The 57,671-nt window shown below is 40.0% G+C and carries 54 protein-coding genes and 1 pseudogene (2 of these 55 running past the window's edge); 33 read left to right on the top strand and 22 right to left on the bottom strand.

The window, feature by feature from the left end; genetic code table 11:
- A protein-coding gene (gene manD, locus ACE2AL_RS20270; RefSeq protein WP_206085650.1) for a D-mannonate dehydratase ManD crosses the window boundary here: on the bottom strand, window positions 1–1,048 show its 5' portion. Its footprint begins 167 nt before the window's first position; 1,048 of the gene's 1,215 nt are visible here — the first part of the coding sequence; the start codon lies at window positions 1,046–1,048; its stop codon lies off the left edge, out of view.
- 280 nt (window positions 1,049–1,328) lie between these two features.
- Between manD and ACE2AL_RS20265 the strand changes: the two genes are divergently transcribed.
- The 9 genes from ACE2AL_RS20265 (at window position 1,329) to ACE2AL_RS20225 (ending at window position 13,696) form a co-directional block, all read left to right on the top strand.
- Complete coding sequence (locus tag ACE2AL_RS20265; protein ID WP_206085652.1) at window positions 1,329–2,075, top strand: FCD domain-containing protein; 747 nt, start codon at window positions 1,329–1,331, stop codon at window positions 2,073–2,075.
- Between the two features lie 17 nt (window positions 2,076–2,092).
- Window positions 2,093–3,286 carry a mannonate dehydratase gene (uxuA, locus tag ACE2AL_RS20260; protein ID WP_206085654.1) on the top strand — a complete coding sequence of 398 codons (1,194 nt, stop codon included), beginning with the start codon at window positions 2,093–2,095 and terminating at the stop codon, window positions 3,284–3,286.
- Between the two features lie 1,138 nt (window positions 3,287–4,424).
- Entirely contained in the window at window positions 4,425–5,360 is a 936-nt protein-coding gene (gene fdhE, locus ACE2AL_RS20255; protein WP_206085656.1) for a formate dehydrogenase accessory protein FdhE, read from the top strand.
- A 22-nt stretch (window positions 5,361–5,382) separates the two neighbouring features.
- Window positions 5,383–6,774, top strand: a complete 1,392-nt coding sequence (gene selA, locus ACE2AL_RS20250) for an L-seryl-tRNA(Sec) selenium transferase (protein WP_206085658.1) — start codon at window positions 5,383–5,385, stop codon at window positions 6,772–6,774.
- Window positions 6,771–8,639 carry a selenocysteine-specific translation elongation factor gene (gene selB, locus ACE2AL_RS20245; protein ID WP_375083804.1) on the top strand — a complete coding sequence of 623 codons (1,869 nt, stop codon included), beginning with the start codon at window positions 6,771–6,773 and terminating at the stop codon, window positions 8,637–8,639. The genes selA and selB overlap by 4 nt, the downstream gene beginning before the upstream one ends.
- A 70-nt stretch (window positions 8,640–8,709) precedes the next feature.
- Entirely contained in the window at window positions 8,710–10,368 is a 1,659-nt protein-coding gene (locus ACE2AL_RS20240; RefSeq protein WP_206085662.1) for an LTA synthase family protein, read from the top strand.
- Window positions 10,369–10,590: 222 nt separating this feature from the next.
- Window positions 10,591–11,592: an NAD-dependent epimerase gene (locus ACE2AL_RS20235; RefSeq protein WP_206085664.1), complete on the top strand. Its 1,002-nt coding sequence runs from the start codon at window positions 10,591–10,593 to the stop codon at window positions 11,590–11,592.
- Window positions 11,593–11,636: 44 nt separating this feature from the next.
- Window positions 11,637–12,803 carry a nucleotide sugar dehydrogenase gene (locus ACE2AL_RS20230; protein ID WP_206085674.1) on the top strand — a complete coding sequence of 389 codons (1,167 nt, stop codon included), beginning with the start codon at window positions 11,637–11,639 and terminating at the stop codon, window positions 12,801–12,803.
- A gap of 188 nt (window positions 12,804–12,991) precedes the next feature.
- A complete protein-coding gene (locus tag ACE2AL_RS20225) occupies window positions 12,992–13,696 on the top strand; it encodes a lipopolysaccharide core heptose(II) kinase RfaY (protein WP_375083803.1) in 705 nt (234 codons plus the stop codon).
- 28 nt (window positions 13,697–13,724) lie between these two features.
- Here ACE2AL_RS20225 and thiM read toward each other — a convergent pair whose 3' ends face one another.
- Complete coding sequence (thiM, locus tag ACE2AL_RS20220; RefSeq protein WP_375083802.1) at window positions 13,725–14,504, bottom strand: hydroxyethylthiazole kinase; 780 nt, start codon at window positions 14,502–14,504, stop codon at window positions 13,725–13,727.
- Window positions 14,505–14,581: 77 nt separating this feature from the next.
- Entirely contained in the window at window positions 14,582–15,784 is a 1,203-nt protein-coding gene (locus tag ACE2AL_RS20215) for an ROK family protein (RefSeq protein WP_272574399.1), read from the bottom strand.
- 189 nt (window positions 15,785–15,973) lie between these two features.
- Between ACE2AL_RS20215 and ACE2AL_RS20210 the strand changes: the two genes are divergently transcribed.
- The 3 genes from ACE2AL_RS20210 to ACE2AL_RS20200 all read left to right on the top strand — a co-directional run bounded on the left by ACE2AL_RS20210 (window position 15,974) and on the right by ACE2AL_RS20200 (window position 19,028).
- Window positions 15,974–16,792, top strand: a complete 819-nt coding sequence (locus ACE2AL_RS20210) for a purine-nucleoside phosphorylase (protein WP_206085679.1) — start codon at window positions 15,974–15,976, stop codon at window positions 16,790–16,792.
- A gap of 65 nt (window positions 16,793–16,857) precedes the next feature.
- On the top strand, window positions 16,858–17,775 hold the full coding sequence (locus tag ACE2AL_RS20205) for a DMT family transporter (RefSeq protein ID WP_206085680.1): 918 nt from the start codon (window positions 16,858–16,860) through the stop codon (window positions 17,773–17,775).
- Window positions 17,772–19,028: a nucleoside permease gene (locus tag ACE2AL_RS20200; RefSeq protein WP_225820420.1), complete on the top strand. Its 1,257-nt coding sequence runs from the start codon at window positions 17,772–17,774 to the stop codon at window positions 19,026–19,028. The genes ACE2AL_RS20205 and ACE2AL_RS20200 overlap by 4 nt, the downstream gene beginning before the upstream one ends.
- A gap of 81 nt (window positions 19,029–19,109) precedes the next feature.
- Here the strand turns inward: ACE2AL_RS20200 and ACE2AL_RS20195 are convergent, their stop codons facing one another.
- From ACE2AL_RS20195 to ACE2AL_RS20170, 6 genes and pseudogenes are all read right to left on the bottom strand, one after another.
- On the bottom strand, window positions 19,110–19,733 hold the full coding sequence (locus ACE2AL_RS20195) for a GntR family transcriptional regulator (protein ID WP_047756388.1): 624 nt from the start codon (window positions 19,731–19,733) through the stop codon (window positions 19,110–19,112).
- A gap of 164 nt (window positions 19,734–19,897) precedes the next feature.
- Window positions 19,898–20,689 (bottom strand): carbon-nitrogen hydrolase family protein, encoded by a 792-nt coding sequence (locus tag ACE2AL_RS20190; RefSeq protein WP_206085684.1) that lies wholly within the window; start codon window positions 20,687–20,689, stop codon window positions 19,898–19,900.
- 9 nt (window positions 20,690–20,698) lie between these two features.
- Window positions 20,699–21,346 carry an RraA family protein gene (locus ACE2AL_RS20185; protein ID WP_206085685.1) on the bottom strand — a complete coding sequence of 216 codons (648 nt, stop codon included), beginning with the start codon at window positions 21,344–21,346 and terminating at the stop codon, window positions 20,699–20,701.
- A gap of 40 nt (window positions 21,347–21,386) precedes the next feature.
- Complete coding sequence (locus tag ACE2AL_RS20180; protein WP_206085687.1) at window positions 21,387–22,697, bottom strand: MFS transporter; 1,311 nt, start codon at window positions 22,695–22,697, stop codon at window positions 21,387–21,389.
- 319 nt (window positions 22,698–23,016) lie between these two features.
- Window positions 23,017–23,427 (bottom strand): annotated as a pseudogene (locus tag ACE2AL_RS20175) (hypothetical protein).
- A gap of 240 nt (window positions 23,428–23,667) precedes the next feature.
- Window positions 23,668–24,531, bottom strand: coding sequence for a YicC/YloC family endoribonuclease (locus ACE2AL_RS20170; protein ID WP_272539971.1), 864 nt, complete (start codon window positions 24,529–24,531; stop codon window positions 23,668–23,670).
- A 122-nt stretch (window positions 24,532–24,653) separates the two neighbouring features.
- Here ACE2AL_RS20170 and rph point away from each other — a divergent pair, with 122 nt between their 5' ends.
- Both rph and pyrE read left to right on the top strand, forming a co-directional pair.
- On the top strand, window positions 24,654–25,367 hold the full coding sequence (rph, locus tag ACE2AL_RS20165; RefSeq protein ID WP_206085691.1) for a ribonuclease PH: 714 nt from the start codon (window positions 24,654–24,656) through the stop codon (window positions 25,365–25,367).
- A 121-nt stretch (window positions 25,368–25,488) separates the two neighbouring features.
- On the top strand, window positions 25,489–26,130 hold the full coding sequence (gene pyrE, locus ACE2AL_RS20160) for an orotate phosphoribosyltransferase (protein WP_206085693.1): 642 nt from the start codon (window positions 25,489–25,491) through the stop codon (window positions 26,128–26,130).
- A gap of 50 nt (window positions 26,131–26,180) precedes the next feature.
- Here the strand turns inward: pyrE and slmA are convergent, their stop codons facing one another.
- From slmA to coaBC, 3 genes are all read right to left on the bottom strand, one after another.
- The gene (gene slmA / locus ACE2AL_RS20155) at window positions 26,181–26,780 is read right to left on the bottom strand and encodes a nucleoid occlusion factor SlmA (protein ID WP_206085700.1); all 600 of its coding nucleotides are present in this window, start codon (window positions 26,778–26,780) and stop codon (window positions 26,181–26,183) included.
- Between the two features lie 216 nt (window positions 26,781–26,996).
- The gene (dut, locus tag ACE2AL_RS20150; RefSeq protein ID WP_206085702.1) at window positions 26,997–27,452 is read right to left on the bottom strand and encodes a dUTP diphosphatase; all 456 of its coding nucleotides are present in this window, start codon (window positions 27,450–27,452) and stop codon (window positions 26,997–26,999) included.
- Window positions 27,439–28,650, bottom strand: coding sequence for a bifunctional phosphopantothenoylcysteine decarboxylase/phosphopantothenate--cysteine ligase CoaBC (gene coaBC, locus ACE2AL_RS20145; protein WP_272539970.1), 1,212 nt, complete (start codon window positions 28,648–28,650; stop codon window positions 27,439–27,441). The genes dut and coaBC overlap by 14 nt, the downstream gene beginning before the upstream one ends.
- A 183-nt stretch (window positions 28,651–28,833) precedes the next feature.
- Between coaBC and radC the strand changes: the two genes are divergently transcribed.
- The 9 genes from radC (at window position 28,834) to ACE2AL_RS20100 (ending at window position 36,442) form a co-directional block, all read left to right on the top strand.
- Entirely contained in the window at window positions 28,834–29,499 is a 666-nt protein-coding gene (radC, locus tag ACE2AL_RS20140; RefSeq protein WP_272539969.1) for a DNA repair protein RadC, read from the top strand.
- 251 nt (window positions 29,500–29,750) lie between these two features.
- On the top strand, window positions 29,751–29,987 hold the full coding sequence (gene rpmB / locus ACE2AL_RS20135; protein WP_004265123.1) for a 50S ribosomal protein L28: 237 nt from the start codon (window positions 29,751–29,753) through the stop codon (window positions 29,985–29,987).
- Between the two features lie 11 nt (window positions 29,988–29,998).
- On the top strand, window positions 29,999–30,166 hold the full coding sequence (gene rpmG, locus ACE2AL_RS20130; protein ID WP_004265124.1) for a 50S ribosomal protein L33: 168 nt from the start codon (window positions 29,999–30,001) through the stop codon (window positions 30,164–30,166).
- Window positions 30,167–30,371: 205 nt separating this feature from the next.
- The gene (rfaQ, locus tag ACE2AL_RS20125; protein WP_272539968.1) at window positions 30,372–31,436 is read left to right on the top strand and encodes a lipopolysaccharide core heptosyltransferase RfaQ; all 1,065 of its coding nucleotides are present in this window, start codon (window positions 30,372–30,374) and stop codon (window positions 31,434–31,436) included.
- A gap of 1 nt (window position 31,437) precedes the next feature.
- The gene (locus ACE2AL_RS20120) at window positions 31,438–32,562 is read left to right on the top strand and encodes a glycosyltransferase family 4 protein (protein WP_375083801.1); all 1,125 of its coding nucleotides are present in this window, start codon (window positions 31,438–31,440) and stop codon (window positions 32,560–32,562) included.
- A complete protein-coding gene (gene rfaP / locus ACE2AL_RS20115; RefSeq protein ID WP_206085719.1) occupies window positions 32,555–33,352 on the top strand; it encodes a lipopolysaccharide core heptose(I) kinase RfaP in 798 nt (265 codons plus the stop codon). Before ACE2AL_RS20120 ends, rfaP begins: the two co-directional genes overlap by 8 nt.
- Window positions 33,353–33,380: 28 nt before the next feature.
- Window positions 33,381–34,391, top strand: coding sequence for a lipopolysaccharide 3-alpha-galactosyltransferase (gene waaO, locus ACE2AL_RS20110; protein WP_349422711.1), 1,011 nt, complete (start codon window positions 33,381–33,383; stop codon window positions 34,389–34,391).
- A gap of 43 nt (window positions 34,392–34,434) precedes the next feature.
- Window positions 34,435–35,478, top strand: coding sequence for a glycosyltransferase family 9 protein (locus ACE2AL_RS20105; protein ID WP_349422709.1), 1,044 nt, complete (start codon window positions 34,435–34,437; stop codon window positions 35,476–35,478).
- Window positions 35,471–36,442 (top strand): glycosyltransferase family 52, encoded by a 972-nt coding sequence (locus ACE2AL_RS20100; protein WP_349422708.1) that lies wholly within the window; start codon window positions 35,471–35,473, stop codon window positions 36,440–36,442. Before ACE2AL_RS20105 ends, ACE2AL_RS20100 begins: the two co-directional genes overlap by 8 nt.
- Window positions 36,443–36,485: 43 nt before the next feature.
- Here the strand turns inward: ACE2AL_RS20100 and ACE2AL_RS20095 are convergent, their stop codons facing one another.
- Window positions 36,486–38,039, bottom strand: coding sequence for a phosphoethanolamine transferase (locus ACE2AL_RS20095; protein WP_349422707.1), 1,554 nt, complete (start codon window positions 38,037–38,039; stop codon window positions 36,486–36,488).
- A gap of 326 nt (window positions 38,040–38,365) precedes the next feature.
- Here ACE2AL_RS20095 and ACE2AL_RS20090 point away from each other — a divergent pair, with 326 nt between their 5' ends.
- Complete coding sequence (locus ACE2AL_RS20090; RefSeq protein ID WP_375083800.1) at window positions 38,366–39,406, top strand: glycosyltransferase; 1,041 nt, start codon at window positions 38,366–38,368, stop codon at window positions 39,404–39,406.
- A gap of 41 nt (window positions 39,407–39,447) precedes the next feature.
- On the opposite strand, the gene ACE2AL_RS20085 is transcribed toward ACE2AL_RS20090, so the two are convergent.
- The gene (locus tag ACE2AL_RS20085; protein ID WP_349422706.1) at window positions 39,448–40,686 is read right to left on the bottom strand and encodes an O-antigen ligase family protein; all 1,239 of its coding nucleotides are present in this window, start codon (window positions 40,684–40,686) and stop codon (window positions 39,448–39,450) included.
- Between the two features lie 200 nt (window positions 40,687–40,886).
- Between ACE2AL_RS20085 and mutM the strand changes: the two genes are divergently transcribed.
- A complete protein-coding gene (gene mutM, locus ACE2AL_RS20080; protein WP_206085753.1) occupies window positions 40,887–41,696 on the top strand; it encodes a bifunctional DNA-formamidopyrimidine glycosylase/DNA-(apurinic or apyrimidinic site) lyase in 810 nt (269 codons plus the stop codon).
- Window positions 41,697–41,706: 10 nt separating this feature from the next.
- On the opposite strand, the gene coaD is transcribed toward mutM, so the two are convergent.
- Complete coding sequence (gene coaD / locus ACE2AL_RS20075; RefSeq protein ID WP_206085761.1) at window positions 41,707–42,192, bottom strand: pantetheine-phosphate adenylyltransferase; 486 nt, start codon at window positions 42,190–42,192, stop codon at window positions 41,707–41,709.
- 203 nt (window positions 42,193–42,395) lie between these two features.
- Here coaD and waaA point away from each other — a divergent pair, with 203 nt between their 5' ends.
- Both waaA and ACE2AL_RS20065 read left to right on the top strand, forming a co-directional pair.
- Window positions 42,396–43,676 carry a lipid IV(A) 3-deoxy-D-manno-octulosonic acid transferase gene (gene waaA, locus ACE2AL_RS20070; protein WP_206085995.1) on the top strand — a complete coding sequence of 427 codons (1,281 nt, stop codon included), beginning with the start codon at window positions 42,396–42,398 and terminating at the stop codon, window positions 43,674–43,676.
- 187 nt (window positions 43,677–43,863) lie between these two features.
- Window positions 43,864–45,324 carry a glycosyltransferase family 39 protein gene (locus ACE2AL_RS20065; protein WP_206085763.1) on the top strand — a complete coding sequence of 487 codons (1,461 nt, stop codon included), beginning with the start codon at window positions 43,864–43,866 and terminating at the stop codon, window positions 45,322–45,324.
- A 37-nt stretch (window positions 45,325–45,361) separates the two neighbouring features.
- Here the strand turns inward: ACE2AL_RS20065 and rfaC are convergent, their stop codons facing one another.
- Genes rfaC through rfaD form a run of 3 tightly spaced genes read right to left on the bottom strand, consistent with a single transcriptional unit; the run spans window position 45,362 to window position 48,321 of the window.
- Entirely contained in the window at window positions 45,362–46,327 is a 966-nt protein-coding gene (gene rfaC / locus ACE2AL_RS20060; protein ID WP_272681564.1) for a lipopolysaccharide heptosyltransferase RfaC, read from the bottom strand.
- Window positions 46,327–47,373, bottom strand: a complete 1,047-nt coding sequence (rfaF, locus tag ACE2AL_RS20055; RefSeq protein WP_272681563.1) for an ADP-heptose--LPS heptosyltransferase RfaF — start codon at window positions 47,371–47,373, stop codon at window positions 46,327–46,329. Before rfaF ends, rfaC begins: the two co-directional genes overlap by 1 nt.
- Window positions 47,374–47,382: 9 nt before the next feature.
- The gene (rfaD, locus tag ACE2AL_RS20050; RefSeq protein WP_206085769.1) at window positions 47,383–48,321 is read right to left on the bottom strand and encodes an ADP-glyceromanno-heptose 6-epimerase; all 939 of its coding nucleotides are present in this window, start codon (window positions 48,319–48,321) and stop codon (window positions 47,383–47,385) included.
- A 229-nt stretch (window positions 48,322–48,550) separates the two neighbouring features.
- Between rfaD and ACE2AL_RS20045 the strand changes: the two genes are divergently transcribed.
- Together ACE2AL_RS20045 and tdh are read left to right on the top strand one after the other, a co-directional pair.
- A complete protein-coding gene (locus ACE2AL_RS20045) occupies window positions 48,551–49,747 on the top strand; it encodes a glycine C-acetyltransferase (protein ID WP_272681562.1) in 1,197 nt (398 codons plus the stop codon).
- Between the two features lie 10 nt (window positions 49,748–49,757).
- On the top strand, window positions 49,758–50,783 hold the full coding sequence (gene tdh / locus ACE2AL_RS20040; protein ID WP_272539960.1) for an L-threonine 3-dehydrogenase: 1,026 nt from the start codon (window positions 49,758–49,760) through the stop codon (window positions 50,781–50,783).
- A 66-nt stretch (window positions 50,784–50,849) separates the two neighbouring features.
- Here tdh and ACE2AL_RS20035 read toward each other — a convergent pair whose 3' ends face one another.
- Entirely contained in the window at window positions 50,850–51,899 is a 1,050-nt protein-coding gene (locus tag ACE2AL_RS20035) for a divergent polysaccharide deacetylase family protein (RefSeq protein WP_375083799.1), read from the bottom strand.
- Between the two features lie 37 nt (window positions 51,900–51,936).
- Window positions 51,937–53,229 carry a murein hydrolase activator EnvC gene (gene envC, locus ACE2AL_RS20030; RefSeq protein ID WP_272681560.1) on the bottom strand — a complete coding sequence of 431 codons (1,293 nt, stop codon included), beginning with the start codon at window positions 53,227–53,229 and terminating at the stop codon, window positions 51,937–51,939.
- 435 nt (window positions 53,230–53,664) lie between these two features.
- Here envC and ACE2AL_RS20025 point away from each other — a divergent pair, with 435 nt between their 5' ends.
- From ACE2AL_RS20025 to cysE, 4 genes are all read left to right on the top strand, one after another.
- Window positions 53,665–54,102: a rhodanese-like domain-containing protein gene (locus tag ACE2AL_RS20025; RefSeq protein WP_206085783.1), complete on the top strand. Its 438-nt coding sequence runs from the start codon at window positions 53,665–53,667 to the stop codon at window positions 54,100–54,102.
- 605 nt (window positions 54,103–54,707) lie between these two features.
- Window positions 54,708–55,184, top strand: coding sequence for a protein-export chaperone SecB (gene secB / locus ACE2AL_RS20020; RefSeq protein WP_206085785.1), 477 nt, complete (start codon window positions 54,708–54,710; stop codon window positions 55,182–55,184).
- Window positions 55,184–56,212, top strand: coding sequence for an NAD(P)H-dependent glycerol-3-phosphate dehydrogenase (gpsA, locus tag ACE2AL_RS20015; protein ID WP_206085793.1), 1,029 nt, complete (start codon window positions 55,184–55,186; stop codon window positions 56,210–56,212). The genes secB and gpsA overlap by 1 nt, the downstream gene beginning before the upstream one ends.
- Before the next feature lie 62 nt (window positions 56,213–56,274).
- Window positions 56,275–57,096, top strand: a complete 822-nt coding sequence (gene cysE / locus ACE2AL_RS20010) for a serine O-acetyltransferase (protein WP_375083798.1) — start codon at window positions 56,275–56,277, stop codon at window positions 57,094–57,096.
- Window positions 57,097–57,147: 51 nt separating this feature from the next.
- Here cysE and ACE2AL_RS20005 read toward each other — a convergent pair whose 3' ends face one another.
- Together ACE2AL_RS20005 and trmL are read right to left on the bottom strand one after the other, a co-directional pair.
- The gene (locus ACE2AL_RS20005; protein ID WP_272574389.1) at window positions 57,148–57,312 is read right to left on the bottom strand and encodes a hypothetical protein; all 165 of its coding nucleotides are present in this window, start codon (window positions 57,310–57,312) and stop codon (window positions 57,148–57,150) included.
- A gap of 110 nt (window positions 57,313–57,422) precedes the next feature.
- A protein-coding gene (gene trmL / locus ACE2AL_RS20000) for a tRNA (uridine(34)/cytosine(34)/5-carboxymethylaminomethyluridine(34)-2'-O)-methyltransferase TrmL (RefSeq protein WP_206085996.1) crosses the window boundary here: on the bottom strand, window positions 57,423–57,671 show its 3' end. The gene runs 255 nt beyond the window's last position; only the last 249 of its 504 coding nucleotides appear in the window; its start codon lies beyond the right edge, outside the window; the stop codon is at window positions 57,423–57,425.

The raw sequence follows: 57,671 nt of genomic DNA, 5'->3' as shown, positions 1-57,671 counted from the left end.
GCATTTCTTCGGAGTACCCCATAAATTCTTGTACACCAAAGTTGGGTACCCATAGGTCAAAGTGCAGGGCAGCGGCGTGACAAATAGGGGACAGATCGGATGGGCCATGTGAGCCCGTTCTAACTTGATAAAGTGAGGCGAAATCTGCAATTCGACGCATACCTGTAATACCGCCCGCATGTGTAATAGTGGTACGGATATAGTCGATAAGCTGTTCTTCGATTAGTTGTTTGCAGTCCCAAATACTATTGAAAACTTCACCAACGGCGATTGGGGTGACGGTGTGCTGGCGGATCAGTCTAAAACAGGATTGATTTTCCGCTGGTGTTGGATCTTCCATCCAAAATAAACGTGCATCTTCAATGCTTTTACCAAAGCGAGCCGCTTCAATCGGTGTTAAGCGGTGATGCACATCGTGCAGGAGGTGTTCATTGAAACCGTATTTATCGCGAACAGCTTCAAACAGTTTTGGCATGAAATCGAGGTATTTTTCGGTTGACCAAAGTTGTTCTTCGGGGTGGTGTCCTTTGGTGGCAGGTTCGTAAGCAAGGTTTTGTCCTTTGCTTTGACCATAGGTCGTTGCCATACCAGGGATCCCACACTGCACGCGGATGGCTTTAAAGCCTTTTTCCTTATATTTTGCGTAGTTATCTAATGCTTCAGGAATATCTTTACCTGTTGTATGGCAGTACACCATCACGCCTTCACGGGATGCTCCACCTAATAATTGGTATACAGGCAAGTTAGCAATTTTGCCTTTAATATCCCATAAAGCCATGTCGATGGCTGAAATGGCAGACATGGTCACTGGGCCTCTACGCCAATAAGCCCCTTTGTAGAAAAACTGGTAAATATCTTCAATTTTGTGTGGGTCACGACCAATAAGCTGAGGGCATAGGTGGTCTTTTAAGTATGAAACAACGGCGAGTTCACGACCATTGAGTGTCGCGTCACCCACGCCATACACGCCTTCATCCGTGGTAATTTTTAATGTGACAAAGTTACGACCGGGGCTACATACAAACACTTCTGCGTTTACGATTTTCATTTTTGCCCATATCCATATTTATGTTAACCAACTGATCAACCAAAATGAGAGAAAACACCTAACTGGTTTATTTATTGGTTGACCAAATTTTCTTTTTTTCACTCTATCAACCAAAAAATTAAAAGACAACGACTAAAAAGCCGACAATAAGTGAAGGTGATCACAAATTGGTTAACTAATTTGGCCAAAATAATGGATAAATTGGTTGACCATTATCAAGAGTGACGATAATCTACAATGGAAGAACTAAATTTAATTCGACAACGCGTTGTACATATATATGAAAACTCAATACCGCTCGTACCAGTACCTAGGTCAGCAGTTAAAAGAGCTCATTGCATCTGGTGAATATCCGATAGGAAGTCGTTTAATGCCAGAACGTGAGATCGCTAAAAAATATGATGTCAGTCGCTCATTGGTACGTGAAGCGCTCATCATGCTGGAAATTGAAAAGTTGGTTTCTATCAAGAAGGGTTCAGGTGTTTATGTCATTAATCATCCAGACTTGCTTATTGATGAAATCAAGAGTTTGGATCATGGGCCTTTTGAAATTCTACAAGCTCGCCAAGTGATTGAAAGCGCAATTGCGGCATGCGCTGCCTTGTCAGCAACAAAAGCAGATATCCAAGAAATCCGTGCGTTACTCGAAGATGAACGGATTAAAGTTGCTAATAATGAAAGTGATGATGAAAATGATCATAAGTTTCATGTGCTTATTGCTCGCGCAAGTAAGAACGACATGATGGCGAAGATCATTGATGATATTTGGGCTGTACGGTTACAAAGTCCAATGTGGGACAAATTGCATGAGCATATCGATAACACGACTTACCGTAAGAAGTGGTTGATTGATCATGAAAATATTTTAAATGCACTACAAAAGCGTGACCCTGAATTGGCGAAAAAAGAGATGTGGCAACACTTAGAGAATGTCAAAAATACTCTAATGCAGCTTTCCGATTTTGACGACCCCAATTTTGATGGTTATTTATTTGAAACAATTCCTTATCAGACTATTTTTGAATAAGTGAAGGAGATGTACTCATGGAGCATACGTGGCGTTGGTATGGGCCTAATGACCCAGTTTCTTTAAGTGATGCAAGGCAAGCTGAGGCGACAGGGATCGTCTCTGCTCTCCATCATATTCCAAACGGTGTTGTTTGGAGTGTTGAGGAAATCGTAAAGCGTAAGGCTATCATTGAGGACGCTGGTTTAGTTTGGTCTGTTGTTGAAAGCATCCCTGTTCACGAAGATATTAAAACCCAACAGGGTGATTTCGAAAAATATATTCAGAATTATCAGCAAAGTATTCGCAATTTAGCCTCATGTGGCATTAAAACAATTTGCTACAACTTCATGCCAATTCTTGATTGGACGCGTACCGACCTTGGCTATACGTTGCCTGATGGTTCTAAAGCATTACGCTTTGATAATATCGCGTTTGCAGCATTTGAAATTCATATTTTAAAACGTGAAAATGCAGCAGCAAGTTATTCAGAACAAGAAGTTAAAGAGGCGGCTGAATATTATGCGGCAATGTCATCCGACGATATTGATAATTTAATTAAAACCATTATTGCAGGGCTACCTGGAGCAGAAGAGGGCTATACATTAGACCAATTCCGTGAGCGCTTAGCATTGTATAATGATATTGATAAAAACCAATTGCGTGAAAACTTACGTTATTTCTTGCAGAAAATCGTACCTGTCTGTGAAGAAGAAAATGTTGTATTAGCAATTCACCCTGATGACCCACCACGCCCTATTTTAGGTTTACCACGTATTGTTTCAACAATTGAAGATATGCAGTTTATTAAAGAAAGCTGCGATAGTATTCATAATGGTTTTACGATGTGTACGGGCTCGTATGGTGTACGCGCAGATAACGACCTTGTGAAAATGATTAATACATTTGGGGATCGTATTCATTTTACACATTTGCGTTCAACGGTGAGAGAAGAAAACCCAAATACTTTCCATGAAGGAAACCATATTGCGGGTGATGTCGACATGTTCGAAGTCGTTAAAGCGATTTTAGCGATTGAACAAAAACGCAATGAGGCGGGTTTACCACCTATTCCAATGCGTCCTGACCATGGTCACCAAATTTTGGATGACCTAAAGAAAGTTACAAACCCAGGTTACTCAGCGATTGGTCGTTTAAAAGGACTGGCGGAAGTACGGGGATTAGAGCTAGCACTTAAGCGGATGTATTATCCTGAGTTATTAAAAGCATAATTTATCTTCATAATGCTTGCTTTGATGATTTGGCATTATTGAACTATCGAATAGTTAGATATACTTAAATATACGCGATCAAGATAAACTGGTCGCGTATATAAATACGGTTTTAAATTAAAATTTAGCACCCCATCTATGATATCTTGGTAAAATATTGCCAAATTTAATGCTGTGTTTTTATTATGACTGAATTTTCCCTAATAGTAACCCCGTTAATTTTTCAAGTTATCTAATATTAATATATTGTTATTTAATATTTTATTTATACTCTCATTGTGGGCGGGATTTTATTAAATAACGCAATGCTATCGTCTGAAATAAGTAGTTTGTTTTTCTACTAACATGTTCTTTCCAAGCTTTTATCGAGTAAAATTAAACCTTGCGATATCCCTAAGGATGTGACGTTGATAGACTCATCCGATTGATTTGGTGAGCTATTTTTAGTCAGAGCAATAAATTGGTTTAATTATTTTGAGAAAAATATAACTGTCCTTAGTTGGTTGGTAGATTATAAGTTAGGTTATCAGACCATTGATGATGTATTACGATAAAAAATGCAATTAATATTATTATAAAAGCATTAGATTGCTAATGTTGGCCTAACTATATTTTTGATTTCACTATAATTAGATAAGAAATAAAATTGAGTGATTTGGACGTAAAATTAACAATATGTGAGTTGTTTCTCTTTATTTTCTTTCTCTGTAATAATTTATTATTACTGATTAAGCCGAAATTTTATTTAACTACATTTATTGAATGATTAATAATTTTGATATTATTAAAATTTTATGAACTTCACAGGTTAGAGTGCTTCGATAATTTATAGCATTGAAATAGGCATAATCCATACTTCAAAAACGGATTTTTATCGATTACTCAATATCATAATTGCCGATTCCTTAAGGTAAATTTGTCGGTGTTTTTTCTTTAGTTGTCCGCAAAACCCTTATCAGATCAAATACCCGTATTGATACAAAGGGGTTAAGGTAGCGACCCAACCAAATTTGTTTTATCCTGAGCAGTTAATAGCAGCAATTTTTGCTGATGGCATAAAATAGGAACGATCAATTAGTGTGTAGGGTTACTCTATATGCTCAAAAAATCGTTCAGAAAATAGAAAAGTGAGAATGCAATGGGTATTCGTATCGTTCCTAAAGAAGAGTTAGGACAAGAAAGATTAAAAGAAAAAGGCATTGGTTTTATTCCGCCAGTACTGTTCCCTAACTTAAAAAGCTTATACCAACGTCGAGCTGAGAGACTGAAAGAGCTAGGTATTGGGGAACATCCTTTTGCTGATTATCTTAGCTTTGCAGCTGAAGTGGCAACTGCACAACATAATGCACAGCATGATAATCCACTAGATATTGATATGACAGTAGTTTTAGAGCGTTCAATTCATACTAATAATCCGCCGTTGGATGCTAAAACGCTGCCTCGTACAACACATTGGCATAAATTATTAAAATCAATAATTGCAGAATTAATGCCAGTTGTTCCTGAATCTGTACGTCCAGCGCTCGAAAATTTAGATAAGGCATCTGAAAATGAATTAGAGGCCATGGCAACAGCGTTATTAAATGAAGAGTTTGAAAAGGTACCTGCAGATAAGTCTATGTTTATCTGGGCCGCGCTTTCTGTTTATTGGGCGCAAATGGCGGCGAATATTCCAGGTAAAGCGCGTGCAGAACACGGTGATCATCGTCATTTTTGCCCTGTGTGTAATAGCATGCCTGTTTCTAGCATCGTTCAAATTGGGACTTCTCAAGGTCTACGCTATTTACACTGTAACTTGTGTGAAACTGAATGGCACATGGTGAGAGTGAAGTGCAGCAATTGCGAGCAAACAGGTAAGTTAAACTATTGGTCTCTTGATGATGAAAATGCGGCGGTGAAGGCGGAAAGTTGCGGCGATTGCGGCAGTTATCTTAAAATTCTTTACCAAGAAAAAGAAGCCAAAGTGGAAGCCGTTGCGGATGATTTAGCCTCAATTATTCTTGATGCGCGTATGGAAGAAGAAGGCTTTGCTCGTAGCAGTATTAACCCATTCCTGTTTCCTGGCGAAAAGTAAGTTGTAAAAGAGAATAGTGACTATGGTGGAAGCAAACTTAGCGTTATATCGACAATTACCCTCAATTGACAAACTATTGCAGCTTGATGAAGTGCAAATATTGGTTGAACAGTCGGGGTTGCATTGGGTCACCACGTGTTTACGTGAAATGCAGGAACAAGCGCGAAAGTGTATCTCTCAGCAGGGACAGCTACCAGATTGGCATATTGACTGGCTAAAAGAACTCGCTAAACGCCACGATGAATTAGGCCAAAGTGCATTAAAAAATGTCTTTAATCTAACGGGAACGGTTTTGCATACCAATCTTGGGCGAGCAGTGATGTCCAAAACAGCGATTGACGCAGTTAGCAAAGCGATGAGTTCATCTGTCACATTAGAATATTCTCTTGATGGCGCAATGCGTGGTCATCGGGATCGCGCAATTGCAGATTTACTTTGCGAGCTCACAGGCGCAGAGGATGCTTGTATTGTAAATAATAATGCCGCAGCAGTTTTATTGTTGCTTGCAACGGTGGCAAATGGTCAGCAAGTGATTGTTTCTCGCGGTGAGTTGGTTGAAATTGGCGGTGCTTTTCGTGTGCCAGATGTAATGTCTCAAGCGGGTTGCCAACTGGTTGAAGTGGGTACCACTAATCGTACTCACTTACGTGATTACGAAAATGCGATTAATGAGCACACCGCACTATTAATGAAGGTGCATACCAGTAACTATAGCATTGAAGGCTTCACCGCTGAGGTTGAAGGTCATGAACTGGCTGAGTTAGGCAAAAAATACCAGCTTCCCACAGCAATTGATTTAGGCAGTGGTTCCATGATTGATATGACGGCATATGGTTTGCCTGAGGAGCCTATGCCTCATACTTATCTCACTCAAGGTGTTGATTTGGTTTCTATTTCAGGAGATAAACTGCTAGGAGGCCCACAAGCAGGTATCATTCTTGGAAAGAAAAAATGGATCGATGCTATACAAAAACATCCGTTAAAACGTGCATTACGAGTCGACAAAATGACGTTAGCGGCACTGGAAGCGACATTAAAGCTCTATCTTACCCCTGAAAAACTGACTAATGATTTACCGACATTACGTTGGTTAACGCGTGACCCTGAGACAATTCGTCGTAGTGCAGATAATGTGTTAGTGGCTTTACAGGCATTCTATGGTGACAAGTTTATCGTTGAAATTGAACCTTGCTTGTCACAAATTGGTAGTGGCTCATTACCTATTGATAGATTGCCAAGCTTTGCGATTACCTTTGCGCCTCTCAATGGTAAAGGCGGTACATTGGAGCAGTTAGCGTCTCATTGGCGTCAACTATCTGAACCTGTGATTGGACGAATGAAAGATGGGAAACTGTGGCTAGATTTGCGCTGCCTCGATGATGAACATACATTATTACAGGTTTTACTTTCATGATTTTCGCAACTGCAGGCCATGTTGACCATGGAAAAACATCATTAATTCAACTAATTACAGGCATAAATACTGCGCATCTTCCTGAAGAGAAAAAGCGTGGGATGACTATCGATTTGGGCTATGCCTATTGGCCTCAATGTGATGGTAGTGCTATTGGTTTTATTGATGTTCCAGGGCATGAAAAGTTCTTAGCTAATATGTTGGCGGGAATCGGCGGGATTAATCATGCACTTCTTGTCGTGGCGTGTGATGATGGCGTGATGGCGCAAACTCTTGAGCACTTGTCTATTTTAAGGCTTGCAGGTTGCCAAGATCTTACGGTTATTTTAACGAAAGCAGACCGCGCTGATGATTTACGTATCGAACAGGTGGCTGAACAGGTTAAAGCTGAATTATCTCAACAAGGTTGGCCTAATGCGACTTTGTTTATCACCTCGACCCTAGATGGGCGCGGTATTGATGCATTACGCGAATACTTGCAGCAGTTACATCAGCAAAGTGGAACACATGAAAATTTACAACGCCGTTTTCGCTTAGCGATAGACCGTGTTTTCCATGTTAAAGGCGCAGGGATTGTTGTTACAGGAACGGCCCTTGCAGGCCAAGTCCAAGTCGGCGGCTCATTGTGGGTGACAGGCGCAGATAAGCAAGTGCGCGTTAGGGGGATCCATCGGCAAAATCAACCTGCAGATTTTGCACAGGCGGGTGACCGTGTTGCATTAAATCTTTCAGGTGATATTGATAAAGAAGATATCACCCGAGGTGATTGGTTACTGGCCGAAAAACCTGCATTTATTGCTAATCGTGTGATTGTTGAACTGGAGTGTGACTCGCTAATTAAGCATTGGCAGCCTGTCCACTTATACCATGGTGCAAGTCATATCACTGGGCGAGTTTCTTTATTGGTTGAGCAAGGGGAAACACCTGTTCTTGCCGAGTTAATTTTAGATACCCCATTATGGTTAGCTGATAATGACCGATTGATTATTCGAGATATCAGTGCCCGCCAAACATTAGGGGGGGCTAGAGTGCTCAGATTAACCTCTCCTCGTCGAGGAAAGCGCCTTCCAGAATTTTTAGATTGGTTAGCTTTATTGTCGAAAGAAGATGATGAGCTAACGCATTTCAAGTTGCAACTTCCTCAAGGTGAATTAAACCTACAAGATTATGGTTGGGCTAGGCAGTTAACAGGTGATGCACTTGAAAACATATTAGTGCAAACGGATGCAGAACATGTTGGAAATAGCGTTCTCTCTGCGTTTAAAGCACAAACTGCGAAAGACCGATTAATTCAAACGCTTGAAAAATTTAATGAAGTACATAGCGACCAGATAGGCGTTGGAAAAGCGCGTTTAAAACGTATGGCACTGCCTTCAATGAGTGATGCGTTAGTTTTCAAATTAATTAATGACTTGATTGAAAATGGAACGATTAAGCAAACGCGCGGTTGGTTGCATATGCCGCAGCATGGACTTATTTTTGATGCCCAGCAGGAAGTGATTTGGCAACAAATTTTCCCTTTATTGACGCGCAATGAGGCATGGTGGGTACGTGATTTAGCAGTAGAAACTGGGCATGAAGAAGAGGCTATGCGCCGAGTACTCAAAAAAGCGGCTCAAATGGGGTTAATTACCGCTATCGTTCGTGATCGTTATTATAGCCATGAGCAAATTAATCATTTCGCATCACTAATCCACCGTCATTGTTTGGAAAATGACGTCATTTTTGCTGCTGATTTTCGTAATGAGTTAGGGATTGGTCGAAAACTTGCGATACAAATTCTTGAGTTTTTTGACAAAAGCGGTTTTACTCGTCGTAAAGGCGATGGTCACTATTTACGAGATAAAGGCATTTTCGTTGAATAAATTGAGTGTTTTGATCCGCTATAGTGGTGCCTCATAGCAAACCCCTCATATTAAACTTGTGGTAAAACTGATGAAGAAAAAGTTATTTGCAGGCTTTTATCTAGCATTGATCTTTATTGGCTCTCTTTTCTTGGTGTTTGAGAAAGGTAGCGTGATTTATCCTGCACTCATATCGCTCAGTGTATATGCTGTGTTATTTGGTATTTTAATGGTATTAACCGCACGCTGGTTATTTTCTGTCGTAATTACCAGTACCCTGTTTATTATCATAAAATTCCTAAATCAGTTAAAAGTCCATTATTACAAAGAACAGCTTTTCTTCACTGATATTAATATTATGACAGACACCTCTAATATGGGCACGTTAAGCCATTATTGGTTAGCAGGTGTTGCGCTAGTTGGGCTATTAATTCTACTGGTCGTTAATGGTGCCATTAGTTGGCGTTTAATTAAGTCGAGCAAATCACATGTTTCACGCATTTTAGGTGTGATACTGGTTGTTGTGGGTTATTTTGGCGCTAATTTTGCTAGCTCCCATTATTATGACCGATGGTCCCAGACGTTGCCAAAAGGCCGCGGGACTGTGACTAATATCATTATGTCCGCAAAAAATTCCAGTTACCAATCTCCTGAGTTTGTGGGTACCGCTGACTACTTTATCGAAAAAGCGGCGACAGTCTCATTAAACAATAGCACCTCGTCAGAAAAGCCAGACATTGTTTTATTACTGCAAGAATCAACGGTTGACCCGCACATTTATGATTTGCCAGAAGGCACGAAACTCCCTAATTTATTTATGTTCCAGCAGGATGCTGGGGTCACTGCTCATAGTCAAATGCGAGTCCAAACCTTTGGTGGTGGCACTTGGTTATCTGAGTTTTCAGCGTTAACTGGGTTAAATAGTGATGATTTCGGGGCACAAAAAAGTGGTGTGTTTTACTTTATTGTCGATAACTTGAAAAATAGCTTATTTAAAGAAATGAAAGCCAATGGTTATTATACTGTTGTGCTGACGCCATTTAATAAAGGGGCTTATCATTCGGGTCATGCATATGAAACATTAGGTGTGGATAGAATTATTCAGCCCCAGGAACTTGGCTACCCAGGGAAATTACAAGATAATCTATGGACTATTAGCACGGACGACATGCTGAAGTACGTCAAAGAAATCTTAGCAAAAGAAACGGATAAGCCAGTCTTTATTTTCTCTTTAACCATGTATGAACATGGGCCTTATAAAGAAACACATAGTGATGATTTCGGTATAAAAGATAAAATTAAGCATCAAGATGCAGCTGGTGAATTTAGCCACTATATGGAAAAAATTACCGCGTCCGATGGGGCGATGCGAGATTTCGCTGAGTTTATTGATAAGCGCGACCGCCCGTTAATGTTTTTATATTTTGGGGACCATCAACCAGGTATTAGCCTAAATCAGTACGATTCACCATTTTCATCCCCTGCGTATTTAACGCAATTTACATTGCGGGACAATTTAAAATCAGGTACTGCAATCAAAACAGGGGAATTAACCGATATTTCATTCTTGGGTGGAATTTTGCTGGAAAGAGCAAACTTAAAGATTTCTCCATTCTATGAAGCAAATATCAAAATGCGTCATTTATGTGATGGTAAGCTCAATGATTGTGAAGACCAAAAATTGTTAGATAGTTACCGTAATTACATTTATCGCACATTGGAAGCGGCAGATAAAAGCGGTACTCAATAAATTGTGATGATTGGCCGCAGGTTGGAGCAAACTTGCGGCTTTCTTTTATGTCGATTTTTGAAATCTTAATACTTCCTTAAAATTCACTGCTTTTTTACACATTATTATTCTAACCATAAAACCATTCACTGTTTTTTTTGTCTTAAATTAAGTTAATTTTTTCTGTGAAACTTGGTGCTCTATTGAGCTTTGTGAATGGTTTAATGCTAGAAGACGATAAATATGAAATACTTGGTCACGGGAAGTGCGGGTTTTATTGGTTTTAGATTGTGTCAGCGTTTATTAGAAAATGGGCATGAAGTCGTTGGAATTGATAACCTAAATGCCTATTACGATCAGGGCCTTAAACAATCTCGTTTACATTTATTAGAGCAACACCCCTTATTTCGCTTTATTCACCTTGATTTGACGGATCGTGAAACGGTCAGAGTACTATGTACCCAAGAGCAGTTTGACCGAGTGATCCACCTTGCCGCTCAAGCTGGTGTGCGTTACTCGTTAGAAAATCCATTTGCTTACGCGGACAGCAACTTAACTGGGCATTTATCGATTTTAGAAGGCTGCCGTCAAGCGAAAGTGAAGCATCTGGTGTATGCTTCTTCTAGTTCTGTGTACGGTGTGACGGATAATGCGCCATTTACCACGGACATGCCTACAGATCACCCCATTTCATTGTATGCCGCAACAAAGAAAGCCAATGAATTAATGTCCCATTCCTATTCACACCTATATCAGTTACCAACAACAGGTTTGCGCTTCTTTACGGTATATGGGCCATGGGGACGTCCTGATATGGCGTTATTTAAATTTACTAAAGCCATTTTAGCGGGCGAAGCTATTGATGTTTATAATAACGGCAATCTGAGCCGTGATTTCACTTTTGTTGATGATATTGTCGAAGGGGTGATACGAATTTCCGATATAATCCCTCAAGCAGACCCAAACAATCATTCGACATCACCAGCGCAAAGCAGCGCACCGTATCGCATCTATAATATTGGTAACGGCCAGCCCGTTAAGTTGATTGAGTTTATTTCTGCGTTAGAAAAAGCCCTTGGAAAAGAAGCAATTAAAAACTTTTTACCGATGCAAGCTGGGGATGTGTACACAACGTGGGCAGATACAGAAGACCTGTTTAATGTAACAGGTTATCGCCCACAGGTTTCTATTGAACAGGGTGTTCAGGCGTTTGTTGATTGGTATCGTTCTTATTACCATCAATAATATCAACAACCTGTAATATCCGTAGCAGGATTTGAGAGGCAAGTTTGAAAATAGCAATCGCAGGGACTGGCTACGTCGGTCTATCTAACGCCATGTTACTGTCACAACACCACGAAGTGGTTGCTGTGGACATCATTCCCGAAAAAGTGGCGATGTTAAACAACCACCAATCACCCATTGTCGACACGGAGATTGAGCAGTTTTTAACGGAAAAAACACTGAATTTCCGCGCCACGGAAGATAAAGTGGAAGCTTATACGGGTGCGCAGTACGTTATTGTTGCTACGCCAACAGACTATGACCCAAAAACTAACTATTTCAATACTAAATCGGTGGAATCGGTTATTCATGATGTAAATGAAATCAACCCAACCGCCACGATTATCGTGAAATCGACCATTCCTGTCGGTTTTACCGCACGTTTACGGGAAGAATTTGGTTATACCAACGTGATTTTCTCTCCAGAATTTCTACGTGAGGGCCGCGCATTATGGGATAACTTGCACCCGTCCCGTATTGTGGTCGGTGAGCGTTCTGAGCGCGCGCAAATTTTTGCCGATTTGTTGCTGGAAGGCGCCATCAAAAAAGATGTTCCGGTGTTATTTACTGATGGAACTGAAGCCGAAGCCATTAAGTTGTTCGCTAACACTTACTTAGCGATGCGAGTGGCGTATTTTAATGAGCTAGACACTTACGCAGAAAGCCGCGGTTTAAATGCACGCCAAATTATTGAAGGTGTTTCGTTAGACCCGCGTATTGGCAGTCATTATAATAACCCATCATTCGGTTACGGCGGTTATTGTTTACCGAAAGATACCAAGCAATTGCTGGCTAACTACGATGATGTGCCGAACAACCTGATTAACGCGATTGTCGAATCCAACCGCACGCGTAAAGACTTCATTTCGGACGCAATTATTGCCAAAGCACCACGTAAAGTCGGTGTCTATCGCTTAGTGATGAAAGCAGGGTCAGATAATTTCCGTGCTTCTGCGGTGCAGGGCATCATGAAGCGCATCAAAGCCAAAGGCATTGAAGTGGTGGTGTATGAGCCTGTGATGAAAGAAACCGAGTTTTTCCGTTCAAAAGTGGTCAATGACTTAGCTGAATTTAAAGCGCAGTGCGACATTATTTTAGCCAACCGTATGGTGCCTGAAATCGAAGATGTGGCAGACAAAGTCTATACCCGTGATTTATTTGGTAATGACTAAATATTAATAGTAAGAATGGGTTGGCAGTTTGCCAGCCTATTTTTCACCTTTTCCTTCCTAAAAACCGCTCATTTTGTGCGGTATTCCACAACTTCTTTATTTTTGAACCATTTTTGCAAGAATCGCTAAGAAATGTCTTTTTTCATTTGTTAGCATCCGCCGATTGATTAAAAAGCGGGCGCTCTGTCATGCAAAAAGTTATAAAAAAACAAAGAGGTGACTTCATAACTTACCAAAAAGCAGGTGAAATTGATTTTTGGCAAGTCATGACTGACTATATTGATGGACGAATTGTTGGTAAAGATTTAGGCAGTGGAAATGCAGAACGAAGTGTCGAACGTATTCAACTAAATGGCCAAAATTATATTATCAAATGTGAAAAAGAGCGGGATAAACGCATTGAAAAAAGAGTAATGCGTATGTTATCTGGCCCATTTTATTCACGTTTATTAATGCGTTTAGTCTCCGCACAAAATCAGGGCTGCACTGTTACAAATGACATCTATTTTGTGGCAGAAAAAATGCAATGCCGTGAATCAGTTGAAACGTGGATTATTGCTGAATATGTTGAAGGAACTGTCCTATCAGAATTGGATGATCTAACACCTTATTATGCTGAAATGAAATCGGTTATCGACCAACTTCATCGCTATGGTTTATCTTCTAATGATATTCATGCAGGAAACTTTGTTTTGACAGAGAATGGACTGAAAGTGATTGATTTGTCTGATTACGGAAATTTAACCATATGTAAAGCAAATGATTTAATCGCCTTAAAACGTTTTTATGGTATTGAGCCAGACAAAAAAAACGGGGCTTATCGGTTTATTCGTTTTAGGGATAACTTTCGCCATTGGTCTAGAAAGTTGCGAGGTAAGAAAACTCGGTTATAGACTAAATTGAGTTTTCTTATCGGTGAATTTATGGGTTTAATTGATAAAGTGCATCTAAAAACTCATGGATAAAGCTACCAGTACCGCGACAGCGCTGTGTCGCCGTTTCCCCTGCCTGTTTCATTAGTGCACAAGCGGTTGCAACATGTTGTAGCCTATCACCAGATAGCGCACAGCTAGCGGCAACGACAGCGGATAGTGCGCATCCCGTCCCAACTACGCGAGTCATTAAAATATCCCCGCCTGCGATAGCAATTGTGCGTTTGCCATCAGTGACATAATCAATTTCGCCACTGATGGCGACAATGGTGTTCGCTTGTTTGGCCAGTGATTTTGCTGCAGGAAGGGCATCATTTGTGGAGTTTAGGGAGTCTACCCCTCGACCACCGAGACTGTTACCTGCTAATGCCATAATTTCGGATGCATTGCCCCGAATTGCAGCAGGTTTAAGGCCAAGAAGCTCATGACAGAAGCGGGTACGAAAAGTGAGAGCACCAACAGCAACAGGGTCAAGAACCCAAGGTTTTTCCGCGGTATTTGCACTATGTACAGCGCGTTTCATTGCTTGTTGCCTATCCGTCGTGAGTGTTCCCACATTAATTAATAAACTGTTTGCTATGGCAGCAAATTGCTCAGCTTCTTCAGGTTCAATGACCATGGCAGGGGAACAATTTAGCGCTAACAGAACATTTGCGGTAAAGGTTTGAACGACATCATTGGTCATGCAGTGAACGAGAGGAGATTTGCTGTAAAGTTGCTGTAATATCGGTGATATTACAGCATCGTTGATATGCTCAAATTCGATCATGATCCCCTCATTTTGCGTGATAGAGTATAAAATAGTGGATTTATTCTACACTCTATCCCTCTTAATGAAAGAAGTCGTTAATCTGAAAGGTAATTTTCCATTACCATTCCCCCAGCACCTTGTGCGACAATTTCATAAGAGTCATTAGCTGCATAAATACGTGTTTTGATATGAGGGAAGGCGGCTAATTTTTCTTCAACGGACTTTTTCGTCATCTCAAAGAAATGATTTTTTGGTGTTAAGGTTCCACCACAAACAACGACATCTGCTTGAGTCGTTAAAATAGCATTCGCGATAGCGATTCCATAATAATAAGCCGCTTCTTCAAGAGCTTCGAGACAAATGGTGTCGTTTAATGTCAGCGCTTGGAAAATTGTGTGGTAGTTAATATCTGCTTCATTATTAACAAGATCATTAATGACCGAGCTTTTACCTAATCGGAGTTGTTGGATCACCCGAGATTTTATGGCGGACAACGAGCTGTATTGCTTTAAACAGCCAAACGAGCCACATTCACAGCGTTGCCCATTAATATCAATCGTTGTATGGCCAAATGCCTGCGCAGTGCTAATTGGTGCGGGTGCGTAATGATTATTGATGATCGTGCAACTGCGAATGTCCGTGTCGCAGGTGGTAAATAAAAATCGTTGGCTATCAGACGTATAATGTAAACGGTATTCGGCGAATGCGGCAAAACTGATCCCGCTTCCCAGTAGCACAAAGCACGGTACTTTTTGCGTGATGTAGTTATAGAGCCCTTTGATGCGCGAGTTATATTGATGATAGGGGAGTTTGTCACGCTCTAAAATATGGTCGATAGCAATGCCGATACCGAGCAGGTTTTCTACACTTAGTTGATGTCCTGCAAGGAGGGAGTCAACTTTACTAAGCAGATGATCGAGCATGTTCTCAGCCGTTTCAAGGTGCTCATATTTGACTTTCACCATCCCTAGAATTTCGAGTTTTAGGTTTTGTAAAACAATGGTGGAATAGATATCACTCATTTCAATACCAACAAGGTAACCATCCGCAGGGTTGATACTGTACAAAATGGGCTTACGTCCTCCTGTGGATTCACCCAGCTCAGAGGTTGAAATTAATTGGCATTTACTCAGCTCATCTAGCAATCTTGCACAGGTGGCTGGCTTCATACTCGCGAGTGTAGCGAGCATCTCGGCTCGAATTGGCCCGTGATTGAGAACTAATCGGTAAAGCACTTTCAGTTTTTGTGTTTTTGAATTTTTTGAGGTGCGAAATTCATTTAATAATGTATGTAACAAGCGCCCCACTCCTTTTCGTTCCAACCATTAGGCTTAAGATTAGCAAATCTATATATAAAGTTCTGCATTATGCCGCACATCATACCTAAAATCTTTTTCTTAAAATGAGATTAAGATCGCTGTTATGTTTCTAAATTACGCTATGATCGATTTCAACAATCAGTATTCGATTTTAATTTGGAGATAGCCATGCACCAGACGAAAGATATTTTAGAAAGCCTGAAATTTATTCAGTCACGTACGGAATTAAAGCCAACTGTTGGGATTATTTTAGGCTCTGGATTGGGCCCATTTGCAGATACGCTAGAGAATGCGGTTCATATTCCTTATAGCGAAGTGCCTCATTTTGCTAAGTCTGAGGCTGTTGGCCATGCGAATGAATTAGTGATTGGTACGATTGCTGGCAAAACGGTAGTTGCGATGAAAGGCCGTTTTCACTATTACGAAGGTTTTTCATTAGACCAAGTGACTTTCCCTGTGCGTTTGATGAAAGCACTCGGTGTTGAAAAATTAATTATCACTAACGCCTGTGGCGCGGTAAATACCGATTTTAACCCAGGTGACCTGATGATTATTACCGATCACATTAACCTGACAGCAAATAATCCATTAATGGGGCCGAATAACCCTGAGTTGGGTGTTCGTTTCTTGGATGTGAGCGAGGTATACAACAAAGAGTTACGCCAAACAATCAAAGATGTTGCTTCTGAGCAGGGTGTTTCTGTACGTGAAGGGGTTTACGCATGGTGGACAGGCCCGACTTACGAAACACCAGCGGAAATTCGCATGATCAGAACATTAGGGGCTGATGCAGTCGGTATGTCGACAGTACCAGAAGCATTAGTTGCACATCATTCACAAATTAAAACCGTAGGAATTTCCTGCTTAACTAATATGGCATGCGGAATTTTGGAACAACCATTAAGCCATGATGAAGTGATTGAAACCGCAGAAAAAGTGAAAGCGACATTCCTGAAACTCGTCACGGGTGTGATTGCGCGTTTCTAATTTAAAGACTCTTTTTCTCAAAATAAAATAAAGATGCTGTAATTATTAATAAGGTGAATATTGAAATGAAATTTAAAGGTCTGATTTTAGTTTCTTTAGGCGCTTGTAGTTATGGCATTCTTTCAACATTAGTTGTACTGGCTTATCGCGCAGGTTATTCCTTGAATGATGTAATCGGTAGCCAAACGGTACTTGGTGCAATTTTGTTATGGTTTTTTGTTGTTGTCGGCGCTTTAGTGAAAAAAGCTCGCTTAATGTGGCCAACTCGGCAACAAGGTCTTTTGATGTTGTTAACGGGGACGACGACGGGCCTAACGGGGTTATTATATTACGCATCGTTGCAGTATTTATCCCCAGCATTAGGTGTGGTGCTATTTCTGCAATTTACATGGATGGGAGTGGCGATTAATGCTGTCGTAAACCGTCAAATACCACCATTAATGACAATTGTTTCTGTAATAGTGATCTTAATTGGTACCATACTGGCGACAGGGTTATTAAATAGCCAAGATATCGTATTTCATTGGGCAGGCGTGCTACTAGGATTATGTGCAGCATTATCAAATGCGATACGGGTGTATGTGAGTGGCGCATTGGCTGTAAAAACGGATCCGATGATGCGCTCGGCAATTATGGTGACGGGAGGCGCAATCTTGACCTCTATTATCGTGCCACCAACATTCTTATTTAGTGTATCAACGTTTCAATCGCTATTTTTTACTTATGGATTACCTCTGGCTTTCTTTGGTTCTTTCTTCGGTATGTGGATGTTTGCTAAAGGCACACCTCTGATTGGTACAAGCTTAGCGACCATTGTGAGCTCAATGCAGCTGCCCGTTACTATTTTACTGTCAGTGACTGTTCTGCAATTACCCCTCGAATTCATTCAGTTTATAGGTGTTGCCGTCATTTTAATGGGGGTGGCTATCGCTGAGCTGAAAATAAAAATAAACACATGTAACTCCAAACGGAGCTTCGTATGAACATTAAATCCCGCTTGAAAATCATGCTTTTCCTGCAATATTTTGTTTGGGGAAGTTGGTTAGTTACGCTCGGCTCGTACATGATGAAAACTTTGAGTTTCTCAGGTGCTGAAGTTGGTTTAGTTTATAGCTCTAAAGGCATTGCGGCTATTTTAATGCCAGGGCTTATCGGCATTATTGCGGATAAATATATCCCAGCGAATCGCTTATATATGATCTGCCATTTGATAGGGGCAGCTGCACTATTTTATGCCGCTACAGTCACCAGCTCATCGGTGATGTTTTGGGTGATGTTGATAAATGCGATGGCATTTATGCCGACAATTGCCCTTTCAAATACCATTAGTTATTCATCACTAAGCCAATACCAATTGGATTCGGTCAGTAACTTCCCTCCAATTCGTGTATTTGGAACGGTTGGGTTTATTGTCGCCATGTGGAGTATTAGCTTATTAAAATTTGAACTCAGCAGTATGCAACTATATATAGCAGGGGGATGTTCGCTGCTATTAGCCGCGTATTCCCTAACATTACCTAAAATTGAAGTGAATAAAAAAGCCATTTCAAGTAGCTGGATGAGCAAGCTAGGCTTAGATGCGTTAGTGTTATTTAAGAAGCCAATAATGGCTGTATTTTTCTTATTCGCTATGTTGCTTGGTGCGGTTTTACAAATAACCAATACATTTGGTAACCCGTTCTTACATGATTTTGGTCTCAATCCGCTGTATCAAGATAGTTTAGTGGTGCAATATCCCTCCATATTATTATCTATCTCGCAAATGGCGGAAGTGTGTTTTATTTTAGCAATTCCATTCTTCTTAAAACGCTATGGCATTAAAACCGTTATGTTATTAAGTATGTTTGCATGGACATTGCGGTTTGGGTTCTTTGCCTTCGGAGATCCATCAGCGATTGGTTTGATGTTCTTAATCATGTCGATGATTGTGTATGGTTGTGCATTTGATTTCTTTAATATTTCAGGTTCAATATTTATTGAACGAGAAGTCGATACACGAATGCGTGCGAGTGCCCAAGGGTTATTTATGACCATGGTGAATGGTGTCGGTGCTTATTTTGGTGCAATTCTCAGCGGGTTGGTTGTCGATTACTATACTGTTGACGGTATTAAAGATTGGCAAATGATTTGGCTGGTCTTTTCGTCTTACACAATTGTTTTAGCGATTATTTTCCAATTTACCTTCCATTATAGTCATGATAAAGACGCGGCAATGAAGGAAGCCAAAGCCAGCTAAGATAATCTGTTAAACATAACGAACAAAACGTAAAAAGAGAAAGCCATTAATTTGGCTTTTTCTTTTTGGCGCAACTCAACGCTAAACATAGTTACGTTTACCTCGTAGAATATGTTCTGTCAGAGTTTCTTCTGCTTGGCTGAAAGCCTTTTGCTTGAGTTGTTCGACAAGTTGTTGATGTTGACGTGTAGACTCAAAGTAATATTCATTACGATAAATGGGGTCTGGCTGAAAATAAACACGCTGGCGAATATTATCCGCTAAATCTAAAAAGACAGTGTTATCGAGTAACTCTAAAAAGAATCGATGAAAGCGCTCATCTTCTTTAATCCAACCTTGGTAATTATTTTCGGCAAGTAGCGCTTTTTGCTGTTCAATTATCGCATCTAAGCAAGCGAAGTGTTCCTCAGTTAAATAATCACGGACGAGTTTAATTGCATGAGACTCAATGGCTAAACGTAAATCATAATTATCCCGCGTTTCTTTTAAGGACAGTTTTTGGATAAATACCCCTTTGCGTGGAATAATTTTAACCAAACCTTCATTTTGTAGCTGATATAGCGCTTCACGAATTGGAGTACGGCTCATACCAAGTTCTTCAACTAAGCTGTTTTCAGAGGTATAGCTTTCCTCGCCAAACTGCTTACTGAGAATTTTATGTTTAATAGCCGTATAGGCTTGTTGGCTGAGTGGTTTATCTTTCATCAGGATCTTGTATCAAAATTAGAAATTTCAGTGAGTATAGAAAGGAATAGATTGGTATACAAGTAAAGTACCAACTTTATATTGTTTAGATAATAAGCAAATGGCGGTTAATTATTGGTGATAATATGGATAATAAACCAGCATCCGTGCCAGTTTTGATTGCGTTAATATAATTCAGGACGGCGGTTTTCCATACAGGGCAATTTTTGACGAGTTTCAGCTGTGTGCTCGGGGGAAATTTCAGCGAAGAACACGGTTTCATCATAGCCTGCAGAAGCAATTGTTACGCCAAGAGCATCACAAATTAAGCTGCGCCCAATAAAAATATTACTGGTTTGGTCACACGCACAAACAGGTATGGTATTTTCTAGAGCACGGGCTTTTACTAGGGTTTGGTAGTGCTCTTCTTTGAGAGGACCACTGACCCAAGCTGTTGGGACTAGGAGTAAATCTGCCCCTGCTAATGCTAATTTACGGGCGACTTCTGGGAAACGCAGCTCATAGCATACTAAAATACCAATTTTCCCAAATTCGGTTTCGACAGGTTTCAATTCATTATGACTTTGAATGATATTGAGTGACTCTTGATAAGAGAATGCGTCATATAAATGCGTTTTTTGGTAATGATAAATGAGTTCCCCTTGGCGGTTTAACATAATGGTGGTGTTAAACGCGCGTTTAGGTTCATTCTCAGCCCGTTCATAAATACCACAAACCACATAAATTCCATACTCTTTTGCTGTTTTGGCTAGTTGAGAAACAAAAGGACCATCAACGTTCTCTGCGACATCCGCATAGCTGATACCACTATCCGCGGGAACAAATGCCATAAACATTTCAGGTAATAGAACTAAATCTGCTCCGCCTTGAGCCGCCTTTTGTATGGCATCACAGGCTTTTTTCAAGTTTTGTTCTTTATTAGGGCTACTGGCTAGTTGGGCAATTGCAACTTTCATGTTGGCTCCTTATTCGAAATATTTTGCAGCGCCTGAGATAGCGGCTAAGGTTTCACCTGCATCTATGCGTTTTTTGACATCAATTTCAGCATGTTGTGCATTAAGCGCGCGTTGGCGATATTCTTGCAATGTCACTTCATCAGCCACTAAAATGCCATCACCATCTGCAATAATTAAATTACCTGGGTGGATAGTGACGCCATCGACACTGATTGGCACATTGATTGCGCCTTCAATGCCTAGGATTCGAGTTGTTAGCGGACTGACTTTGTGAGCAAATACAGGGACACCAATCTCACGCAGCGCTTTGATATCAGTTACGCAACCATCGATAACAGCCCCAGCAATTTTTTTCGCTCGTGCCATATAGGACACCATCTCACCCCAACAGGCGCGGTCATAATCTCCTGACATATCAATGCAAACAACATCACCTTCTTGAACAATATCAAAGACTTTATGTACTGCTGAAGAGTCCATATGTGGAATTCGCACAGTTACTGCGTGGCCAATGAACTGGTTTTTTTCAATTTGTGGACGTAGTGTTTTGATGAAGCCAAAATCGGTCATATGGCCAATTGTTGATGGGCAAACATCGCGGCAGCTTTCGATCACTTCTTGGCTAAAACAGGTAACTCGAGGATTTAACGTAAACATAGGGCACCTTTATTCGTTATATTAGAGTGTATGAGTAAAACTAATCTTGGTTTACAGCCGCTGCTAGAGGTTTATCAGGTTGAATGAAGAACCAGCAAATAATGGCTAAACTAATAGGTATCACGTTGAAAAGTAAGGCAACCGTCCACCCAAAGTGTTGGGCAAGCCAGCCGCATAAAATTGGAGAAATAACACCACCCAAATTGCCCCACAGATTCATCCATCCACTTACTGATCCTGCATATTGACGGCCTTTATCAGCGGCAATTGCCCACGAAGTCACAACGGGCAGGCCTAAAGCACCGAGGGCAAGGGTTAGCCATGCGACACTTACAACAGCGCTCTCCGTTTGAGCAGCACCACAAATCCCAACAATAAACAGGATAAAACCAGTAATGGCGATGTAGCCCCTTGCCACTAATTGGGAGTAGCCTTTATTGAGTAGCCAGTCAGATACTGAACCCGCGGTAAGCACAGCAATACAAATGGCTAACCATGGGAAACTTGCCGCAACACCCATTTGAGTTAGTGAAAATCCGCGTGCTTCTTGGAGGTAAGTTGGTAACCAAATCATAAATAACGTAGTCATATAGGCGACAAAAAAGTATTGAAAGCCTACAGCCCAAAATGGACGTTCTTTCATAAACTTACGCCATGGAGCTTTGACATCTTCACCGCCATTCTCACTGATTGTTCGGCCACTTTGTATAAATGCGATTTCGCTTTGTGAAATCTTAGGGTGCTGTTCTGGTTTATTGCGAGCGCAGAAGTACCAGATCAAACCAATTAAAATACCAATGACTCCAAAGATATAGAAAACAGCGTGCCAACCGAAAGAAATCATAATGAAAACAGTAAGGGTAGGAGCGATGACTGGGCCAAAATAAGAGCCTGCCAATAAGAAGCTTGCCGCTCTGGCTTTTTCATTTTGACGAAACCACCAAGTATTAAAGACAGCATTTGAAGGGTATAGAGGCGCCTCGCCAACACCAAAGAAAAAACGAACGATACATAACCAGAGGTAAGTCGGTGCAACCACCGTTAGAATGGTAAACGCAGACCAAACATATAAGCTTATTGTCGCAATTAACCGGCTGCCAAAGCGTTCCGCTAATATTCCACTTGGAATTTGTGCTAATGCATAACCAAGAGAAAATAATGCGCCTAAAAAACCAAATTGGACTTTACTCATACCTAAATCGGTCATCATATGTTCCGCAACAATGGAAATGTTGGCGCGATCCATATAGGCAATTAAACCGATAATAAAAAATATTGCTGCTAAACCCCAGCGTAAACGCCCTGGTGTGTCTTTTGCTGTAGGTGCTATCACAGAGTCTTTGTATGACATAGTCTTACCTTTTTTATTGGTCTGTAGAGGTAATTAATTTTATTGTATTTATATTGAATTCAACTTGTATACAAGATGGATGTTAATAACCCGTTATTGGCCTGTCAAAGATCTGTTTTGTTATCTGTGATTGAAATCAAAACATTTGGTGAATTTATGAGCGAGCTCATGTTTTTTCGATAAAACAATTATCAAAGATTAATTTGTTATTAATCAATGCATTATGCTTATGAGGGAGCATGGGTAAATTAAGCGTTTGTTGCCGTGGGAAATAGTTAAATCTAGAAATGCCGACGTATTTCTAGATTTAACATAGACGTTATTTATCAATTTTCTTTTTTTTCGCCTCTTTTTGAGCGAGTTGTCTTATGCTTTTTTCTGGGGTAGGCAGATTTTCTGGCATGGTACCGCCAAGTTCTTTAATGGTTTCTCTCACTTTTTGGCCAACTTCAAAGTGAGTTTGATTCGCTTCTGTTTTACTTTGGATGTTATCTCGTTTGAGCTTTTCGTTTAGCACCAGAACCAATTTCGACCATATCGATGATCTCCTCGAAATGGTCTTCAATGGCATGTCTACTTTGCAAACATGCCTCTTTTGCTTTTTCTAAAACAGGTAAGAATGCCGATATTCCGAATATTCGAGGAGTTTAGACAACTCTCTCGCTGACCAGTATTCATTTCCCGAATTATCCGTTTTTCTAATATCTTCAAAAGGCTGTTGCGGCACCATTTGACTCTCCAATTTTTGAGTAAGTGATTTTTTGGGGAAGAAAGATAGTTTATCGTGGAGATTATTTGAGCGTCTAGGGATTTTCAAAAAATAGGATTTTTAAGGCAGTTTATGCGATTTTTATTCCAAAATTGCGGGGGGATCCACCTATTTCAGGTTATTTGGATATTTCAGTAAAATAAAAAAAGCCAATTTACACAGAGCATTAATTGGCTTAGTCATGCATGACAGACAGAGAGATTACTCAATATTCTGAATTTGTTCTCTCATTTGTTCGATTAATACTTTCAGTTCAACGGCGGAAGTGGTGACTTCGCTATTAATCGATTTTGATGCTAACGTATTAGACTCACGATTAAATTCTTGCATCATAAAGTCAAGGCGGCGCCCATTGGCTTCTTTTTTCTTCAAGATATTACGCGTTTCTTTAACGTGCGCTTCTAATCTATCCAATTCCTCAGCAACATCAACACGTTGGGCGAGCAATATGAGCTCCTGTTCTAAGCGGTTGTTATCCACTTGGATTTCCGCTTCTTCGAGCTTACTTTGAAGGCGATCGCGCTGCCATTGCAGAATTTCTGGCATATGTTGACGAACTTTTGCCACTTCAACTAAAACACCATCAAGGCGTTGTTCAATTAAGGCATGCAATGAAGCACCTTCCGCTTCTCGGCTTTGGATAAAAGCATCGATAGTTTCATCTAAACCAGCCATTAACTGTTCGCTGATGGCATCTAAATCTTGCTCGCCAGCCGACATCACACCTGGCCAACGTAAAATCTCTAGGGGGTTGATTTCACCTTCGTGGCTGTAATTTTTGACCCAATTTGCTGCGCTAATTAATTGGCGGGCTAATTGTTCATTGAGAATTAATTCGCCACGGTTTCCACCGTCTAATTCAAAACGCAGGTTACATTCCACTTTTCCGCGCGTTAAGCGTGAACGAAGGCGTTCACGAATAACGGGTTCAAGGCTTCTGAATTGCTCAGGTAAACGGATATACGTTTCTAAATAACGTTGGTTTACGGAACGCAGCTCCCAGGCCGCATTCCCCCATTCACCCTTGATATCACGGCGGGCAAAAGCGGTCATACTACGGATCATAATTCGTTCCTATTATCGATAAGATAATGGGATTATAACGCTATGAGAGATGACAGGATAGGCATTATCGTTTTAAGGACGTATAATGCGTCCCAATTTGAGTTGATAACGGAGATAACACCATGCGCCCAGCAGATAGACAAGCGGACGAAATGCGCCCGATTACCATCACGCGCAATTATACAAAACACGCAGAAGGCTCTGTTCTTATTGAGTTTGGCGACACGAAGGTGTTATGCAATGCAACGGTTGAAGAGGGTGTACCTCGCTTTTTAAAAGGTCAAGGTCAAGGTTGGGTAACCGCTGAGTACGGCATGTTACCTCGCGCAACAAATTCACGTAACCAACGTGAAGCGGCTCGTGGTAAACAAACTGGCCGTACAATGGAAATTCAACGTTTGATTGCCCGTTCATTACGTGCAGCTGTTGATCTGAAAAAATTGGGTGAATTCACCATCACTTTAGATTGTGATGTTATCCAGGCTGACGGCGGTACACGTACAGCGGCGATTTCAGGTGCTTGTGTGGCACTGGTGGATGCACTGAATAATATGGTTGCTCAGGGGAAAATTGCAAAAAGTCCTCTGAAGTCGATGGTTGCTGCAGTTTCGGTCGGGATTGTGAACCAAGAAGCACTTTGCGACCTTGAGTACGTTGAAGACTCTGCGGCAGAAACGGACATGAACGTCGTGATGATGGATGATGGCCGTATGATTGAAGTGCAAGGCACCGCAGAAGGCGAACCATTTAGCCATGAAGAATTATTGGCTCTATTAGCATTAGCCAAAACAGGGCTCGACACCATTTTTGAAGCTCAGCGAGAAGCGCTGAAATAAATTAATGTTTAAATAGGCGGCTGAAAAGTCGCCTTTTTTATGTCTGCTAAATGGCAGATAACGCAATTAGCAAAATAACAAATTTAATATACATAATCGTCATCAATGAGGAGAATGACCAATGAAAGCCTATCAGCGCGATTTTATTGAACTTGCCATGAAAAAACAGGTATTGAAATTTGGTGAGTTTACGCTGAAATCAGGTCGAAAAAGCCCTTATTTTTTTAATGCAGGGTTATTTAATACTGGGCGTGATCTGGCACTTGTCGGTCGTTTTTATGCACAAGCGCTACAAGAGAGTGCAATTGAGTGTGATGTGATTTTTGGGCCAGCCTATAAAGGTATTCCCATTGCAACTACAATGGCAGTTGCATTGGCTGAGCATCATGATATCGATATGCCATATTGCTTTAATCGTAAGGAAGCAAAAGATCACGGTGAAGGTGGTGTATTAGTTGGTAGCCCTCTGCAAGGACGTGTTGTTGTGGTTGATGATGTGATCACTGCAGGTACTGCAATTCGTGAATCAATGGAAATTATTAAGCAGCAAAAAGCGACTCTCAATGGTGTTTTGTTGTGTTTAGACCGTCAAGAAAAAGGAAAAGGGGAAATCTCAGCCGTACAAGAGGTTGAGCGTGACTATAACTGCAAGGTTTATTCAATCATTACGATGAGTGATTTGATTACGTATCTTTCTGAACAAGAAGGTATGGAAGCACACTTAGTGGCAATGAAAGCTTATAGAGAACAGTACGGTATTTAAAAAAATCCCCTCGCCCAAAAAACGGGCGGGGTGAGTAGTACTAATAACTGTTATTGTAACTGAGCTAAAATTAAAGGCCAGCGCGCTTCAAATTCGACAGTCGGTCGGTAACGAAATTCTGAACGTACGAAGCGTGATAACATACCTTCGCAATAAGCAAGTAATTGAGAAGCAAGTAGCGATTCATCATGGATAAAGCCATGACCATCACGTATTTTTTTCTCTTTTAACACTTGGCGCAATTGAGACTCTATTCGCTCAAACAATTGGTTAATTCGGTCTTGTAGCCTGTCTTGCTCAAACATGAGCGCATGGCCTGTCATTATACGTGTTAAGCCTGGGTTTTTCTCTGAAAACCCTAAAATTAACGCTAACATTAATTTAATTCTAATGATGGTATCTTTTTCATCATTTAAAATCAGATTGATACGCGAGACCAGTGAATCTTCAATAAACCCAATAAGACTATCAAACATTTTCATTTTACTGGGAAAATGACGATATAACGCTGCTTCTGAAACACCAACGGAGGCTGCAAGTTTTGCAGTCGTAATGCGTTGGCTACCATCACTACTTTCTAACATTAACGCAAGAGCCTGTAAGATCTCGTCACGTCTGTTACGTTTTTGTGTTGTCGCTTTTTCTGCCATGTCTAATAAGACCCCTGCTAAAACAGCAAAACAAACTATCCAAAATTTTGCTCTTAGTAAAGAGACTTACAGAGCAAAATAGGTTTAAAAATGTAGAGAGTATAAGTAAATTTTGAACAATTTCCTGTTTAGTAATATGCGACTGATTGTTTTGATTCATAAATATAGAACCTAAAGTAGGTTCTATATAGCATATTAAATATCAGAATATTTTATTTATTGGCGACCTGAGTGACCGAAACCACCTGCACCACGTTCTGTTGCATCAAAGTCGTCAACAATATTAAATTCAGCTTGAACCACAGGGACAAAAACCATTTGTGCCATGCGCTCGCCTGGCTCAACAGTAAAGGTTTTATCACCACGATTCCAAACAGAAACCATGAGTTGCCCTTGATAATCGGAGTCAATAAGTCCGACAAGATTCCCGAGTACAACACCGTGTTTATGGCCCAGCCCTGAACGGGGAAGAATAACTGCAGCGAGACTTTCATCAGCGATGTGAATCGCTAAACCTGTTGGAATTAATTCTGTTTGACCTGGCGCTAAATCAATAGGTGCATCAAGACAAGCGCGCAAGTCTAAACCTGCTGAACCTGTTGTTGCATAGGTTGGTAAAGGAAATTCATTACCGATACGGTTATCAAGGATTTTTAGGTCAATTTTTTTCATAACGTTGAAGTATCTCGTCAAGTAAATAGTGGCTTAATTCAATTTTACTGCTATGTGGCAACCGAGTCTCACCGTTGGCATCAAATAGATGTAATGCGTTGTTATCGCTATTAAAACCGTTGTCTGCAAGGGAAACATCATTGGCACAAATTAAATCTAATTGTTTTTGTTGTCGTTTTTGGCGAGCATATTCTTCCACATTTTGGGTTTCAGCTGCAAATCCCACAACATAAGGGCGATTTTTTGTAAGAGCCCCAACACTTGCGACAATGTCTGGGTTTTTCACCAGTGTAATCGTGAACTCATCGCCTTGTTTTTTTATTTTATTTTCAGCAACCGTTTTGGCTCGGTAATCTGCAACAGCAGCGCAACCAATAAAAATATCTTGCTCAGCGATAGATTGGTGCACTTTTTCATACATATCTAAGCCGCTAATCACGTTAATTCGATTAACGCTCATCGGTGTAGGGAGGTTAACTGGCCCTGAAATTAATGTCACATCAGCCCCTCGTTGGCTTGCTGCTTGTGCGATAGCAAACCCCATTTTTCCTGAGCTGTGATTGCTGATAAAACGTACTGGGTCTAGATCTTCACGAGTTGGGCCCGCAGTGATCATCAGTTTAATGCCTTGTAAATCTAGCTTAGGATTGAAATATTCACCAGCCAAACGAACAATTTCGAGCGGATCAATCATGCGGCCTGGGCCAATATCACCACAAGCTTGACTGCCCTCATCAGGCCCCCAAATCATACACTGGCGTTGTTTCAATCTGATTAAATTATCTTGTGTTGCACGGGCCCGATACATTTGTTGATTCATTGCGGGTACAACGGCAATCGGCGCAGCGCTAGCAAGGCATATTGTGGTAAGCAAATCATTTGCCATACCTGCATTAAGCCTAGCAATTAAATCAGCAGTTGCTGGGGCTAAAATAATCAAGTCAGCCCATTTTGCTAATTCAATATGACCCATTGCTGCTTCAGCCGCTGGATCTAATAAATCGTCTGCGACTGGATGGCCAGAGACTGCCTGTAAAGTCAGAGGGGTAATAAAGGCTTTCGCACCTTGAGTCATGACGACACGTACAACCGCGCCTTGGTCACGTAAGCGACGCGTTAGTTCTGGAATTTTATAGGCGGCGATGCCCCCACTGATACCAATAACTATCTGTTTACCCAATAGTGATAGTTGATTCATTATTTTTATCCACTTTGCTCAACATGAACGGCATATTACCACATTGCACGTTTAGGTGGCGCGCTCGATTTTGCATCAACTTATTATTTTTGCGAAGCGCTACGCAAAGCCTTATGAGCGCAATTGTGATTCACTGAAAACTCGATAAAAGTGGTGAGAGAGAATTCAAGGACGAATAATATCATGAATGAACACCAAAACTTACCGCCCAGAGAGAAGCTACTTGCTTATGGTGCAGCAGCGCTCTCGGATGCCGAATTATTAGCGATTTTTTTGCGAACGGGGAGTCAAGGAGAGCCAGTTTTGAAACTTGCTGAACGGCTAATTAAGGAGTTCGGTTCTTTGTATTTATTAATTCAAGCCGATTATACGAAGCTAATACAATGTAAAGGTATGGGAAGCTGTAAATTCACGCAGTTGCAAGCCATTAGCGAGTTGGCTCGTCGTTTTTTTTCGGAGCAATTTCTGCATGAGGATGTAATGAGTGGGCCTGACCTCCTAAAATCTAGATTGCTTGATTTGTTTGCGGGGCAAGAACGCGAAGTCTTTATTGTGTTATTTTTAAATACTCAAAATCAAATTATTTGTTATGAAGAAATGTTTAAGGGCACATTAAACCGCGTTGAAGTTCATCCAAGGGAAATTATTCGTTTTGCAATAAAAATGAATGCAAGTTCAATCATTTTAGCGCATAACCACCCATCAGGTAATCCTGAACCCAGCGCCGCAGATAGAGAAGTCACTGAACGGATCCAGAGCGCTTGTTCCATTATGGGAGTGAAATTACTCGACCATTTTGTTGTTGGGCACAAACGATGCGTCTCCTTTGCAGAGCGAGGGTGGCTGTAAAATCATTTTTTGCCTAAAAAATGACAACTTTTACGTTGTTGGGCTTGAGTGAAAACGATTGAAAGCGTATACTACGCCACCTTTAAGGATCTTGGGTTTGGCGAGAAGGGCCTATCTCAGTAAATTTTTTACTTAGGTATAAACGGTTTTTTCAGTCACTAAAAGTTTGCTGAGATGGGCTCCTAAGCCTGACGAGGCGGCCATACCCAGAACAAAAAAGCTCGAGCTGATTAGATTTTTGGAGAATAGACATGTCACGAGTCTGCCAAGTTACCGGCAAGCGTCCAATGAGCGGTAACAACCGTTCACACGCATTAAATGCGACCAAACGTCGTTTTTTGCCAAACCTGCACTCTCACCGTTTCTGGGTTGAGTCTGAGAAACGTTTCGTAACACTGCGTGTATCTGCTAAAGGTATGCGTGTTATCGATAAAAAGGGTATTGATGCTGTTCTTGCTGAACTGCGTACCCGTGGTGAGAAGTACTAAGGAGCTAAAAAATGGCTAAAGGTATTCGCGAGAAAATCAAGCTGGTTTCTTCTGAAGGTACAGGTCACTTCTATACCACTACGAAGAACAAGCGCACAATGCCAGAAAAACTGGAACTGAAAAAATTCGATCCAGTTGTTCGTAAGCATGTGATCTACAAAGAAGCAAAAATCAAATAATTTTGCTTTCTGCGTTAAAAACTCAGCCTAGGCTGAGTTTTTTTTTGCCTAAATTTTAATTGAATGGCGATATGCGCACAGGAGGCTATGACCATTATTCTGAAAGTAGTAACATAGCGAATATTGATTGAATTAATGATGATATTTATTGTCGAATATCTATCGTCTTTTACTTTTTATACATAGACCTGACTAAGAGTGCCTGGTGAAAAAACAGTTTAAAAAAATTCTTGTTATCAAGATGCGGTTTCATGGGGACATGTTGCTGACAACGCCAGTTATCAGTTCATTAAAACACCAATATCCTGATGCTGAAATTGATGTTTTGCTTTATCAGGATACGCTCCCTATCCTATCTGAAAACAGCGAAATTAATGCGCTATATGGGATGGCAAATAAAAAAAGTAGTGGGATAAGTAAAGCGTGCAATTTTATTAAATTGCTTTTAGTGCTGCGTAAAAATAAATACGATTTGGTTGTTAATTTAGCAGATCAGTGGATGGTAAGTTTACTGGTGCGTTCAATTCCTGCGGGAACAAAAATTTCGCACCAGTTTAGTCATCGTGATTCTAAATATTGGCGTAACAGCTTCACGCATTTAACTATCCCCGAAGGGGAGCATGTTGTTTTAAATAATTTATCCGTGCTTAAACCGTTAGAATTAAAAGAACTTAAAACAAATCTAACGATGTCTTACACAGCGGATGATTGGAAAAATATTGACCAAAGGCTATTAGACTTAGGCGTGCATAGCAGCTATGTGGTTATTCAGCCAACAGCGCGGCAAATTTTTAAGTGCTGGGATGATGAGAAATTCTCTGAAGTCATTGATGCATTGCAATCGCGTGGTTACCAAGTGGTATTAACTTCTGGGCCAAGCAAGGAAGATCTTGAATGTGTCAATAATATTGCGAATGGTTGCCGAACAAAGCCAGTGATTGAATTAGCGGGTAAAACGACGTTTCCTGAACTTGGCGCATTGATTGCCCATGCTGCATTATTTATTGGTGTAGATTCAGCACCGATGCATATAGCCGCAGCTGTAAATACACCAATTGTGTGTCTTTTTGGCGCAACTAATCACATATTTTGGCGCCCATGGACGGATAATGCAGTACAATTTTGGGCGGGTGATTACGAAGCAATGCCACCACGGGATGAATTGGATAGAAATAAAAAATATCTTTCGATTATTCCTGCCTCAGATGTGATTAAAGCAACGGAAAAATTGTTGCCAATGAATATCCGTTCCATGATGACAAGGTATTAATATGAAATTGGCATTTTGCTTGTATAAATACTTCCCTTTTGGTGGTTTACAGCGCGATTTTTTGCGCATTGCGACAGAATGCCAATCACGGGGTCATCATATTCGAGTGTATACCCAATCATGGGAAGGCGAAAAACCTGATGGGTTTGAGGTTGTCATTGTCCCCGTGTCTTCAAGCACCAATCATGGTCGAAATGCACAATATTGTGACTGGGTACTCGCAAATATTAAGCAGCACCCTGTTGACCGTATTGTTGGCTTTAATAAGATGCCTGGTTTGGATGTTTATTATGCTGCGGATGTGTGTTATGCACAGAAAGTTGCTGAAGAAAAAGGTTTTTTCTATAAACTGACACCACGTTATAAGCATTATGCGGCATTCGAAAAAGCCGTTTTTGATGTGGATAAACCCACACAACTATTAATGTTAACACCACATCAAATCAAACATTTCAAAAAGCACTACCAAACTGAAGATGTGCGTTTCCATATGTTGCCACCAGGTATTGCTTTGGATCGTAAATACGATAAGCAAATTACTGATGCAAAACGGATTTATCGCCAAAAGAACCAAATCCCAGAATCTGCGTTTTTGCTATTGCAAGTAGGCTCTGACTTTAAGCGTAAAGGTGTTGACCGTACGTTAAGGGCTCTTGCTGAACTACCAGAGAACATCAAGAAAAACACACTGCTGATGGTGGTAGGGCAAGATAAACCGTCAAAATACCAGCAGTTAGCACAATCATTAGGTATTAGCCAGCAGGTATCTTTCTTTAGTGGGCGTAATGATATTGCAGAATTAATGGCTGCGGCCGATATCTTAATGCACCCTGCGTACCAAGAGGCTGCGGGTATTGTCTTATTGGAAGCGATTACTGCGGGCTTACCTATTATTGTTACTGAAGTGTGTGGTTACGCCTCGTTTATTCAAAAAGCGCAATGTGGAGTCGTTATTAACGAACCTTTTGAGCAATCAGAACTCAATTATGCGTTACAAAATGGTTTAGAAGAGACAGAAAAGCGCATGACGTGGGTTAAAAATGCCCAAAAGTTTGCAGATACGGAAGACTTATATAGTCTACCGCAAAAGGCAGCTGATATTATTTTAGGATGCCAAAATGATTGAATTAAAATCACCTTTTGATGAGCTTTGGAAAAATAAAGATCCATTTATTGAAGCGGATAAACTGCAAGGTGAGGTTTTTCGTGCATTAGAGACCCGAAAAACGCTACGTTTTGAGGTTGAAAGTCGTAGTTATTTTATCAAAATTCATTATGGTACAACCTTAAAAGAAGTCCTGAAAAATCTGATTTCTTTTCGGTTGCCTGTTTTAGGTGCAGATAGAGAATGGAATGCGATTCATCGGCTTACACAAGTGGGTGTCGATACGATGAATGGACGTGCCTTTGGGCAAAAAGGGGTAAATCCGCTGCGCCGCCATTCATTTATTATTACAGAAGACTTAACGCCAACCATTAGCTTGGAAGATTATTGTGCAAATTGGTTAAATGAGCCCCCGTTATTTCGTACGAAACAAATGATTATTCGCCGAGTTGCTGACATGGTTCGTGGTATGCATAAAGCGGGTATTAATCATCGTGACTGTTATATTTGCCATTTTCTACTCCATTTACCTTTCACCGAAAATGAAGGTGATTTAAAAATATCCGTGATTGATTTGCACCGCGCACAACTGAGAAAATCAGTCCCAATGCGTTGGCGTGACAAAGATTTAATTGGCCTCTATTATTCTTCGCTAAATATTGGGCTTACCCAACGTGATATTTTTCGTTTTATGAAGATTTATTTTTCCTTACCATTAAAAGAAATTTTAAAAAAAGAGCAAGCACTTATTGGAAAAGTCAGTCGTAAAGCTGAAAAGATAAAAGAACGTACGATTAGAAAGTCATTGTAAATACAATCGAAATTAGAGAGATAGAATAATGTTCTTCAATAAGGAAAATGCAGTTACAAAACAGATTGATTTATCATCATCTGATACGGTTATTGGTGATGGTAGCTTGCATGTTTCGTATGGTATTGACCGTAATTTTTTATATGGTTGTGGGATTTCCATCGCATCATTATTAAAAGCAAATTCTGATATTTCATTCTCATTTCATGTTTTTACAGACTATTTTGATGATGAACAATCTCGATTGTTTAAGGCGCTTGCAGAACAATACAAAACTAGTATTAAAATATATCTTATTGATTGTGAACAACTAAGATCATTACCGAGTACTAAGAACTGGTCCTATGCTACCTATTTTAGGTTTATTATTGCGGATTATTTTTCGAATCAATTAGAACGAATGATCTACATGGATGCGGATATTATGTGCCAAGGCTCATTGAAACCGCTATTAGATATTCAGTTTGAACAAGATGAGATTGCAGCAGTAGTACCAGAAAGAGACAAGGTATGGTGGCAAAAGCGGGCCGATGCTTTAGGGATCCCAAGTATTGCTTCCGGCTATTTTAATGCAGGTTTTTTGGTTCTTAATTTAGTCAATTGGTCAAAATTTGATATATCGACTAAGGCAATGGAATTACTTTCTCAAGAGACCGTTAAAGCGAAACTATCTTATCTCGATCAGGATATTTTAAATATGCTCTTAACAGAGAAAGTTATTTATCTTGATGGGAAATATAACACCCAATACAGCATCAACTATGAGCTACAAAAAGGTAAAAAAGAAAATCCAATAACATCTGATACTGTTTTGATCCATTATATTGGACCGACTAAGCCTTGGCATGAATGGGCCAATTACCCCACTGCTCAGCCTTTTATAGATGCAAAAAATGCATCTCCATGGAAAGATATTCCCTTATTAAAAGCGAAGAGTAGTAATCATTTACGCTATTGTGCGAAGCATTTAAGCTATCAGAAAAGATATTTTGCATGTATCAAAAATTATCTCAAATATTTACTAAAAAAGGTAGTTTGATAATATTCATTAGCTATATGTAATTTCTATGTTAGGTGACAATATGAGTTTTAGTGAATTTAAATATAAAATAAAATCAATAATTCAGCAGACTAATATGCTAAAACTAGCTAGTTACGAGGAAGGAGAGAGTATTAATTCAGTATGTCTGATTTTGATTAATGTTGGAATTGGTGATGCAATAATGGCAACCTCATTTATTCATGAACTAAAAAAGTTAAATAAGAGCATAGATGTTATTATTGCTAAAAAAAACTTTGACATATTCACTAATAATAAAGATGTGAGAAATGTACTTTGCATTGATGAAAAAAAAACAAATCAGCAAAAATATGATTTAGTTGTGGATCCTTATAGTCACTGTGGATGGTTTTTTTCTTATAGATATTATAAACTATTAAGTGAAATGAAGTATAAGTATTTGAGTGGTTTTAATGTTAAAAAGCCAAGTAAATATAGTGATAATTTTCTTTCAGAAAATGGTATTCATATAACTGATTATTATAATCATGTTTTAAAAAAATTCTTTAATAGTAAAATTGAAGGGCAATATATTGTTAACATACCAGATGGTGAAATAAAAAAAGCCCATGAACTACTAGGTAATATTCCAACGTCAGATTTAAAAATTGCATTTTGCCCATTCGCATCAACCCTAGAAAGAAGTTTTAGTGATGAGCAAGTTAATGCAGTTTTAGGTAAGTTAAAAAAAGAAAAAAATATAAGTATTATTATACTCTGCGAAGAATACAGAGTGAAAAATATTAATATTGATGAAAATGTTTACTTTTTTAAAACAGAGAGCTTTATTTCATCTGCTGCAATATTAAGTCTTTGTGATTTTTGTATTTCTTCAGATACATCTTTTGTTCATTTAGCAAATAGCAGGGATATTCCTTTGCTAGCATTTTATAGTTCAGTATTTAATGATGGGTTCAACACGGATTTTTTATGTGCTCCAAACTATGCTAAGTCTAAACAAATAGTAGAGTCAACAGGAATTAGTAATCTTAATGTGAATGATATAGTTAATGCTATTTTACACGAATTAAAACTCTTAGATAAAGTTGGAGGAGACAATGAATAATCATATATTTATTGTATGCTCACCTTTGCAATTAAGTATAGTCTCAAAAATAAAAAAAGAATTTAGTGTTTTTGATAATGAATTTCATGTTTTGTATCTCAAAGCAAATTCTATAATTAATAATGGGATAAGGAAAAATATTCTTACTGAATATGATTCCTACTTAATTTCTGGGATGGATTATGGGATATTTAATTTCAAGCATATCATGAGATTTATTTCCAAAATAAAAAATGGAAACCTTTTTGTGTATCTTGCAAATGCAAATGATTTAACTGTTCATTATATATTGTCAAATATAAAAAGTGATTTTATTATTAGAACATTTGATGATGGAATATTAAATATCAATACAATTAAAAATATTGATTTGGAATTAAAGGAAAAAAGAAAAATAAAACATAAATTAACTAAACTATTTTATCAAAATAACTATAGTATAAAGAGAATAATTAATGAGAGTGATGTTCATTATACTATTTTAGATAATAACAGAAAATTAAATGTTAAATCTAAATTGGTGAAGATTAATTTATTTGATTTTGATTTTAAAAATAACGTTCAGAAAGAAAATATTAACATATTTATAGGGTCAAAATTTAAGGATATACTGAGAGATAAAAATGAAGAAAATTTTAATTTATTACTTAGTAAAATAAGAGAATTGTCAAGGCAGTACCCTAATATTATTTATCTTAGACATCCGAGAGAAAATTTAATTGACGCATTTTCTATGATAGAAAAAAGTGTGGATACGATATCTGAAGATTTTATTATAAAACTTATTAGTGATGGGCACTCAGTTAATTTAATTGGATTTGCTAGTACATGCCAGCTAAACTTAATGAAAATGAATAATGTAAAAATAACTTTGTTAAGGACTAATTTAATTAGGGAGGATATATTTGAATCATTTTTATTATTTGATTTGTCTAGGGAACTTATCATAATTGATCTTGATTGAAAATTGCCTATTAACATTAATAGGCAAAATAGGGAATTCTAAGCTATTTTTCACTCACATCAATGGGTAAGTCAGTATCCCCATTTCTTAGTCTCTCAAATTGTTGTTCAAAATTATATCCATCATTGTCTTTTTGTTCTGTAAATAGGCTGTAATTAGGCTGAATCTTACTATTTTTGATATTCAGCCAATTTGCTATACCTTGTATAAATAATTTTCCTGATTTTTTTGTTTTTATATATTCCTTTTTGGAGCTATCAGAGTTGAATACCATTAATGGAGTTCTTAGAACTTGAGTAGATGAATTACTTAAGTTTAATTTTATTTCATCATCAATCATGGTATGCGAAACACCATGGTCTGCAAAGTATAACATTGAAAAACTACGATTATTTTCTTTTTCTTGTATTTTTAATATATTATAAATTGATTCAAGGATATTGTCTGTTTTTTCGATACTTGAGACATAACATGAGATATTCGTATATTTTTTATCTTTAGTGACATATTTATTTTCATAATCTTCAATACGTGCACAAGCATCAGGGTGAGAACCATATAAATGGATGACAAATAACCGTTTTTGATTCTTATTTACTTTTTCTTCTAATTCATCTTTAAACATATTTACTAAGCTAAAGTCACTTGAATCGTTGGAGTTAAAGGCCCCCATCTTGTTGAACTTTTTAACATCACTCCTTTTGGCGATAAACGTTATTGGTGTATCAAATTCACCAAGAAAACCTTGATTTGAGATCCAGTAAACTTTATAGCCAGCTGATTTTGCTAAATCAACAAAATTTTGCCCATAGTTGGGTTCCCAGCTTTCTGTACTTGATTGTGTTAACATTACGCGTAACGAAGAAACGGTATTGGTTCCACCAGAAGTTAAACCTTCAACTATTGTACCATTAGTTTTATTGATAAATGGGGTGTTATCTATTGGGTACCCATAAGCGCTCATATAATCTCGGCGAACACTCTCGCCGATAACTAAAACATAGTCATCATATTGAGTCCTATCCTTTATTAATGTTGATTTTCCCCATTCACTATTTTTAGTGAACTCACTGAGGCTATCAACTTCTTTTTTCACATTTAGTGTTGATTGATACATATTATCAAAAAGTTTAAAAGGAGACTGGTTTATCAATGCAAGAATAGCTAAGCAAACAAGTAGTGTTTTATTTTTATAAAAGTATATTCCATTCTTAACGGTTATCTTTCGATAGAAAATAAACCCAGCTACAATCACTATTGAAAAAAGATAATTTTTTATCGGAATTTGAGTGAAAAATTCTTTGGACTCCATCGCATCTGTAGCAATAACAGATGAAATATATTGATAAGTAGGCTCACCGAAGTTTAAGCCAATAGGCGTGTATATAGCATTAACCAATACAATTGGAAATCCTATGTACCAGTAAGATTTATTTGAAGAGCTTAATATAATAATTAAAAAACAAACTAACGTTATTTCCCTTACTGTAGGGTGCGCATTCCCCGAGCCTAGTAACATAAGTTTAGCTATAGAGGCTAGGATAATTAAGGAAAATAAAACCAATAAGGTTTTTTTTAACTCTGGTTTTTGTATCATAGAGCAGCCATGTGATTAAAAATAAAACTGTTATACTCGTTAGTCATTGAGCTTATTGTATTTTTATAGAGTATGCTTTGTATAATGCTTTACTTCGTGATTATAAAGGAAAACTAAAGTATTTACACGAGTAAAAGGGGACTACTTAGAGTTATGGGTATTGTGTTTACTAATGAATAAAGGTGAGCAACAATTTGTTAACAACAGGGGGGGATGATAGTTATTATCATTTAGTGCATTGATTCTATGATGTTTTCCGTGAAAAGAATAAAGTGTAAAACTACGTGAATAACCTAAAATCAAACCAAGAATAGTTTATACTATTGATGATACTTATAGAAAGTGGCGTTAAAGTTAAAATGGTAAAAGGCTTGCAATGGGAACATATGATGTTAAGTAATGAGATGATAAAATCAAAAATAGAAATAAGCTCAGATACCAACATCAGTGATGGAGACTTTTTTCATATCGCTTATGGTGTAGATGAAAATTTTTTATACGGTGTAGGTACTTCAATATCCTCAATTCTTATCTATAACACTGAACGTCGTTTTCATTTCCATGTTTTTATTGATAAATTAAAAAATGAATTGCTTTTTCATCGCTTGATTGAAGGAACGCAACATAGGTTAACTATTTATTTGATTGATAACGAAAAATTTCAATCATTACCTTTGCCATCGAAAGGCTGGAGCTCTGCAATCTATTTTCGCCTGATCATTATCTCTTATTTAGCAGGAAAAAGTATCAATAAGTTATTGTACTTAGATGCAGATATTATCTGTAAAGGTAATCTATCTTATCTTGATTCATTAGAGTTTAACGAAAATATTTTTTTGTACGCGGTAAAAGATAAGTTTTGTAGCCAGAAAAAAACATTGCCAATGAATATGTCAATGTATTTTAACTCTGGCTTTTTATATATGTCAGTAAAAAAATTAGCTGAATATAATATTCCAAATAAAGTGATTGAGTTAGTTAGTGATAATGATTTTAGTCACCCAGACCAAGATGCCTTGAATATTTTATTAAATACGAAGCTAGTTAATATTAGTGAGAATTTTAATTATATGTTCTCTTTAGACTGGTATATAGGGAAAAAATCCAGCATCCCTAAAATAACTCAAGATGTTGTTTTTATTCACTTTGTTGGCTTGACTAAACCATTTCATGAGTGGGCAAGATTTTATGAGGAATATGCTTTTTTTGAAGAGGCAAGGCGCCAGTCTCCATGGAAAGACATCGGTTTAATAAAGCCAAAAGGGTATAAACAGTTATCAAGAAAGAAATCACATTTAAGAAAGAATGGAGATTATTTAGGTTTTCTGTCTACAACATTTAAGTATTTAGTTAAAAAGATATTTTGATTTTAAAACCCTGTTTATTTACGTTTATACAGGGCCTTTCTTTACTTGATTAGTATTTTTCGAATAAAAATAGCCGTTAAAATATTATATAAAATAAAGATATCGATAAAAATAAATTCAAATAGACAATAAACTAAAAAGTAGCCGATAGATGAAACAAATATCCCAACATTAAAAATATCTTTTTCAACTTGAATACTTTTAAATAAGTCTCTCATATTGATGGCAAATGTTACCAAAAACAGAACTAATCCAATTAGGCCTATATTATAGCTAATATTTAGAAAGAAGGGTTCATCATTGTTGTAAAATGATTCTTTTTTACTTCTAGAATACCCCATTCCACCACTGAATTTTGGGGCATTATTATCAAATAAAAACTGATTATAAGCGACTGAACCATAGCCCGTTCCCATCAATTGATATGAGAGATTTTGAGTAAAAATTGGATATCGAGTATCAATGATTTTACCTCGAGATGAAGTGATGTCTGACGCATATAGAGATTGGTTTATTTTATTTTTTACTTGCGGGATGTAATGATAAGAGGCGAAAACAACTACTATTGCTAAAACACCAAAACTCACAATATTAACAATGAGTTTTTTGTAGTTTGAGGATAAAATAAACAAAATAATAGCAGCTTCAATAATAACAGAGAGGAAACCTCCTCGGCTACCAGTATACAATATGAACAAGAAGGCCAATATAGAAAGAAGTAGCATAGAGGCTTTTAATATTCTTTGTTTGAATAGAAATAAGGCGCTGAAAGTAAAGGGAAATAAGAGTGTCATATAATGTGCGAAACCATATCTAAGTTGTAAGTAGAGAGGTAAAGCACTATTTTTAAACTGTTTTAGAATTGGAATAAAAAATATTATAAAGGCCAATGTGGCAATGAGTGCATAACAGATTGTTTTTTTTGATTTATCACCATCGCTTTTAAATACGAGAAGAAAGAAAGTAATAATAAAAACATATCGCCAATCATCAAAGAATGCTTTGATGGCCTCTTGAGTGAAGCCTGAATAAGTAAAAAATATAGCGCAAAATAGCCCCCAGCCACCAAATAAAAAAAGCATCTTTCTTGCCTTAATTAGAGCGAGAAGGTCAGTTTTGATATTAACTCTATTCTTTAAAAGTGTGAAAGTTGTATATAAAAAAAGCAAGACAACTGAGACATTTAATACCCCCTGCGTATCGTTGGTAAACATTCCCAGTGTGACTAAAAATAGTAATAAAAAAGGAAATTGGTGGAGGAGAAAGCTGTTTATTTTCACGAAATTGCCTTTATTGTCTTTGATTTAATCTCAAAAATTGATGCTTATCATGTAGGAAAGAGTATGGAATGTAAACATAGCACATTCATAACGAAGCAAAGAAATCCAATGGATAAAAGGATTCTATCTGGTAACCTATTTCGTTTAATGCGCCACATACTGTATTGTATATTTAATATCTGATTTATGTAGGGTTTAAAATGCCAGAACTACCAGAAGTCGAAACCAGCCGTCGTGGCATTGAACCACATTTAGTCGGTAATACAATCTCTTATGCAGTCGTAAGAAACAGCCGTTTGCGTTGGCCTGTCAGTGAACAAATAAAAAGTTTATCTGATGAAATTGTTTTAAGTGTACAACGCCGTGCGAAGTATTTGCTGATTGAATTGAAAAAGGGCTGGATTATCGTTCACTTAGGGATGTCAGGCAGTGTGCGTATTTTAACGCAAGAGTTACCTGAAGAAAAACATGACCATGTAGATTTAGTCATGCGTGACGGTAAAGTTTTACGCTATACCGACCCTCGGCGTTTTGGCGCTTGGTTGTGGTGTGACGACTTAGAAAATAGTTCGGTACTCGCGCACTTGGGCCCTGAGCCCCTATCTGATGCATTTAACCCGCAATATCTTTATGAACTCTCACAAAAAAAGAAAGTGGCGGTCAAGCCTTGGCTGATGGATAACAAAGTCGTGGTTGGCGTTGGCAATATTTATGCAAATGAAGCTTTATTTGCGACAAAAATCTCACCTGAAAAAATAACCAATACATTAACATTGGCTGAAATCACGGAGTTGGTTAAGCAAATCAAACTCGTGTTAACACGGTCGATTGAGCAAGGTGGTACAACGCTGAAGGATTTTTTGCAGTCAGATGGTAAACCGGGGTATTTTGCACAAGAGTTGTTTGTGTATGGTAAAAAGGGAGAGCCTTGTTCAATGTGCGGAACACCAATTGAAAGTATTAAACAAGGCCAGCGTAGTACTTTTTTCTGTCCGCAATGCCAAAAGTAATCTGTAATAGCTATTTTTTATTGAGCTTTCTTAGCATCGCATCTGCAACGACAGGGGGCAGAAAAGAGGAAATATCACCATCATGAAGGGCAACGTCTTTGATTAAAGAGGATGAAACGAAAGATAGGCTTTGTGATGGGAGTAAAAATACCGTTTCTAATTCAGGGACGAAGTGGCGGTTCATATTCGCTAATTGCCACTCATATTCAAAATCAGCCACGGAACGGACACCACGAATTAGAATATTCGCCCCTTTTTTTTGTGCAAAGCTCGCCATTAACTCAGAAAAACCCACGACTTCAACATTATCAAGATGAGACGTTACTTCCCTTGCAAGGGAAACTCGCTCATCAAGGGTGAACATGGGGTTCTTGCGTTGGCTATTGGCTATCGCGAGTAGCACATGGTCAAACATTGCCGCTGCACGGGTGACAATATCAACGTGCCCTGATGTGATCGGGTCAAAGGTACCTGGGTAGATGGCTTTATGTTCCATGGCGATAGTATCTCATTGTTTGTTATTGCTTATTCAAAATATTAGCGTAAATAAGCGATGTGAGCGTTTAACCTTATCGGCTATCTCGCATGGTTGCAACAAGAGTTAGCGAGGCTCTGTGAATTTTTAGGTGCATATTCTGCACACTTTTGCAGAAGGTTTATGGTAAGATAGCGCCAATTTTGGTAAGTGAATCAGATCGAATGTTATTGCTGCGGTTATATCAGGTACTTCTTTATCTTATCCAGCCATTTATATGGGTTCGCCTTTTACTGCGTAGCCGAAAAGCGCCTGCGTACCGTAAACGTTGGGGCGAGCGCTATGGTTTTTGTGCGGGTAAAGTTAAGCCTCAAGGCATTTTGCTGCATTCGGTGTCAGTTGGCGAAACGCTCGCTGCAGTCCCTTTAGTCAGGGCACTCCGTCATCATTATCCTTCTTTGCCCATCACTGTTACAACAATGACGCCAACAGGGTCGGAACGTGTACAGTCCGCATTTGGTGATGATGTTAGCCATGTTTACCTACCCTATGATTTACCTGGCTCGATGCGTCGTTTTCTTAAGCAGGTTGACCCTAAGCTTGTGATCATCATGGAAACTGAGCTTTGGCCAAACATGATAAATCAACTACATAAGCAAAAAATTCCTTTAGTTATCGCCAATGCGCGATTGTCAGAGCGTTCCGCAGCGGGTTATCAAAAATTAGGCAGCTTTGTGAAGCGTATGCTGCGTAATGTCACGATGATTGCAGCACAGCACCAAGAAGATGGTGAGCGCTTTGTTCAGTTAGGGTTAAGGCGTATGCAGTTAACCGTGACGGGAAGCTTAAAATTTGATATTTCTGTTACCCCTGAATTAGCCGTTCGAGCCATTACACTTCGCAGGCAATGGGCTGCTCATCGCCCTGTATGGATTGCGACCAGTACTCATGATGGTGAAGAAGCGATTGTCTTAGAGACACACCAAAAGTTATTAAAACGTTTTCCTAATTTATTGCTTATTTTAGTCCCTCGCCACCCTGAACGTTTTACGAAAGCTGAAGAGCTAACTCAAAAAGCGGGCTTAACGTTTATTCGTCGTAGTGCCAACACTATTCCTAGCGTAGATACTCAAGTGGTTATTGGCGATACCATGGGTGAATTGATGTTGCTGTATGGAATTGCAGATATTGCCTTTGTTGGTGGAAGCTTAGTTGAAACGGGAGGGCATAACCCTCTAGAAGCGGCAGCGCATGCATTACCCGTTTTAATGGGACCGCATACCTTTAATTTTAAAGATATTTGTGGAAAGTTAACGCAGGCAGATGGGCTGATTACTGTCACGGATAGTGAATCGATGGCTCAAGCTGTAACTAGCTTGCTTTCTGATGAAGACTACCGTTTATATTATGGCCGCCATGCTGCAGAAGTTTTACATGAAAACCAAGGCGCTCTGCAACGGCTATTAAAATTATTGCAGCCATATTTACCCCCAAAAGAACAATAATAATCAAGAGTGTCTTTTTTAGATAGGCTAACTTGAACATTTCAACAATGAACAGTGAATATTTTCTTCCACACCTTAGTATTATATTTAAACTATAGTAGACTGCACCGTTTGTTATAGGGGTATTCTATTTTGCTTTTTAAGTAATGAATAGAGTACTTGTTTTTTCCTTATATTTTAAGACAGTATGCCAGCAATCAATCAACCAAATTCAAATAAATATGTTTATTTATGGATCATAGGCTATGCCGTAGCATGGATCTTAGCGAGCTTTTATTTTGACCCAACAGTGCCTTATGACACGGTAGAAGCTGTGAATTGGGGAATGAATGGGGAATGGGGCTCCCCGAAAAATCCCTGGTTTGTTGGCGTATTGATGTGGCCAGCTATCTATTTGGGGATTTCGTATAGTTTTTATTGGTATTTGATCCATTTTATCGGTATTGCGTTTGGTCTGTTGGGTGTCTGGAAGCTGGCTTATCGTTTAACTGGGCGTCGTGATCTCGCTTGGTTTGCAATGTTGATGCTGAATTTATCAGGTGTCATTAATTTCGATATCATTCCTTATAATGATAACTATATTTTAGTCACTTTGTGGCCATGGGTGTTGTATTTCTTTTTGCGTGCGGTGGATGATAATCCAGCGTGGTGGTTGCCTTTTGCCTTGTTTGCTGGGCTGGCAACTATGGGTAAATACTCAACATTGGCTTTAGTCGGCTCGGTTTTTTTACTGACTATTTTTGTTAAGCAAGCGCGTCAAAGCTATCGTTATCCTGTCTTTTATTTGGCTATCGCACTGTGGTTTGCTTTAGTTCTACCTAATTTCTTTTGGTTGATGGCAACGGATTTCTCTGCTTTCAAATGGGTGGATTCGCAAATTGACCCTGGTTTTAATTTCCATACAACTCAAGCGGCACTTAGTGTTTTTTACCCGTTAGTGATTGCGGCCATTATTATTTATTGCAGTGGCGGGAAACTTGGGTGGCCTAAAGCATTGCCTAATCGTATGGCAAATTTCATTATTTTATTCCCTCTAGTTGTTATTTATGGCTGGTTCTCGTTCCATGATGGCGGGCGGATTACAGAATGGTTACAGCCTTTTATGGCGATTATTGCACCTTTGTTTGTTGGCTCAATAACTGTGATGCCAAGAAAACCGTTTAACAAATCACTCATTGGTTTTGCGATTTTTGGGGTTTTAGTGGTTGTCGGTTATATCACAGTGCAAGCGGCGAATATCCGCGGAGCAGGGCAAAAATTTATTGGTGTTAAAACCTTAATTGCTGATGGTGAACAGCGTTGGTATCAGCGCTATGGTACACCCGTGAAATACGTCGGTGGCGAAGATAACCAATATCAATGGTTTATTATTTATGGGAAAGACAGGCCGCATGTTATCCAACCTTGGTCGATGGAGAAACATATGCCGCCAAATGTATATAACCGTGATATCACTGAAGCAGAAATTCGCCAGCATGGTGCTTTGTTATTAGGTAAAAAATACGATGATTGTGCCCATGAGAATTTTGCCAAAGTACGTAAGTTCTGGCCGCAATTTACCATAGAAAAAGAAGATGTCATTTACCAGTCAGAGCCTGATGCCGCGCCTGAAACGATGTGCTTTGGGTTTATTGCACCGCAGAAATGATCTAAAGAAAAAATCGGCGATATGCCGATTTTTTATCTTATGAAATAAATTGAACCAGCTGTTGATAAACTGTATTTGGTGTAATATTAGCCATAACCTTGTTGGTTGATATCAATTCGTGCTGTTCTTGCCCATAACCCCCAATCAGCCCTGGATCGGTAGGGCCAAAGAGCGTGAAGTTAGGTTTATCCAGTGCAGCAGTTAGATGGCTTAGCCCTGTATCAACAGAGACAACAGCTTTGGCATTGGCAATTTGCTGCGCAACTTCAGCAAGTGTGAGCTTTGGTAATACTTCGACAAAATCAAAACCGTTTGCCAACCGCTGTGCGCGTTGCTGTTCATGTGGCGCTCCCCACGGTAGCTTTATTTTTATGCCACTCCCCGCCATTAATTCAATTAAATTCCGCCAACTTTCTTCAGGCCAGTGTTTATCATCACGGGTGGTTGAGTGTAGGAAAACCACGTAAGGGCATTCCTGACGAGTTGAAGATTGTCGGAAATGCTGCGCAATAGCGTAGTCACCTTGTTGCGTTGGGCAAGTATAATCAAGGCTTTTCGCAAATAATTGACGGATGCGTTCAACGGCGTGTTGTTGCTTGCTAATAGCATAACGGTGGTCGTAGAAAAAACTGGCAAGAGGTTCACGAATGCTATGGCGGTCATAGCCGTGTTTATCGCCATGTGCCAAGCGCGTAACAAGAAATGCGCTTTTTAGCAGGCCTTGAGCATCAATAATTGCATCATACTGTGTTGCTTGCAGTTGCTGGCGAAAAGCTGCACGTTCAGCCCTGATCGGCGCAGAAAACCAGTTTTTTCGCCAACGGCGGATAGCGACAGGGATCACTTGGTTGACCGCACTGTGCCATGTTGGAATTTGAGCGAAACCTTCCTCAACGACCCAATCAAATTGAATATTGGGAATAGCTTGCTGAGCATCGGTTAATGCAGGCAAAGAATGTAAAACATCGCCCATTGAGGATGTTTTGACTAATAATACTCGCATTATTCAATACCTATATTTAAACGGGCTAATGCGTCTAAAACCATTTCTGGCTGGATATCGATCAGGCTTTGGTGATAACCGCTTTCGCCATCCCCTTTACGAACTTTATGATACCCCTCGATTAAGCGGATCACTTCTGCTTTATCAGATAAAGGCGGTGTGAAATCTGGGCTGCTTGGGCCATAAAGTGCAACTAAAGGTTTATCTAATGCGGCAGCGACATGCATAAGGCCTGAATCGTTACTGACAACGGCATGGCAGGCATCAATTAAGTTAACGGCTTGTTCTAGCGAGGTTTTCCCTGCAAAATTATAGCAGTACGATTTGGCATCATCCGTTAGACTTTGGCGAATATCTTCCCCTGCGGGATGGTCTTTTTGGGAACCAAATAATAAGACTCGGTAGCCTTTTAAACTGATTAGCTCTTGAGCGAGCGTTGCATAATGATAGTGCGGCCAGCGTTTTGCGGGGCCGAACTCTGCACCTGGGCAAAAACCAATAATTGGGCGAGAATCATCAATGCCAAAGGTTTGCAGTGTTTCGTTGACTTCTTGTGGCACCGTGACAAGTTTAGGTTTTAATATTGGTGATGGGATATCAGCAGCAGATTGAATAGTTTGCTTATCATAAGCAAGCGCAACGTAGCGTTGTACCATGAGTGGAAACGCTTCTTTATTCAATGGGCGAATATCATTGAGTAACCCATAACGCATCTCCCCGCGCCAGCCCGTTCTTTTTGCAATGTGAGCAAAGAACGGAACAAGTGCAGATTTTAATGAGTTAGGCAAAACAATCGCTTGGTCGTACCCATTTTCCCGCAAACTGATGCCTAATCGACGACGTTCACCGATTTCAAGGGCACCATGGCCTAAAGGCATCGGGATGGCTTGATTGACTTCAGGCATTTTTGCTAATAAAGGACGGCACCATTGTGGTGCCATCACATCAATTTGTGCGTGAGGATGAAGCGCCTTTATCGTACGATATAGGCTTTGTGACATCATCATATCCCCTACCCACGAAGGGCCGATCACCAATATTTTCATAAATACTAATTACGCGTCTTTATTGAGTAACTGCATGTATTCAGTGACACCTTCTGCAACCGTTTTAAATGGCGCAGTGTAACCAGCGGCACGTAACTTGGTGAGGTCCGCTTGTGTGAAGCTTTGGTAGCGACCTTTTAATTTTTCTGGGAATTCAATATATTCGACAGCCACATTTTTGTCTTTGTGAAATTCAGTCACGGCATCGGCAACGGCTTGGAAAGACTCTGCGCGCCCTGTTCCACAGTTAAAAATACCTGAAACGTTATTTTCCCAGAACCATAAATTCACTGCGGCAACATCGCCAACATAGATAAAGTCACGGCGGAATGTTTCGCTACCCTCAAACAATTTCGGGTTTTGCCCTTCATTAATTTGTTTATTTAAATGATAAGCAACGCTCGCCATGCCACCTTTGTGTTCTTCATTTGGGCCATAAACGTTGAAATAACGGAAGCCGCAAATTTGTGACTCAGCTTCTGGCAGGATTTCACGAACATATTGGTCAAATTGGAATTTAGAGTAACCATAGACATTTAATGGCTTTTCGAACTCACGTTCTTCAATAAAGTTGTCGCTACGGCCGCCATAAGTGGCGGCAGAAGAGGCGTATAAGAAGGGAATTTCGCGTTCTAAGCAGTAATGTAATAACTCTTTAGAATACTGATAGTTATTATCCATCATATACTTGCCATCCCACTCCGTAGTGGATGAACATGCACCTTCATGGAATACGGCATCAACATCGCCAAAGTCATCACCTGAAAGGATGCTAACAAGAAAATCTTCTTTATCTGCGTAGTCCGCAATATCAAGGTCAACAAGGTTGGCAAATTTAGTGCCATCTTTCAGATTATCTACCACTAGGATATCTGTGCGGCCGATTGCATTTAGGGCTCTAACAATATTGCTGCCAATAAAACCAGCTCCACCAGTGACTATGATCATTGGGTATACCTCAAATGGGTTAAGAAAATGGAATAACAATTGATGACTATAATAACATCTCTTGGCGCAGACGGTAGCATTGATAGCAGAGAATTGAACTAGGGGCTGAATGGGAACAAGGTAAATATCGTGATCTTGGCTACAAACTTAACTTATTTATGCTGTGAATATCGCTACACACAGAGACTATTATTAAACTCTATAAATAGTCACTATACAGGAAGAAATCATGTCAGAAAGATTTTATCAGCAGATTCAAGACCAATTGGTACAAATTGAAGCGGATGGGTTATTTAAACACGAACGCATTATTACGACCTCACAAGATGCCGACATTGAAATTGTCGGAGGCCAACGAGTCATCAATTTCTGCGCTAATAATTATCTTGGGCTTGCGAACCACCCAGCGTTAATTGAAGCGGCTAAACAAGGCATGGATACTCATGGTTTTGGAATGGCTTCCGTCCGTTTTATTTGTGGAACGCAAGACAGCCATAAAGTTTTAGAGCGCAAACTGGCTGATTTCTTAGGCATGGAAGACGCTATTCTCTATTCATCCTGTTTTGATGCTAACGGCGGCCTATTCGAAACCTTATTGGGGCCAGAAGATGCCATTATTTCTGATGCATTAAACCATGCTTCAATTATTGATGGTGTGCGGTTAAGTAAAGCTAAACGCTACCGTTACAGCAATAACAATATGGTTGAGTTAAAAGAACGCCTAGAAGAAGCAAAAGCGGCGGGGGCTCGTCATATTTTAATTGCCACTGATGGCGTTTTTTCAATGGATGGTGTGATTGCTGATTTACAATCTATTTGTGACTTAGCGGATGAGTACCAAGCGTTAGTGATGGTTGATGACTCCCATGCCGTGGGTTTTGTCGGCGAAAATGGCCGCGGTAGCCATGAATACTGCAATGTAATGGGGCGTATCGATATTATTACGGGAACGTTAGGTAAAGCACTTGGCGGTGCTTCCGGTGGTTATACGGCAGCGAAAAAAGAGGTCGTTGAGTGGCTACGTCAGCGTTCTCGCCCTTATTTATTCTCGAATTCCCTTGCGCCTGCGATTGTTGCCGCGTCTATCAAAGTGATTGATATGATGGAAGAAGGCCAATCACTACGTGAAAAACTATGGCGTAACGCGGTGTTATTTAGGGAAAGAATGACGGCAGCGGGTTTCACGCTTGCCGGAGCCGACCACGCTATCATCCCTGTTATGTTAGGTGACGCCAAGCTCGCCCAAACTTTTGCGAAAGAGCTACTTGATGAAGGTATCTATGTCACTGGCTTTTTCTACCCAGTTGTGCCGCAAGGTCAGGCACGAATTCGTACACAGATGTCCGCAGCCCACAGTGAGGAGGATATTTTACACGCCGTTGAAGCATTCACCCGCATTGGTAGAAAACTAAAAATAATCAAATAAAAGGTCTTTTATGAAAGCACTGTCCAAACTAAAAGCTGAACCAGGTATATGGATGACGGACGTTCCGAAACCGGAACTCGGGCACAATGATGTGATGATCAAAATTCGCAAAACCGCTATCTGCGGTACAGATGTACATATCTATAACTGGGATGAATGGTCACAAAAAACCATTCCTGTCCCGATGGTGGTCGGTCATGAATATATAGGGGAGATTGTTGCGATTGGGCAGGAAGTCAAAGGTTTTAAAATTGGTGACCGAGTGTCAGGAGAAGGGCATATTACATGTGGTCACTGCCGTAACTGTCGTGGTGGCCGTACCCATCTTTGTCGTAATACAATTGGTGTAGGCGTGAATCGAGAAGGCTGTTTCGCCGAGTATTTGGTGATCCCAGCTTTCAACGCATTCAAAATACCCGACAATATTCCCGATGAAATAGCCGCTATTTTTGACCCATTTGGTAACGCTGTGCATACAGCGCTTTCGTTCGATTTAGTGGGTGAGGATGTGCTGGTTTCTGGAGCTGGGCCGATTGGCATCATGGCTGCCGCGGTCTGTCGCCATGTTGGCGCTCGTCATGTAGTTATTACGGATGTGAATGACTATCGCCTTGAATTAGCGAAAAAAATGGGTGTTTCCCGTGCAGTCAATGTGAGTCGTGAAAACCTAAAAGATGTGATGAACGAACTCGGCATGAAAGAAGGTTTTGATGTGGCATTAGAAGTTTCGGGGGCGCCTGCGGCTTTTCAAACCATGTTAGACACCATGAACCATGGTGGACGTATTGCGTTATTAGGGATACCTCCTGCCTCAATGGCAACAGATTGGGGCCAAGTTATATTCAAAGGACTGTTTATTAAAGGTATTTATGGCCGAGAGATGTTCGAAACTTGGTATAAAATGGCGACACTGATCCAATCAGGATTAGATTTATCACCCATCATCACTCATCAATTTTCCATTGATGATTTCCAAAAAGGCTTTGACGTTATGCGCTCAGGCCAAGCCGGAAAAGTGATTTTAAACTGGGATTAATTAGCGAGTTATTCCCTTCTGAGGTTATTACCTTCAGAAGGGAATGATGTATGTGGGAGCTAACCTCTAAGATTCGGTTTTAAAAAGCATGCGCTTTTTCGTTGGCGCTTCTTGTTTAAGCAATGGTTGCAATGTTTTGTCTTGATAAATATTTTCGACAATCGACATAATTAAATCGATACCTTGTAATTTCGTTTCAGGTATTGTGACCTCACAAATGCCTAACTCTTCGACAATAAGTCCATCTTCTGGTTTGCTTTCAATCGATTCCGTTGACTCTGGTGCTTTTGGCTGCTCACTGTCAGGCTGTTTCTCTTTAGGTTGCTCAGGTTTTTTCTGTGCTTCTTCAGAGAGCATTCTGAGTGATGTCGCAGGTTGCTTTGCAGGATCTTGAGGGTTAACCAATGCACTTACTGCAACCAGTTCGATATCAGCGGGCAGTTGTGGCAAATATTTTTGCAGTGCACGCACAGTAGAGGGATGCGGGTGACCTATCGCTACAGCGCTACCGTGTTTTCGCGCATAAGCAACGGCTTTATTTAGTTGGGTACGTGTTTCTTCTTCTGATTGGTGGTTATCAATAAAGATGTTACGGCGCAGTGTTGGGACGCCAAATTCTTTTGCGGCATTTCCTGCCTGCGTATTGCCGATAGTCACACTATCGAGAAAAAATAAATTTGATTGCGAGAGGCTCTGCATCACATTACGCATACCTGGCAGGTTGGATGTCATTTCGCTACCCATATGATTATTCATGCCTTTTGCATGGGGTACACGGGAAATAGCATTTTTAATAATACGGTCAATTTCCGCCGAACTCATTGAGGGGGCGAGAGTGTCTTTTTCTAAGGGCTGCTTACTCAATGGTTTCATGGGCATGTGGATCAGAATATCCCGCCCTTGCTGGTAGGCTTTTTCCGCCACTTCACGGCCATGGGGCGAACTGGGTAAAATCGCAATCGTGACCGCGGGGGAAAGTGCTAAAATTTGGTTATCTTCTTTAGCGCGATAGCCAAAATCATCAATGACTATCGCGAGTTTTGCGGCGCTCACCTGCAGGCTCATCAGTAACAGCGGTAAACTAATGAATAATCTAAAGGGTAAGCGCTTCAACATAATTTCATCCTAATCGTTTGATTTTAAGTTTTCTGGGTTATCTTCCTAACCATGGGCGAGGATTAACAGTTTTACCTTGCCTGCGAATTTCAAAGTACAAGGATGGTCGCTCTTGGCCACCACTGCTACCGACTAGAGCAATTGGCTGGCCAGCACGAACTTCTTGGCCCACATTGACTAAGGCACTCTGGTTATAACCATACAGGCTCATGTCACCTTTACCATGCTCAACGACCACAACAAGGCCATAACCTTGTAGCCAGTCTGCCAGTAAAACTCGGCCATCTGCAATGGCTTTGACTTGTGTGCCTTCATTGGCGGCAATAACCATGCCTTTCCAACGTAGTTCGCTAGAAATGACATCACCATAATTGTGAAGTAGGGAGCCACGAACTGGCCACATGGCTTGGCCTGCGGGACGCCCTAAACCACCTGTACGGGACATAAGTGATCGCTCACTTTCAGAAGGTTTATAAGTCGCCCCTTTCTGTTTTGCTTGGCGTTCTTTTTCTGCCACTTGGGCGCGAATACGTGCCGCTTCTTTGGCTTCGCGTTCGGCTCTGGCTTTGGCTTCGCGTTCTGCACGAGCAATTTTGTCACGCAACCTTGCTTCATTTTGTTTTAAAACCGCGAGATTTTTTTGGTCTTCTTTTAAGGTACTTTCAAGGGCTGTCAGGGTTTTTTGCCGAGAGGCTCGGGCGTTATCTAATTTACGCTTCTCTTGTTGTTGGCGGGTAAGTGTACTTTTTTGTTCCGCCTGTTTTTTTTGTTCTAATTGTTTTTGTTGTTGTAGCTCTTTAGTTGTTTCTTCAAGTGCAACAATGTTTTTTTCACGCGCTTGATTTAAATAACTATAGTACGCCAAGATACGCTCTTCCCGTTGGCCTTCTTCCCCTTTAAACATCAGGGTTAGGCCTTGGTGTTTACCTAAACGAAAAGCGGCATCGAGCTGATCTGCAAGCATTTTTTCTTGTTGTTGTTTCTTAGTTTGTAGCTGTTTGATATTGTTGTTTAAGGAAACAATTTCTTTATCTAGCTGTTTTAATTGGTTTTGTGTTTCATGTAAGCTACGCCCCGCAGCGGAAATGCTTTGTTCTTGCTGTTTGAGCTGTTCCAGTAAGTTAGAACGCTTAGCCTGCTGTTCTTTAACACTTTTTTCTTTTTCAGCAATACTTTTGAGTAAATCGTGTAATTGCCCTTTATTTTCAGTGATCTGGTTTGCGAAAGCGGTATGTGTAGGGGCAAGCGCAAAGAGCCCTAAACCAAGTAGGGCGGATGTAATAGCCTGACGAAGAAATGTTGTTTTCATTCGATATTGTGTATTGGCCATTGTGATAGATCACCTCAATTAAATGCAATAACTGATTATTTCATCTGCAAGTGATGGTTTCCAGCACTCTCTAATAAATAGTATTGAAAACACTTATAAATTCGGACTTTTGCCCTGAAACAAAGGCTAATTAAGTCAAATAATATAGTTTTATTATCACTGATTTATTTTGTATAGCTAGTTTTGAACGGTTTTTTATTATTGAACGCCTATTTAATCTACAGGTTAGTCCCGTTTAGGCATGTTTATGGTAAAATATTTGCGTACCGCTTCGAGAAAGAAATTCTATTTTTCAGTAAAATGGTATTAATTTTGCGTACATTACCGCAAAAAAAACACAGTAGTTTGCGTGAATTGGCTGTAATTAGCTCAACACACAGGTATACTCTGAACCCTTTGATATTCGATTTTAACTAACGGGAGTGATTGCCCCCCATGATCCAAGAAATCATGCAATTTGTAAGCCGGAACATGTTATTGAGTCTGGTTTGGATAGCGCTATTAGTTGCTGTGGTCGTCATGACCTTTAAAGGCCTCTTTTCTAAAACGAAAGTGATTGCTCGCTCACAAGCGATTACACTGATTAATAAAGAAGAAGCGGTTATTGTGGATTTGCGTTCTCGTGACGACTTCCGTAAAGGCCATATCATTGATTCTATTAATTTAACGCCGTCTGAAATTAAAGATAATAATTTAGGTGAGTTAGATAAACACAAACAGAAACCTGTGATTATCGTTTCTGCAAGTGGCATGGAATCAAACAAACCCGCAGAGCAACTCGTGCAACACGGTTTTGAAAAAGTCTTTGTCCTGAAAGAAGGGATTGCTGGTTGGGCAGGTGAAAACCTTCCACTGGCTCGTGGTAAGAAGTAGTTACCGTTACCTCAAGCTGCCTATATCAATAGGTAACTTGGGTAGCGCAATGCAGCGAACACCCCAGTAGCTCAGAATAACAGGGTTTCCCTTAAATTATTTGGGCTACAGGTAGGCAGCAAGTGAAGATATCCAAGGAGCATACATCAGTATGTGACTTGGGTAGCGCAATGCAGCGAACATCCCAGTAGCTCAGAATAACAGGGTTTCCCTTAAATTATTTGGGCTACAGGTAGGCAGCAAGTGAAGATATCCAAGGAGCGTACATCAGTATGTGACTTGGGTAGCGCAATGCAGCGAACATCCCAGTAGCTCAGAATAACAGGGTTTCCCCTAAATTATTTGGGCTACAGGTAGGCAGCAAGTGAAGATATCCAAGGAGCATACATCAGTATGTGACTTGGGTAGCGCAATGCAGCGAACACCCCAGTAGCTCAGAATAACAGGGTTTCCCTTAAATTATTTGGGCTACAGGTAGGCAGCAAGTGAAGATATCCAAGGAGCATACATCAGTATGTGACTTGGGTAGCGCAATGCAGCGAACACCCCTGTAGCTCAAAGAATAACAGGGAAAATTCATATGGAAGTTAAAAGGTACTAAACTTATGTCAGAACAAAACAACTCAGAAATGGTTTTTCAAATTCAACGTATCTACGCAAAAGACGTTTCATTTGAAGCACCTAACGCGCCGCACATCTTTCAACAAGAATGGCAGCCAGAAATTAAATTAGATTTAGATACTTCTTCAACTCAGCTGTCAGAAGGCGTTTATGAGGTTGTTTTACGTGTCACTACGACAGCAACTTTAGGTGAAGAAACCGCTTTCCTGTGTGAAGTCCAGCAAGCCGGTGTTTTCTCTATCGAAGGTATCGAAGGCACTCAAATGGCGCATTGCTTAGGTGCATACTGCCCGAACATTCTGTTCCCATATGCACGTGAAGCGATCACCAGCTTAGTGGGCCGTGGTACATTCCCACAATTGAACTTAGCGCCAGTTAACTTTGATGCACTGTTCATGAACTATTTACAGCAGCAACAAGGTGAACAAGCGCAGAACTCAGAAGTTCAACAGGACGCTTAATGAATACTGCTTCAATGACAGTGATCGGTGCCGGCTCTTACGGCACCGCTTTAGCCATTACACTTGCACGTAATGCACATCAGGTGGTGTTATGGGGCCATGACCCAAAACACATTCATCAATTAGAACAAGATCGCAGCAATCAGGCGTTTTTGCCTGGCGTTTCTTTCCCTGATAGTTTATCTCTCGAAACGGACTTAAAACGCGCCGTTGAGGCGAGTCCCAATATCTTGATAGTCGTACCGAGCCATGTTTTTGGTGATGTACTCAAACAAATCCAACCTTATTTACGACCTGACTCCCGCATTATTTGGGCAACGAAAGGCTTAGAAAGGGATACTGGCCGTTTGTTGCAAGAAGTGGCACGTGAGGTATTAGGCAATGAAATTCCTCTGGCGGTATTATCTGGCCCAACGTTTGCAAAAGAATTAGCCGCAGGTTTACCAACGGCAATTTCTGTAGCGGCGAGCGACAGCCAATTTGGTGATGATTTACAACAATTATTCCATTGTGGCAAAAGTTTCCGTGTTTATAAAAACCCGGATATGGTTGGGGTGCAACTGGGTGGCGCAGTAAAAAACGTCATCGCAATCGGTGCGGGGATTTCTGATGGCATGGGCTTTGGGGCAAACGCACGTACTGCATTGATTACCCGTGGTTTAGCTGAAATGAGCCGCTTAGGTGCCGCCCTTGGTGCTGACCCTGCAACCTTTATGGGGATGGCAGGCTTAGGCGACCTTGTGTTAACCTGTACCGATAACCAATCCCGCAACCGCCGTTTTGGCATGATGCTCGGCGATGGTATTACCGTTGAAGAAGCGGAAAAAGAGATTGGCCAAGTGGTTGAAGGATATAGAAATACCAAAGAAGTCCGTGCACTCGCTGAACGCGCGGGTGTCGAAATGCCAATTACAGAGCAAATTTATCAAATCCTTTACCGTCATAAAAATGTGTTAGAGGCGGCGCAAGCGCTATTAGGCCGAGCGACGAAAGATGAAATTGCAGATATGCCAAAACTGCAGGATTAATAAAAATTAGTCTGGTTAAGTTACATAATAGGGTAAATATAAAAATAGATAGGTGAGTGATTATGTCGCGTGAAGAATTGGATAGAATTTGGGGCTTCATTAAAGAAGAAGCGAAGTCGCTTGCTGACTGCGAACCACTCCTAGCCAGTTTTTTTAACGCGACATTATTAAAGCATGACAACTTGGGCAGTGCGCTCAGTTATATGCTAGCCAATAAACTGAGCTCGCCGATTATGCCAGCGCTTGAAGTGCGTGAAATTGTTGAAGAAGCTTATCGCAATGACGAAGGCATGATTTTCTCTGCAGCAATGGACTTAGCCGCGGTTCGCCTACGTGACCCCGCTGTTGATAAATATTCCACGCCGTTACTGTACTTGAAAGGTTTTCATGCGCTGCAAGCTTACCGAATTGGCAATTGGCTGTGGAAAGAAGGCCGCCAAGCACTCGCGGTTTACCTACAAAACCAAATATCAGTGTCTTTCGGTGTGGATATTCACCCTGCTGCTCGTATTGGTTGTGGCATCATGCTCGACCATGCAACGGGTATTGTGATTGGTGAAACCGCCATCGTGGAAAATGATGTGTCGATTTTACAGTCGGTTACCCTTGGCGGGACAGGCAAAACCTGTGGCGATCGCCATCCCAAAGTCAGGGAAGGGGTAATGATTGGGGCAGGGGCAAAAATTTTAGGCAACATCGAAATCGGCCGCGGCGCAAAAATTGGCGCGGGTTCGGTTGTTCTTCACCCTGTACCTCCTCATACCACAGTGGCGGGGGTTCCTGCACGCATTGTTGGCAAACCAACCAGCGATAAGCCATCCTTAGAAATGGATCAAAACTTTAATGGCAGTATTTGGGGTTTTGAATATGGGGACGGGATTTGAGTTGTGGGTAGGCGTAAAAGATAGTGAGTTGCTCACTATCGTTGCTATTCTTCAATAGTATGTTTTTTTAAACATATTTCCCATTTTAAACTGAGTAATCGATTTATTTAAATGTTCGGCATTAGCGGGTGAACGTAATAAATAAGTGGTTTCATCGATATTATCCAGTGGTGTATTAGTGGGTTGCTTAGATTGTTTAATGACTGTCTCTTTCATGGATATATCTCGCTTATGTTTAGAGCTATCCTCTAAATAATTCGAGCGGTATGTAGCTTGGGTATTGGCGTGAAGCCACACTCATACCGCTTGAGGTATATCGAGTAATTCTAGTCTTTTAGTAGAGCTCCTGGGTAACCCAACTGCCTCCATGCTTCAAACACCACCACGGCCACTGAATTGGATAAATTCATACTGCGGCTATCGGCCAACATTGGAATGCGAATTTTTTGCTCCATTGGCATATTGTCGAGCACATAAGGTGGCAACCCGCGCGTTTCAGGGCCAAACATTAAATAGTCATTTTCTTGATAGCTGACATTACTGTGGCTTGGCTTACCTTTGGTGGTTAAGGCAAA

This window comes from Providencia xihuensis, assembly GCF_041953405.1.
Taxonomy (GTDB): domain Bacteria; phylum Pseudomonadota; class Gammaproteobacteria; order Enterobacterales; family Enterobacteriaceae; genus Providencia; species Providencia vermicola.
The sequence above is the reverse complement of the archived record's forward strand: the minus strand, read 5'-3'. Positions and strand labels throughout refer to the sequence as shown.

What these genes read in the sequence shown, in the direction of transcription:
- rpmG (WP_004265124.1), top strand. Translation starts at nt 29,999, where the DNA reads ATGGCTAAAGGTATTCGCGAGAAAATCAAGCTGGTTTCTTCTGAAGGT.
- ACE2AL_RS20195 (WP_047756388.1), bottom strand. Translation starts at nt 19,733, where the DNA reads ATGAAAGATAAACCACTCAGCCAACAAGCCTATACGGCTATTAAACAT.
- ACE2AL_RS20235 (WP_206085664.1), top strand. Translation starts at nt 10,591, where the DNA reads ATGAAATACTTGGTCACGGGAAGTGCGGGTTTTATTGGTTTTAGATTG.
- ACE2AL_RS20205 (WP_206085680.1), top strand. Translation starts at nt 16,858, where the DNA reads ATGAAATTTAAAGGTCTGATTTTAGTTTCTTTAGGCGCTTGTAGTTAT.
- ACE2AL_RS20190 (WP_206085684.1), bottom strand. Translation starts at nt 20,689, where the DNA reads ATGAAAGTTGCAATTGCCCAACTAGCCAGTAGCCCTAATAAAGAACAA.
- ACE2AL_RS20105 (WP_349422709.1), top strand. Translation starts at nt 34,435, where the DNA reads ATGAGTTTTAGTGAATTTAAATATAAAATAAAATCAATAATTCAGCAG.
- ACE2AL_RS20210 (WP_206085679.1), top strand. Translation starts at nt 15,974, where the DNA reads ATGCACCAGACGAAAGATATTTTAGAAAGCCTGAAATTTATTCAGTCA.
- ACE2AL_RS20265 (WP_206085652.1), top strand. Translation starts at nt 1,329, where the DNA reads ATGAAAACTCAATACCGCTCGTACCAGTACCTAGGTCAGCAGTTAAAA.
- coaD (WP_206085761.1), bottom strand. Translation starts at nt 42,192, where the DNA reads ATGGAACATAAAGCCATCTACCCAGGTACCTTTGACCCGATCACATCA.
- pyrE (WP_206085693.1), top strand. Translation starts at nt 25,489, where the DNA reads ATGAAAGCCTATCAGCGCGATTTTATTGAACTTGCCATGAAAAAACAG.
- dut (WP_206085702.1), bottom strand. Translation starts at nt 27,452, where the DNA reads ATGAAAAAAATTGACCTAAAAATCCTTGATAACCGTATCGGTAATGAA.
- rph (WP_206085691.1), top strand. Translation starts at nt 24,654, where the DNA reads ATGCGCCCAGCAGATAGACAAGCGGACGAAATGCGCCCGATTACCATC.
- gpsA (WP_206085793.1), top strand. Translation starts at nt 55,184, where the DNA reads ATGAATACTGCTTCAATGACAGTGATCGGTGCCGGCTCTTACGGCACC.
- ACE2AL_RS20095 (WP_349422707.1), bottom strand. Translation starts at nt 38,039, where the DNA reads ATGATACAAAAACCAGAGTTAAAAAAAACCTTATTGGTTTTATTTTCC.
- coaBC (WP_272539970.1), bottom strand. Translation starts at nt 28,650, where the DNA reads ATGAATCAACTATCACTATTGGGTAAACAGATAGTTATTGGTATCAGT.
- ACE2AL_RS20185 (WP_206085685.1), bottom strand. Translation starts at nt 21,346, where the DNA reads ATGTTTACGTTAAATCCTCGAGTTACCTGTTTTAGCCAAGAAGTGATC.
- ACE2AL_RS20065 (WP_206085763.1), top strand. Translation starts at nt 43,864, where the DNA reads ATGCCAGCAATCAATCAACCAAATTCAAATAAATATGTTTATTTATGG.
- selA (WP_206085658.1), top strand. Translation starts at nt 5,383, where the DNA reads ATGGTGGAAGCAAACTTAGCGTTATATCGACAATTACCCTCAATTGAC.
- ACE2AL_RS20120 (WP_375083801.1), top strand. Translation starts at nt 31,438, where the DNA reads ATGAAATTGGCATTTTGCTTGTATAAATACTTCCCTTTTGGTGGTTTA.
- selB (WP_375083804.1), top strand. Translation starts at nt 6,771, where the DNA reads ATGATTTTCGCAACTGCAGGCCATGTTGACCATGGAAAAACATCATTA.
- radC (WP_272539969.1), top strand. Translation starts at nt 28,834, where the DNA reads ATGAATGAACACCAAAACTTACCGCCCAGAGAGAAGCTACTTGCTTAT.
- ACE2AL_RS20200 (WP_225820420.1), top strand. Translation starts at nt 17,772, where the DNA reads ATGAACATTAAATCCCGCTTGAAAATCATGCTTTTCCTGCAATATTTT.
- mutM (WP_206085753.1), top strand. Translation starts at nt 40,887, where the DNA reads ATGCCAGAACTACCAGAAGTCGAAACCAGCCGTCGTGGCATTGAACCA.
- rfaF (WP_272681563.1), bottom strand. Translation starts at nt 47,373, where the DNA reads ATGAAAATATTGGTGATCGGCCCTTCGTGGGTAGGGGATATGATGATG.
- cysE (WP_375083798.1), top strand. Translation starts at nt 56,275, where the DNA reads ATGTCGCGTGAAGAATTGGATAGAATTTGGGGCTTCATTAAAGAAGAA.
- fdhE (WP_206085656.1), top strand. Translation starts at nt 4,425, where the DNA reads ATGGGTATTCGTATCGTTCCTAAAGAAGAGTTAGGACAAGAAAGATTA.
- ACE2AL_RS20240 (WP_206085662.1), top strand. Translation starts at nt 8,710, where the DNA reads ATGAAGAAAAAGTTATTTGCAGGCTTTTATCTAGCATTGATCTTTATT.
- rpmB (WP_004265123.1), top strand. Translation starts at nt 29,751, where the DNA reads ATGTCACGAGTCTGCCAAGTTACCGGCAAGCGTCCAATGAGCGGTAAC.
- ACE2AL_RS20090 (WP_375083800.1), top strand. Translation starts at nt 38,366, where the DNA reads ATGATACTTATAGAAAGTGGCGTTAAAGTTAAAATGGTAAAAGGCTTG.
- rfaC (WP_272681564.1), bottom strand. Translation starts at nt 46,327, where the DNA reads ATGCGAGTATTATTAGTCAAAACATCCTCAATGGGCGATGTTTTACAT.
- ACE2AL_RS20035 (WP_375083799.1), bottom strand. Translation starts at nt 51,899, where the DNA reads ATGTTGAAGCGCTTACCCTTTAGATTATTCATTAGTTTACCGCTGTTA.
- waaO (WP_349422711.1), top strand. Translation starts at nt 33,381, where the DNA reads ATGTTCTTCAATAAGGAAAATGCAGTTACAAAACAGATTGATTTATCA.
- rfaP (WP_206085719.1), top strand. Translation starts at nt 32,555, where the DNA reads ATGATTGAATTAAAATCACCTTTTGATGAGCTTTGGAAAAATAAAGAT.
- ACE2AL_RS20180 (WP_206085687.1), bottom strand. Translation starts at nt 22,697, where the DNA reads ATGTCATACAAAGACTCTGTGATAGCACCTACAGCAAAAGACACACCA.
- waaA (WP_206085995.1), top strand. Translation starts at nt 42,396, where the DNA reads ATGTTATTGCTGCGGTTATATCAGGTACTTCTTTATCTTATCCAGCCA.
- rfaD (WP_206085769.1), bottom strand. Translation starts at nt 48,321, where the DNA reads ATGATCATAGTCACTGGTGGAGCTGGTTTTATTGGCAGCAATATTGTT.
- tdh (WP_272539960.1), top strand. Translation starts at nt 49,758, where the DNA reads ATGAAAGCACTGTCCAAACTAAAAGCTGAACCAGGTATATGGATGACG.
- ACE2AL_RS20025 (WP_206085783.1), top strand. Translation starts at nt 53,665, where the DNA reads ATGATCCAAGAAATCATGCAATTTGTAAGCCGGAACATGTTATTGAGT.
- uxuA (WP_206085654.1), top strand. Translation starts at nt 2,093, where the DNA reads ATGGAGCATACGTGGCGTTGGTATGGGCCTAATGACCCAGTTTCTTTA.
- envC (WP_272681560.1), bottom strand. Translation starts at nt 53,229, where the DNA reads ATGGCCAATACACAATATCGAATGAAAACAACATTTCTTCGTCAGGCT.
- secB (WP_206085785.1), top strand. Translation starts at nt 54,708, where the DNA reads ATGTCAGAACAAAACAACTCAGAAATGGTTTTTCAAATTCAACGTATC.
- slmA (WP_206085700.1), bottom strand. Translation starts at nt 26,780, where the DNA reads ATGGCAGAAAAAGCGACAACACAAAAACGTAACAGACGTGACGAGATC.
- thiM (WP_375083802.1), bottom strand. Translation starts at nt 14,504, where the DNA reads ATGATCGAATTTGAGCATATCAACGATGCTGTAATATCACCGATATTA.
- ACE2AL_RS20100 (WP_349422708.1), top strand. Translation starts at nt 35,471, where the DNA reads ATGAATAATCATATATTTATTGTATGCTCACCTTTGCAATTAAGTATA.
- ACE2AL_RS20225 (WP_375083803.1), top strand. Translation starts at nt 12,992, where the DNA reads ATGCAAAAAGTTATAAAAAAACAAAGAGGTGACTTCATAACTTACCAA.
- ACE2AL_RS20005 (WP_272574389.1), bottom strand. Translation starts at nt 57,312, where the DNA reads ATGAAAGAGACAGTCATTAAACAATCTAAGCAACCCACTAATACACCA.
- ACE2AL_RS20045 (WP_272681562.1), top strand. Translation starts at nt 48,551, where the DNA reads ATGTCAGAAAGATTTTATCAGCAGATTCAAGACCAATTGGTACAAATT.
- ACE2AL_RS20170 (WP_272539971.1), bottom strand. Translation starts at nt 24,531, where the DNA reads ATGATCCGTAGTATGACCGCTTTTGCCCGCCGTGATATCAAGGGTGAA.